49 protein-coding genes and 1 tRNA gene (2 of these 50 cut by a window edge) are annotated in these 57,333 nt (G+C 72.1%); 19 read left to right on the top strand and 31 right to left on the bottom strand.

The genetic code is table 11. The features are described 5' to 3' along the window. From AB0J57_RS14320 to AB0J57_RS14280, 9 genes are all read right to left on the bottom strand, one after another. A protein-coding gene (locus AB0J57_RS14320) for a DNA polymerase III subunit delta' (RefSeq protein ID WP_366128382.1) crosses the window boundary here: on the bottom strand, positions 1-463 show its beginning. Its footprint begins 743 nt before the window's first position; 463 of the gene's 1,206 nt are visible here — the first part of the coding sequence; it begins with the start codon at positions 461-463; its stop codon lies beyond the left edge, outside the window. Between the two features lie 74 nt (positions 464-537). After that, positions 538-3,753, bottom strand: a complete 3,216-nt coding sequence (tmk, locus tag AB0J57_RS14315; RefSeq protein WP_366128381.1) for a dTMP kinase — start codon at positions 3,751-3,753, stop codon at positions 538-540. 124 nt (positions 3,754-3,877) lie between these two features. After that, positions 3,878-6,739, bottom strand: a complete 2,862-nt coding sequence (gene topA, locus AB0J57_RS14310) for a type I DNA topoisomerase (protein WP_366128380.1) — start codon at positions 6,737-6,739, stop codon at positions 3,878-3,880. A 366-nt stretch (positions 6,740-7,105) separates the two neighbouring features. Beyond that, a complete protein-coding gene (locus AB0J57_RS14305; protein ID WP_366128378.1) occupies positions 7,106-7,303 on the bottom strand; it encodes a hypothetical protein in 198 nt (65 codons plus the stop codon). A 312-nt stretch (positions 7,304-7,615) separates the two neighbouring features. Continuing rightward, a complete protein-coding gene (locus tag AB0J57_RS14300; protein WP_366128377.1) occupies positions 7,616-9,154 on the bottom strand; it encodes a class I SAM-dependent methyltransferase in 1,539 nt (512 codons plus the stop codon). Positions 9,155-9,245: 91 nt separating this feature from the next. After that, positions 9,246-9,929 (bottom strand): small secreted protein, encoded by a 684-nt coding sequence (locus tag AB0J57_RS14295; protein WP_366128376.1) that lies wholly within the window; start codon positions 9,927-9,929, stop codon positions 9,246-9,248. A gap of 245 nt (positions 9,930-10,174) precedes the next feature. Then, positions 10,175-12,565, bottom strand: a complete 2,391-nt coding sequence (locus tag AB0J57_RS14290) for a sodium-translocating pyrophosphatase (protein WP_366128375.1) — start codon at positions 12,563-12,565, stop codon at positions 10,175-10,177. Between the two features lie 238 nt (positions 12,566-12,803). Further along, positions 12,804-13,262, bottom strand: a complete 459-nt coding sequence (locus tag AB0J57_RS14285) for an ATP-binding protein (RefSeq protein WP_366128374.1) — start codon at positions 13,260-13,262, stop codon at positions 12,804-12,806. Between the two features lie 555 nt (positions 13,263-13,817). Then, positions 13,818-14,171, bottom strand: coding sequence for an STAS domain-containing protein (locus AB0J57_RS14280; RefSeq protein ID WP_003967428.1), 354 nt, complete (start codon positions 14,169-14,171; stop codon positions 13,818-13,820). Between the two features lie 79 nt (positions 14,172-14,250). Here AB0J57_RS14280 and AB0J57_RS14275 point away from each other — a divergent pair, with 79 nt between their 5' ends. Beyond that, on the top strand, positions 14,251-16,728 hold the full coding sequence (locus AB0J57_RS14275) for a DEAD/DEAH box helicase (protein WP_366128373.1): 2,478 nt from the start codon (positions 14,251-14,253) through the stop codon (positions 16,726-16,728). Here AB0J57_RS14275 and AB0J57_RS14270 read toward each other — a convergent pair. The 7 genes from AB0J57_RS14270 to ssd all read right to left on the bottom strand — a co-directional run bounded on the left by AB0J57_RS14270 (position 16,670) and on the right by ssd (position 21,626). Then, positions 16,670-17,011: an Rv3654c family TadE-like protein gene (locus AB0J57_RS14270; RefSeq protein WP_366128372.1), complete on the bottom strand. Its 342-nt coding sequence runs from the start codon at positions 17,009-17,011 to the stop codon at positions 16,670-16,672. The two genes, AB0J57_RS14275 and AB0J57_RS14270, sit on opposite strands and share 59 nt — an antisense overlap. A 161-nt stretch (positions 17,012-17,172) precedes the next feature. Continuing rightward, positions 17,173-17,538 (bottom strand): TadE family type IV pilus minor pilin, encoded by a 366-nt coding sequence (locus tag AB0J57_RS14265; RefSeq protein WP_366128371.1) that lies wholly within the window; start codon positions 17,536-17,538, stop codon positions 17,173-17,175. Further along, complete coding sequence (locus AB0J57_RS14260) at positions 17,525-17,731, bottom strand: DUF4244 domain-containing protein (RefSeq protein ID WP_366128370.1); 207 nt, start codon at positions 17,729-17,731, stop codon at positions 17,525-17,527. Before AB0J57_RS14260 ends, AB0J57_RS14265 begins: the two co-directional genes overlap by 14 nt. A 52-nt stretch (positions 17,732-17,783) precedes the next feature. Beyond that, positions 17,784-18,488, bottom strand: a complete 705-nt coding sequence (locus AB0J57_RS14255; protein WP_366128527.1) for a type II secretion system F family protein — start codon at positions 18,486-18,488, stop codon at positions 17,784-17,786. A 44-nt stretch (positions 18,489-18,532) separates the two neighbouring features. Continuing rightward, complete coding sequence (locus AB0J57_RS14250; protein ID WP_366128369.1) at positions 18,533-19,381, bottom strand: type II secretion system F family protein; 849 nt, start codon at positions 19,379-19,381, stop codon at positions 18,533-18,535. Further along, on the bottom strand, positions 19,375-20,526 hold the full coding sequence (locus AB0J57_RS14245) for a TadA family conjugal transfer-associated ATPase (protein WP_366128368.1): 1,152 nt from the start codon (positions 20,524-20,526) through the stop codon (positions 19,375-19,377). The genes AB0J57_RS14250 and AB0J57_RS14245 overlap by 7 nt, the downstream gene beginning before the upstream one ends. Then, positions 20,523-21,626: a septum site-determining protein Ssd gene (gene ssd, locus AB0J57_RS14240; protein ID WP_366128367.1), complete on the bottom strand. Its 1,104-nt coding sequence runs from the start codon at positions 21,624-21,626 to the stop codon at positions 20,523-20,525. The genes AB0J57_RS14245 and ssd overlap by 4 nt, the downstream gene beginning before the upstream one ends. A 559-nt stretch (positions 21,627-22,185) precedes the next feature. Between ssd and AB0J57_RS14235 the strand changes: the two genes are divergently transcribed. Further along, complete coding sequence (locus tag AB0J57_RS14235; protein ID WP_366128365.1) at positions 22,186-23,016, top strand: HAD family hydrolase; 831 nt, start codon at positions 22,186-22,188, stop codon at positions 23,014-23,016. Between the two features lie 432 nt (positions 23,017-23,448). Here AB0J57_RS14235 and AB0J57_RS14230 read toward each other — a convergent pair whose 3' ends face one another. Next, positions 23,449-24,273 (bottom strand): oxidoreductase, encoded by an 825-nt coding sequence (locus tag AB0J57_RS14230; RefSeq protein ID WP_366128364.1) that lies wholly within the window; start codon positions 24,271-24,273, stop codon positions 23,449-23,451. A 113-nt stretch (positions 24,274-24,386) separates the two neighbouring features. Here AB0J57_RS14230 and AB0J57_RS14225 point away from each other — a divergent pair, with 113 nt between their 5' ends. Next, entirely contained in the window at positions 24,387-25,373 is a 987-nt protein-coding gene (locus AB0J57_RS14225) for an ATP-binding protein (protein WP_366128363.1), read from the top strand. Here AB0J57_RS14225 and AB0J57_RS14220 read toward each other — a convergent pair. After that, entirely contained in the window at positions 25,361-26,779 is a 1,419-nt protein-coding gene (locus AB0J57_RS14220) for a hypothetical protein (protein ID WP_366128361.1), read from the bottom strand. The two genes, AB0J57_RS14225 and AB0J57_RS14220, sit on opposite strands and share 13 nt — an antisense overlap. Positions 26,780-27,079: 300 nt before the next feature. On the opposite strand from AB0J57_RS14220, the gene AB0J57_RS14215 reads away from it, so the two are divergent. The 6 genes from AB0J57_RS14215 to AB0J57_RS14190 all read left to right on the top strand — a co-directional run bounded on the left by AB0J57_RS14215 (position 27,080) and on the right by AB0J57_RS14190 (position 35,476). Continuing rightward, positions 27,080-29,653: a bifunctional SulP family inorganic anion transporter/carbonic anhydrase gene (locus tag AB0J57_RS14215; protein ID WP_366128360.1), complete on the top strand. Its 2,574-nt coding sequence runs from the start codon at positions 27,080-27,082 to the stop codon at positions 29,651-29,653. A 297-nt stretch (positions 29,654-29,950) separates the two neighbouring features. Next, a complete protein-coding gene (gene acs / locus AB0J57_RS14210) occupies positions 29,951-31,948 on the top strand; it encodes an acetate--CoA ligase (protein ID WP_366128359.1) in 1,998 nt (665 codons plus the stop codon). A gap of 222 nt (positions 31,949-32,170) precedes the next feature. Next, positions 32,171-33,646, top strand: a complete 1,476-nt coding sequence (gene nhaA / locus AB0J57_RS14205) for a Na+/H+ antiporter NhaA (protein ID WP_366128358.1) — start codon at positions 32,171-32,173, stop codon at positions 33,644-33,646. 39 nt (positions 33,647-33,685) lie between these two features. Continuing rightward, positions 33,686-34,192: a phage holin family protein gene (locus tag AB0J57_RS14200; protein ID WP_366128357.1), complete on the top strand. Its 507-nt coding sequence runs from the start codon at positions 33,686-33,688 to the stop codon at positions 34,190-34,192. Then, positions 34,189-35,121: an alpha/beta hydrolase gene (locus AB0J57_RS14195; protein WP_366128356.1), complete on the top strand. Its 933-nt coding sequence runs from the start codon at positions 34,189-34,191 to the stop codon at positions 35,119-35,121. The genes AB0J57_RS14200 and AB0J57_RS14195 overlap by 4 nt, the downstream gene beginning before the upstream one ends. Positions 35,122-35,296: 175 nt before the next feature. Beyond that, complete coding sequence (locus AB0J57_RS14190; protein ID WP_084898261.1) at positions 35,297-35,476, top strand: hypothetical protein; 180 nt, start codon at positions 35,297-35,299, stop codon at positions 35,474-35,476. A 224-nt stretch (positions 35,477-35,700) separates the two neighbouring features. Here AB0J57_RS14190 and AB0J57_RS14185 read toward each other — a convergent pair whose 3' ends face one another. The 3 genes from AB0J57_RS14185 to nth form a co-directional block, all read right to left on the bottom strand. After that, positions 35,701-36,900, bottom strand: coding sequence for a MarP family serine protease (locus AB0J57_RS14185; RefSeq protein ID WP_366128355.1), 1,200 nt, complete (start codon positions 36,898-36,900; stop codon positions 35,701-35,703). 75 nt (positions 36,901-36,975) lie between these two features. Then, positions 36,976-37,629, bottom strand: coding sequence for a CoA pyrophosphatase (locus AB0J57_RS14180; protein ID WP_366128526.1), 654 nt, complete (start codon positions 37,627-37,629; stop codon positions 36,976-36,978). A gap of 646 nt (positions 37,630-38,275) precedes the next feature. After that, on the bottom strand, positions 38,276-39,268 hold the full coding sequence (nth, locus tag AB0J57_RS14175) for an endonuclease III (RefSeq protein WP_366128525.1): 993 nt from the start codon (positions 39,266-39,268) through the stop codon (positions 38,276-38,278). A gap of 312 nt (positions 39,269-39,580) precedes the next feature. On the opposite strand from nth, the gene AB0J57_RS14170 reads away from it, so the two are divergent. Then, a complete protein-coding gene (locus AB0J57_RS14170) occupies positions 39,581-40,255 on the top strand; it encodes a Crp/Fnr family transcriptional regulator (protein ID WP_014046869.1) in 675 nt (224 codons plus the stop codon). A 57-nt stretch (positions 40,256-40,312) separates the two neighbouring features. Here AB0J57_RS14170 and AB0J57_RS14165 read toward each other — a convergent pair whose 3' ends face one another. The 5 genes from AB0J57_RS14165 to AB0J57_RS14145 form a co-directional block, all read right to left on the bottom strand. Continuing rightward, the gene (locus tag AB0J57_RS14165; RefSeq protein WP_366128354.1) at positions 40,313-41,197 is read right to left on the bottom strand and encodes a prohibitin family protein; all 885 of its coding nucleotides are present in this window, start codon (positions 41,195-41,197) and stop codon (positions 40,313-40,315) included. Positions 41,198-41,280: 83 nt separating this feature from the next. Further along, positions 41,281-42,111, bottom strand: a complete 831-nt coding sequence (locus AB0J57_RS14160) for an MBL fold metallo-hydrolase (protein WP_366128352.1) — start codon at positions 42,109-42,111, stop codon at positions 41,281-41,283. After that, positions 42,108-42,968, bottom strand: coding sequence for an NUDIX hydrolase (locus AB0J57_RS14155; RefSeq protein ID WP_366128351.1), 861 nt, complete (start codon positions 42,966-42,968; stop codon positions 42,108-42,110). Before AB0J57_RS14155 ends, AB0J57_RS14160 begins: the two co-directional genes overlap by 4 nt. Before the next feature lie 103 nt (positions 42,969-43,071). Further along, entirely contained in the window at positions 43,072-43,545 is a 474-nt protein-coding gene (locus AB0J57_RS14150; RefSeq protein ID WP_366128350.1) for a RidA family protein, read from the bottom strand. Next, the gene (locus AB0J57_RS14145; protein WP_019992579.1) at positions 43,542-43,700 is read right to left on the bottom strand and encodes a DUF4177 domain-containing protein; all 159 of its coding nucleotides are present in this window, start codon (positions 43,698-43,700) and stop codon (positions 43,542-43,544) included. The genes AB0J57_RS14150 and AB0J57_RS14145 overlap by 4 nt, the downstream gene beginning before the upstream one ends. Positions 43,701-43,829: 129 nt before the next feature. On the opposite strand from AB0J57_RS14145, the gene AB0J57_RS14140 reads away from it, so the two are divergent. Together AB0J57_RS14140 and AB0J57_RS14135 are read left to right on the top strand one after the other, a co-directional pair. After that, positions 43,830-44,792, top strand: coding sequence for an ArsA-related P-loop ATPase (locus AB0J57_RS14140; RefSeq protein ID WP_366128349.1), 963 nt, complete (start codon positions 43,830-43,832; stop codon positions 44,790-44,792). Continuing rightward, positions 44,789-46,102 carry an ArsA family ATPase gene (locus tag AB0J57_RS14135; RefSeq protein WP_366128348.1) on the top strand — a complete coding sequence of 438 codons (1,314 nt, stop codon included), beginning with the start codon at positions 44,789-44,791 and terminating at the stop codon, positions 46,100-46,102. Before AB0J57_RS14140 ends, AB0J57_RS14135 begins: the two co-directional genes overlap by 4 nt. Before the next feature lie 82 nt (positions 46,103-46,184). Here AB0J57_RS14135 and AB0J57_RS14130 read toward each other — a convergent pair whose 3' ends face one another. After that, positions 46,185-46,529 (bottom strand): WhiB family transcriptional regulator, encoded by a 345-nt coding sequence (locus tag AB0J57_RS14130; protein ID WP_058940833.1) that lies wholly within the window; start codon positions 46,527-46,529, stop codon positions 46,185-46,187. A 700-nt stretch (positions 46,530-47,229) separates the two neighbouring features. On the opposite strand from AB0J57_RS14130, the gene AB0J57_RS14125 reads away from it, so the two are divergent. Next, positions 47,230-49,479: a transglycosylase domain-containing protein gene (locus AB0J57_RS14125; protein WP_366128347.1), complete on the top strand. Its 2,250-nt coding sequence runs from the start codon at positions 47,230-47,232 to the stop codon at positions 49,477-49,479. 84 nt (positions 49,480-49,563) lie between these two features. Here the strand turns inward: AB0J57_RS14125 and AB0J57_RS14120 are convergent, their stop codons facing one another. Beyond that, entirely contained in the window at positions 49,564-50,028 is a 465-nt protein-coding gene (locus AB0J57_RS14120) for a GatB/YqeY domain-containing protein (protein WP_366128346.1), read from the bottom strand. Positions 50,029-50,106: 78 nt separating this feature from the next. On the opposite strand from AB0J57_RS14120, the gene AB0J57_RS14115 reads away from it, so the two are divergent. The 4 genes from AB0J57_RS14115 (at position 50,107) to AB0J57_RS14100 (ending at position 52,484) form a co-directional block, all read left to right on the top strand. Continuing rightward, entirely contained in the window at positions 50,107-51,045 is a 939-nt protein-coding gene (locus AB0J57_RS14115) for a metallophosphoesterase (protein WP_366128345.1), read from the top strand. Positions 51,046-51,186: 141 nt separating this feature from the next. After that, positions 51,187-51,260, top strand: a tRNA-Pro gene (locus AB0J57_RS14110). A 361-nt stretch (positions 51,261-51,621) separates the two neighbouring features. Next, a complete protein-coding gene (locus tag AB0J57_RS14105) occupies positions 51,622-52,014 on the top strand; it encodes a DUF6177 family protein (protein WP_366128344.1) in 393 nt (130 codons plus the stop codon). A gap of 104 nt (positions 52,015-52,118) precedes the next feature. After that, positions 52,119-52,484: a hypothetical protein gene (locus AB0J57_RS14100; RefSeq protein ID WP_366128343.1), complete on the top strand. Its 366-nt coding sequence runs from the start codon at positions 52,119-52,121 to the stop codon at positions 52,482-52,484. A 7-nt stretch (positions 52,485-52,491) separates the two neighbouring features. On the opposite strand, the gene AB0J57_RS14095 is transcribed toward AB0J57_RS14100, so the two are convergent. After that, the gene (locus tag AB0J57_RS14095) at positions 52,492-53,319 is read right to left on the bottom strand and encodes a methyltransferase domain-containing protein (RefSeq protein WP_366128342.1); all 828 of its coding nucleotides are present in this window, start codon (positions 53,317-53,319) and stop codon (positions 52,492-52,494) included. Between the two features lie 70 nt (positions 53,320-53,389). Between AB0J57_RS14095 and AB0J57_RS14090 the strand changes: the two genes are divergently transcribed. Together AB0J57_RS14090 and AB0J57_RS14085 are read left to right on the top strand one after the other, a co-directional pair. After that, positions 53,390-55,201: a prolyl oligopeptidase family serine peptidase gene (locus tag AB0J57_RS14090; protein ID WP_366128341.1), complete on the top strand. Its 1,812-nt coding sequence runs from the start codon at positions 53,390-53,392 to the stop codon at positions 55,199-55,201. A 22-nt stretch (positions 55,202-55,223) separates the two neighbouring features. Continuing rightward, positions 55,224-56,015 (top strand): SURF1 family protein, encoded by a 792-nt coding sequence (locus tag AB0J57_RS14085; protein WP_366128340.1) that lies wholly within the window; start codon positions 55,224-55,226, stop codon positions 56,013-56,015. A 57-nt stretch (positions 56,016-56,072) separates the two neighbouring features. Here AB0J57_RS14085 and AB0J57_RS14080 read toward each other — a convergent pair whose 3' ends face one another. Next, positions 56,073-57,299, bottom strand: coding sequence for a hypothetical protein (locus AB0J57_RS14080; protein ID WP_366128338.1), 1,227 nt, complete (start codon positions 57,297-57,299; stop codon positions 56,073-56,075). Beyond that, positions 57,296-57,333 carry the final stretch of a SigE family RNA polymerase sigma factor gene (locus AB0J57_RS14075; RefSeq protein ID WP_366128524.1) on the bottom strand. The gene runs 592 nt beyond the window's last position, so the window shows 38 of its 630 coding nt (coding positions 593-630); its start codon lies beyond the right edge, outside the window — the gene reads right to left on this strand; it ends in the stop codon at positions 57,296-57,298. The genes AB0J57_RS14080 and AB0J57_RS14075 overlap by 4 nt, the downstream gene beginning before the upstream one ends.

The raw sequence follows: 57,333 nt of genomic DNA, 5'->3' as shown, positions 1-57,333 counted from the left end.
CCACCGCCTTCAGGACCGCGTTGGCGGACTTCTCGTTCAGCCGCTCGGCGTCCTCGACGAGGATGACCTGCCAGCGGCCGTTCGCCGGCGACGTGAACGACTTGCGGACCGTGTCCCGCATGTCGTCGACCAGGATCTGCGTGCCCACGGCGGCGACCGTCGACACGTCCGCGTGGGTGCCCACCAGCGCCGTGTGGCAGCCGTCGCAGAATCCGCAGCCCGGCTCCCCGCCGAGCGCCCGGTCGGGGCTGACGCACTGGAGCGCGGCGGCGAACGCCCGGGCGGCGGTGGTCCGCCCGGAGCCGGGCGGACCGGTGAACAGCCACGCGTGCGTCATCTTCGACGCGTCGGGCTGCGCGGTGCCGCTCGCGTCGGCGGTGACGAGCGCGTCGGCGTCACGGGCGGCGGCGCGCAACTGCTCCTGGACACGGTCCTGGCCGACCAGGTCGTCCCATACGGGCATGGGTCACCGCCTTTCGTTCCATGGCTTCCCATTGTGGGGCAGGGGTCTGACAACGGTCGCCGGTCCGCCGCCCGTCAGCGGCGGCGGCCGCCTCCGGCCCCGTAGTCCTCGTCGTCGTCGTGCGGGCCGAGCAGCTCGTCGGCGAGCGTCGGCAGGTCGTCCAGCGGGGTCTCCTCCGCCCAGTCCGAGCGGCGGCGGGGCCTGCCCTGCTCGTCGACCTGCGGCAGCTCCCGGGTCCGCTCCACGGCCGCGCGCCCGGGCTCCTCGTCGCGGAAGAACCCCGGCGGCACGCGGTCGGCGGGCCCCTCGTCCCGCACGGGCGGCAGGACGGCGGTCTCGTCGGCGGGGCCGACAGGGCCGGGGCCCGCGTCCCGGACGGGCGGCAGGACCGCCGTCTCGTCGGCGGGGCCGGTGGGACCGGCGGGAGCCGTGGGGTCAGTGGGACCGGCGGTGTCGGCGGGGCCAGCCGCGTCGGTGTCGGCAGGCCCGCTGTCGCGTACTGCGCGCAGGACCGTCGTCTCGTCGTCGGCCGCCGGGCCCGTGTCCCGTACGGGCGGAAGGAGAGCCGTCTCGTCGTCGTCCTTGCGCATGTTGACGCGCGGCGCCGGGACCTCCTGGGTCTCCTGGTCCGGGTTCACGACCGGAGTCGGCACCGTGGTCTCCGCGGCAGACGCGGAGGCAGACGCGGACGCAGCCGCCGACGCCGCGGCCGCCGCCTCGGCGCGCCGCCGTGCCTCCTCGGCGCGCAGCAGGGCCTCCTCGGCCTTGCGCTGCTTCTCCAGGCGCCGTGCCTCGGCCTCGGCGCGGAGCCGCTCCTGCTCCTCCTTGAGCTTGCGCAGCCGCTCCTGCTCCTCGCGGCGGGCCTTCTCCTCGGCCTCGCGGCGGCGCCGCTCCTCCTCGGCGAGCCGGCGCGCCTCCTCCGCCCGCCGCCTGGCCTCCTCGGCCTGCCGCTCGGCCTCGCGCTGCCGCGCCTCTTCCTCCTCGCGGCGCTTGCGCTCCTCCTCCTCGGCACGCAGCTTGGCGAGCTGCTCCTGGCGCTCGCGCTCCAGGCGCTCCTCCTCGGCCTTGCGCGCCGCCTCTTCCTCGGCCTTGCGCCGGGCCTCCTCCTCGGCCGCCTTGCGCGCCTCCTCCATGGCCTTCACCTCGGCCTCGGAGAGGGGCAGCACCTGGTCGAGCCGGTGGCGGATGACCGTGGTGACGGACTCCGGCTCCTGCCCCGCGTCCACCACCAGGTACCGCCCGGGGTCCGCCGCCGCGAGGGCGAGGAAGCCCGCCCGTACGCGCCGGTGGAACTCCGCCGGCTCGGACTCCAGCCGGTCCGGCGCCTCGGTGAACCGCTCCCGCGCGGTCTCGGGCGACACGTCGAGGAGGACGGTCAGGTGGGGTACGAGTCCGCCGGTGGCCCAGCGGTTGATGCGGGCGATCTCGGTGGGCGACAGGTCGCGGCCCGCGCCCTGGTAGGCGACGGACGAGTCGATGTACCGGTCGGAGATGACGATGGCGCCCCGCTCCAGGGCCGGGCGGACCAGCGAGTCGACGTGCTCGGCGCGGTCGGCGGCGTACAGCAGCGCCTCCGCGCGGTTGGACAACCCGGCGCTCGACACGTCGAGGAGGATGGAGCGCAGCCGCTTGCCGATCGGTGTGGCGCCCGGCTCGCGCGTGACGACCACCTCGTGGCCCTTGGCGCGGATCCACTCGGCCAGCGCCTCCACCTGCGTGGACTTGCCGGCCCCGTCGCCGCCCTCCAGGGCGATGAAGAACCCGGTCTTCGACGGCGCCTGCGCCGGGTCCCCGCCGCGCAGCGCGTCCCGCAGATCGCGGCGCAGCGGCACGCCGGAACGGTCGTCCGTCCTGGCCAGCACCAGCGCCGCGACGGGCAGCAGCAGGGCGCCGACCAGCATCAGCGTGAAGGCGGCGCCGCCGTGGGCGAAGACGAAGTCGCCGCTGGCGAGCCGGTGCGGGCCGATGGCGGCCGCCAGCAGCGGGGCGGCGAGCGCGCCGAGCGCGATGGACACCCGTACGACGGCGTGGAGGTGCTCGGTCAGCCGCGGCCGCCGGTACTCCTCCGTCTCCTGGTCGAGCAGGGTGTGCCCGGTGTTGGCGGCGACACCGGCCGCGAATCCCGCGCCGAGCGCGATGAACAGCACGGTCGCCGTGTCGGGGACCAGCCCGAGGGCGAGCAGCGCGACGCCCATGACGGCGGTCGCGAGCGCCAGCAGGCGGCGCCGGGAGAGGGCGGGCAGTACGGAGGGGGCGCGGCGGATGCCGAGGCCCGTGCCGCCGGTCAGCGCCAGCAGCAGGAGCGCGAACGCGACGGGGCCCCCGCCGAGGTCCCTGGCGTGCAGGGCGGCGACGGCGGCGGCGGACGCGACGGCTCCGGCGACGGCGGCGCAGGCCAGCACGAGCAGCGGTATGGCTCCCGTACGCCCCTTGTCGACGCCGTTGCCGGTCGACGGGCGGCGCAGGCCCTCCAGCGGGGAGCGGGGGCGCGGCGTCTGGGCGTCGGGCAGCTCCAGAAAGTACAGGACGGAGACGGACGCGGCGAACAGTCCGGCCGCCACGTACGAACCGAGGGCCGCCTGGTGGCCGGAGAACCAGTCGATGCCCGTCCCCAGCACGTTCCCGATGAGCGTGGCGACGAGGAGCGCGGCGGCGGCGCCGGGGACGGCGGCGAAGCCCGTGCGCAGCGACAGGCGCCGCAGCGCGTCCATGTGGTCCGGCAGCGGCCGTACGGCGGCGCCCTCCAGGGGCGGGGCGGGCAGCAGCGCGGGGGCCGCGCCCTCCTTGGCGACGGTCCAGAAGCGCTCGGCGACCCCGGCCAGGAAGGCGGTGCCGAGAAGGAACGCGAAGGCCTGGTCGGGCGTCCAGTCGATCCACAGCGGCGCGATGACCAGCAGCACGACCCGTACGCCGTCGGCGCCGACCATGGTCCAGCGCCGGTCCAGGGGGCCCTTGGGGGCGGTGAGCGTGGTCAGCGGGCCGAGCAGGACGGCGCCGAACAGGAGCGTGGACAGCACCCGTGCCCCGAAGACGGCGGCGACCGCGAAGGCCGCGCCGCGGTACCCGCCTCCGAAGGCGCCTTCGACGACCGCCGCCTGCAGGGCCAGCAGCACCAGGACGAGCAGGGCGAGGGCATCGCCGATCCCGCCGACGAGCTGCGCGCTCCACAGCCGCCTCAGCGGCGGGGTGCGCAACAGAGCCCGTACGGCGCGCTCGCGGGAGTCTGCGGCAAGTGCGGCGTCGGAGTCTGAGGTGGGGCTCAAGACCGTTGGCTGCTCGGCTCGCGTCATCCCATCAGCCTATCCGGACCGACTGACACCCAGTCGTCCCCGCCCGAACAAACGGCTGACCAGCAGTACCGCCCCGGGGCGAGGCCCTGGGGCGGTACTGGTGTCGTCGACCGTCAGTGGCTGGTCACTCCTCCGACGAGGTTGACGTCGCCGTCCTGGAGGCCGTGGCCTTCGCCGTGGCCTTCTTCGCAGTCGTCGTCTTCTTCGCCGTGGTGGTCTTCTTCGCGGCCGTCTTCTTGGCCGTCGCCGTCTTCTTGGCGGCGGTCTTCTTCGCCGGGGCCTTCTTGGCCGCCGCCTTCTTGGCCGTCTTCTTCGCCGGGCCCTTCGCGCGCTTCTCCGCCAGCAGCTCGTACCCGCGCTCCGGCGTGATCGTCTCCACGCTGTCGCCGGTCCGCAGCGTGGCGTTCGTCTCGCCGTCGGTGACGTACGGCCCGAAGCGGCCGTCCTTGACGACGACCGGACGCTCGCTCACCGGGTCGGTGCCCAGCTCCTTCAGCGGGGGCTTGGCGGCGGCGCGGCCACGCTGCTTCGGCTGGGCGTAGATCGCCAGAGCCTCCTCCAGCGTGATGGTGAAGAGCTGCTCCTCGTTCTCCAGCGACCGCGAGTCCGTGCCCTTCTTCAGGTACGGGCCGTAGCGGCCGTTCTGGGCGGTGATCTCGACGCCCTCGGCGTCGGTGCCCACCACGCGCGGCAGCGACATCAGGCGCAGCGCGTCCTCCAGGGTCACCGTGTCGAGGGACATCGACTTGAAGAGGGATGCCGTGCGCGGCTTGACCGCGTTCTTGCCGGTCTTCGGGGTGCCCTCGGGCAGGATCTCCGTGACGTACGGGCCGTAGCGGCCGTCCTTGGCCACGATCTGGTGGCCCGTCGCCGGGTCCGTGCCCAGCTCGAAGTCGCCGCTCGGCTTGGCCAGCAGCTCCTCCGCGAGCTCGACCGTCAGCTCGTCGGGCGCCAGGTCCTCCGGCACGTCGGCGCGCTGGTGGCCCTCAGCGTCCTTCTCGCCGCGCTCGATGTACGGGCCGTAACGGCCGACACGCAGCACGATGCCGTTGCCGACCGGGAAGGAGGAGATCTCCCGGGCGTCGATCGCGCCCAGGTCGGTGACCAGCTCCTTCAGACCGCCGAGGTGGTCGCCGTCGCCGTTGCCGGCCTCGGCGGCACCGCCCGCGGCGACCGTCGCGTCGCCCTCGCCGAAGTAGAAACGCTTCAGCCACGGCACGGCCTGCGCCTCGCCGCGCGCGATGCGGTCGAGGTCGTCCTCCATCTTCGCGGTGAAGTCGTAGTCGACGAGCCGGCCGAAGTGCTTCTCCAGCAGGTTGACGACGGCGAAGGACAGGAAGGACGGGACGAGGGCCGTGCCCTTCTTGAAGACGTAGCCGCGGTCCAGGATCGTGCCGATGATCGACGCGTACGTCGACGGGCGGCCGATCTCGCGCTCTTCCAGCTCCTTGACCAGCGAGGCCTCGGTGTAGCGGGCCGGCGGCTTGGTGGCGTGGCCGTCCGCCGTGATCTCCTCGGCGGTCAGCGCGTCGCCCTGGGCGACCTGCGGCAGCCGGCGCTCGCGGTCGTCGAGCTCGGCGTTCGGGTCGTCGGCGCCCTCGACGTACGCCTTCATGAAGCCGTGGAAGGTGATCGTCTTGCCGGACGCGGAGAATTCGGCGTCGCGGCCGTCGCTCGCCCGGCCGCCGATCTTGACGGTGACGGAGTTTCCGACGGCGTCCTTCATCTGGGAGGCGACGGTCCGCTTCCAGATGAGCTCGTACAGCTTGAACTGGTCGCCGGTCAGTCCCGTCTCGGCGGGCGTGCGGAAACGATCACCCGAGGGACGGATCGCCTCGTGCGCCTCCTGCGCGTTCTTGACCTTGCCGGCGTACACGCGCGGCGTGTCGGGCAGGTAGTCGGCGCCGTAGAGCTGCGTGACCTGGGCCCGGGCCGCCGCGACGGCGGTGTCGGACAGGATGGTCGAGTCCGTACGCATGTACGTGATGAAGCCGTTCTCGTACAGCTTCTGCGCGATCTGCATCGTCGCCTTGGCACCGAAGCCGAGCTTGCGGCTGGCCTCCTGCTGGAGGGTGGTGGTGCGGAAGGGCGCGTACGGGGAGCGGCGGTACGGCTTCGACTCGACGGACCGGACGCTGAACGACGCGTCGGCGAGCGCGGCGGCCAGGGCGCGGGCGTTCGCCTCGTCCAGGTGCAGCACCTGGCCCGAGGACGGCTTCAGGCGCCCGTCCGGGCCGAAGTCACGGCCCTGGGCGACGCGCCGGCCGTCGACCGTGGCCAGGCGGGCGATGAGGTTCGACGGGTCGGAGGCGTCACCGGTGCGGCCGGTGGCGAACGTGCCGGTCAGGTCCCAGTACTCGGCGGAGCGGAACGCGATGCGCTCGCGCTCCCGCTCGACGACGAGGCGGGTGGCGACGGACTGGACCCGGCCGGCGGACAGCCGGGGCATGACCTTCTTCCACAGGACCGGCGAGACCTCGTAGCCGTAGAGGCGGTCGAGGATCCGGCGGGTCTCCTGGGCGTCGACCATGCGCTTGTTCAGCTCGCGCGGGTTGGCGACGGCGGCCTGGATGGCGTCCTTGGTGATCTCGTGGAACACCATCCGGTGGACCGGGACCTTGGGCTTGAGGACCTCCAGCAGGTGCCACGCGATGGCCTCGCCCTCGCGGTCCTCATCGGTGGCGAGGAAGAGCTCGTCGGACTCGGCGAGCTGCTCCTTCAGCTTCCTGACCTGGGCCTTCTTGTCGGCGTTGACGACGTAGATGGGCTGGAAGTCATGCTCGACGTCCACCCCGAGGCGGCGCACCTCGCCGGTGTACTTCTCGGGCACCTCGGCGGCGCCGTTGGGGAGGTCGCGGATGTGCCCGACGCTCGCCTCGACGACGTAGCCGGGGCCGAGGTAGCCCTTGATCGTCTTCGCCTTGGCAGGCGACTCGACGATGACGAGTCGGCGGCCGCCCTGTGCGGTCTCGCTGGTCGGGGACAACTTCGCTCTTCTCTCCGGTCGACGCTCGGTGGCGCGTGCCGCGCGGTGTGGTCGCACCGCGTGCACTCCTTGCGCACTGCTGTGACGCTGTGCTCTGACACTGCTCGCGCTGTTTACGCTGCTGTCGCTGCGGAGTGTGACGGTACAACCCGCCCCCGTGTCAAACGGCAAAAGACCGCAACGGCCACTCGAACGGTAACCCGACTCCGGGCATTCCTGCCGCCCGGACTCCCCTCAGAACACGGAGCCCCCCATTCCGCCGTGCCCTCGGACGCGGCTCGGTCGAGGCCCGGACCAGGCCCGGATGCGGCCCGGACCAGGCTCGGACGCGGCTCGGACCAGGCTCGGACGCGGCTCGGACCAGGCTCAGACGCGGCCGAAGCACCACACCCCGAGGATCACGAAGGCCGCTCCCAGCGAGACCGCGAACGTCATCGCCGCGACCGGGCTCACCCCGTGCGCGACCGGCGCCCGGTGCAGCGCGCGTGTCCCGGTCCACAGCAGCAGTCCCGCCCCGAACAGCGTGAACGCCGCCCCGGCGAAGATGGCCGGTCCGCTCTCCATGCCCGTACCCCGTTCCTCGGTGATCCTCTGGGTTGCCCCGAGGGCGAGGCTGACACCTCTGGGAGTCGTCGGCGCGAATTGTGGGTGAACGGCACGGGAGACGCGCCGCGGGTTCACCCACGCGGCGCCGGGTCCGGGGGAGGCGGGTGCCGGTGGTGGGAAACCGGCGGGCCGCTGCGAGAAGTGGATGTTGGCCGGTTTCGCCTCCCGCCGTCAGGGCCTGTGGCGGGGATCCCCTTCATGCACGCCCGGGACAGGCTCCCATTTCTTTGCGCGTCCCGGGGCGGGCGCCCTTCACGGTCTCCCGCGCCTTCAGGCGCCCCGCGCCGGCTCCAGGAAGCCTTCCTCCACCAGCAGCCGGATCGCCTGCGGCGTACGGTCCCGAAGCAGCACCGGGTCCTCGCCCATGAGCTGGGCGATGGCGTCCAGGATCCGCCCCGCGCTGAGCGTGCCGTCGCAGACGCCGGCGAAGCCCGCGCCGACGGCGTCCACCTTGGTGGCGCGGCGCATACCCCGGTTCTGCCGCAGCACCACGTGCTCGGGGTCCTCCGCGCCGGGCAGCCCGACCTGTTCCTGCATCACCTCCGGCGCCAGCACGAAGTGGTCGGCCAGCAGCCCCGCGTCGTCGCGCGACCGCAGGTAGTCCTGGCGCGCGAAGTGCGCCCGTACCGTCTCGCCGAGGGGCTGCTCCACCGGGTGCGGCCACTCCTCGATGACGATGGACGGCTCATCCGCACCGGACTTGCGGAGCGTGATCCAGCCGAAGCCGACCGCCTTGGTCTTGCGCGCCTCGAACTCGTCCAGCCACGCCTCGTACCGCGCCGCGTACTCCTCCCGGTCCGCCAGGAGGTGGTCCCCGGCGTCCCGCAGCCACAACTCGGCGTACTGCGTCACCTCCTGGACCTCGCGCTGCACGATCCAGGCGTCGCACCCGCGCGGCACCCAGGAGCGCAGCCGCTCCTGCCAGTCCTCCCCCTCGACGTGCTGCCAGTTGGCGAGGAAGTGCGCGAACCCCCCGTCGTTCAGCCGCTCCCCCGCCTGCTGGACGAGCGACCGGCACAGATCGTCCCCGCCCATCCCGCCGTCCCGGTAGGTCAGCCGGGCGCCTGGGTCCCGGCCGGAGGCCAGGGGGGAGATCACGAATGGCGGGTTCGACACGATCAGGTCGTACGTCTCCGACGCCACCGGCTCGAACAGCGAACCCGTGCGCAGGTCGGCCTCCGGCGCCCCGGAGAGCGCCAGCGTCAGCCGGGCGAACTCCAGCGCCCGGGGGTTCAGATCCGTCGCCGTCACGCGCGTGGCGTGCTGCGCGGCGTGCAGCGCCTGGATGCCGGAGCCGGTGCCGACGTCCAGGGCGGAGGCGACGGGCGTACGGACCGTGATTCCGGCGAGCGTGGTCGACGCGCCGCCCACGCCGAGGACCACGCCCTCGCCGCGGCCGCTCGCCCCGGCCGCCCCGCCCACGGCGCAGCCCAGGTCGGAGACGATGAACCAGTCCTGGCCCTCGGGCCCGCCGTACGGCCGGACGTCCACGGTGGCGCGGATCTCGCCGCCCTCCTCCACCACCCATCCGTCGGCGAGCGCCTCGTCCAGCGGCAGCGCCGCGCGCGCCCGTTCGTGCGGAACGGGGCGCTGGAGGAGGAAGAGGCGGACGAGCGTGGCGAGCGGCCCGTCCGCGCGGGTGGCGCGCAGGGCGGGAACCGTCTCGCTGCGGGCGAGCGCCGCGTAGGCGGGTGCGCCGAGCAGTTCGAGCAGGCCGTCGGCGGTGAAGCCGACGGCGAGCAGGGCGTCGCGGAGGCGGTCGGCGCGGTCGGGCACCGGGAGGCTGGCGGTAAGGCTGGACGTACTCACCTGCCCATTGTGACCGCCGCCACTGACAATCGACGCGCGGCCCGGCCCCCGTGGGGGAACCGGGCCGGTCCCGCGTCAGTGCCGGAACGCCTTACTGGGCGGCCTGGCTCGCCGAAGCGGAAGCCGCGACGGAAGCCGACGCGCGGGCCGGTGCCGAAGCCCCGGCGGACGCCGAAGCGGCCGCGTCCGGGCCCGGCTTGGCCGGCGGGATGGTCGGCGAGACCGTCGCCTCGGCCCTGCGGCAGCCGGGCTGCTTGGCCATCGCCTGGCCCAGCTCGCCGGACTGGAGCTTGGCCAGCGCGTCCTGGTCCATCTTCTCGATCCTCTTCAGCCCGTCCGCGACGCCTTGCAGCCCGTCCGCGAACTTCTGCTGGTTCTTCGGGTCGAGCGCGTCGACCTGCTTCTTGAGGCCCTCGTACGCCACGGCCGTGGCGTTGAGCTCCTTGACCGCGTCCTGCTGGAGCTTCTCGCCGTTGTCGACGGGCGGTACGCCGGCGTCCTGCACGGCCTTGGCGAGCGCCTTGTCCGCGTCGGCGATGTCCTGGAAGGCCTTCGAGTCGGCCGCCTGGATGTCGGCGGGCTTGCCGTCCGCCGCCGTCGAGATGATGGCCTGCTGGGCGTTGGCCCTCTTCTGGATCTGCGGCTGCGCCTGGTCGCAGACCTTCTTGGCCCAGGCGTCCACCTTGTTGTCGCCGCCGTCGTCGTCGCCGCAGCCCGACAGCGCGAGCACCAGTACCGCACCGCCGGACAGTGCGACCGCAAGCTTCTTGTTCACCGGTTTGGTCCCTTCCAAGGCTCTCGGCCCCGGAACATACACGCCAAGTGGGCTACATTCGCGCGCCATGTGACCGTTCCGTACGCTTTTACAACCATTTGCATCAAGAGAGAAACGGGAGAGAGAAGGCTCTCACCGCCCGTGCGCCGAACGGGCGGACGGAGCGTCAGCACGCCCCGTCCGCCCGTTCCCTGAGCAGGTGTTACGCCGGGTCCGCACCGGTTCCGAGCCGGTCCGGCGCCGGTCTACAAGGTCGCCGCCTTGCTGGTGACCCGCCCGGCGGTGTTGTTGTCCTCGTCACCCATGGCGACCGTACGCCTCTTCGACACGTACACGGCACCGATGATGATGAGGATCGCGAGCGTCGCCACCACCGCCCGTACGCCCGCGCTGGCGTCGTCGCCGTAGCTGAACTGGACGACGGCGGGCGCGATCAGGAGCGCCACCAGGTTCATCACCTTCAGCAGCGGGTTGATCGCCGGTCCGGCGGTGTCCTTGAACGGGTCGCCGACCGTGTCGCCGATGACGGTGGCCGCGTGCGCCTCGCTGCCCTTGCCGCCGTAGTGGCCGTCCTCGACGAGCTTCTTGGCGTTGTCCCAGGCGCCTCCGGAGTTGGCGAGGAAGACGGCCATCAGGGTGCCGGCGCCGATGGCACCCGCGAGGAACGAGCCGAGGGCGCCCACCCCGAACGTGAACCCGACGGCGATGGGCGCCATGACGGCGAGCAGACCGGGCGTGGCCAGTTCACGCAGGGCGTCCTTGGTGCAGATGTCGACGACGCGCCCGTACTCCGGCTTCTCGCTGTAGTCCATGATCCCGGGGTGCTCGCGGAACTGCCGGCGCACCTCGTAGACCACCGCTCCGGCCGACCGCGACACCGCGTTGATCGCCAGCCCGGAGAAGAGGAAGACGACCGCGGCACCGAGGATCAGCCCGACCAGGTTGTTGGGCTGGGAGATGTCCATGGTCAGATTCATCTCCGCCGCCCTGGCCCCCACCTCGCGCACGGCCGTGGCGATCGCGTCCCGGTACGAGCCGAAGAGCGCGGCCGCCGCCAGTACGGCCGTGGCGATGGCGATGCCCTTGGTGATGGCCTTGGTGGTGTTGCCGACGGCGTCGAGGTCGGTGAGGACCTGCGCCCCGGCGCCCTGCACGTCGCCGGACATCTCGGCGATGCCCTGGGCGTTGTCGGAGACCGGGCCGAAGGTGTCCATGGCGACGATGACGCCGACCGTGGTGAGCAGTCCGGTGCCGGCCAGGGCCACGGCGAACAGCGCCAGGGTGATCGACGTACCGCCGAGCAGGAACGCCCCGTACACCGAGAGACCGATCAGCAACGCGGTGTAGACGGCGGACTCCAGGCCGATGGAGATACCGGCGAGGATGACGGTGGCAGGCCCGGTCCTGGAGGACTTTCCGATGTCCCTGACCGGGCGGCGGCTGGTCTCGGTGAAGTAGCCGGTGAGCTGCTGGATCAGCGCGGCCAGCACGATGCCGATGGCGACCGCGACGAGCGCGAGGATGCGCGGGTCTCCGCCGTGCGCCCGGATGGCGGCCTCGGTGACGCCTTCGAGGGAGGCGTACGAGGAGGGCAGGTAGACGAAGACCGCCACGGCCACCAGCGCGAGCGAGACCACTGCGGAGATGAAGAACCCTCGGTTAATGGCTGTCATCCCACTGCGGTCGGCGCGCCGCGGGGCGACCGCGAAGATTCCGATCATCGCGGTGACCACGCCGATCGCCGGCACGATCAGGGGGAAGGCGAGACCGAGGTCTCCGAACGCCGCCTTGCCGAGGATCAGCGCGGCGACCAGTGTCACGGCGTACGACTCGAAGAGGTCGGCGGCCATGCCCGCGCAGTCGCCGACGTTGTCACCGACGTTGTCGGCGATGGTGGCGGCGTTGCGGGGGTCATCCTCGGGGATGCCCTGCTCGACCTTGCCGACCAGGTCGGCGCCTACGTCGGCGGCCTTGGTGAAGATGCCGCCGCCGACACGCATGAACATGGCGATCAGCGCGGCGCCCAAGCCGAAACCTTCCAGCACCTTGGGCGCGTCGGCCGCGTACACGAGGACCACGCAGGACGCGCCGAGCAGGCCGAGCCCCACCGTGAACATGCCCACGACGCCACCCGTACGGAAAGCGATCTTCATCGCCTTGTGCGAGACGGTCGTCAGATCCTTTTGCGGCTCTCCGGGTGCCGGAGTCGCCTCACGCGCGGCTGCCGCCACACGCACATTGGCCCGCACCGCGAGCCGCATGCCGATGTAACCGGTGACCGCCGAGAAAAGGGCGCCCACCAGGAAGAACAGTGATCGTCCGGCGCGCTGCGACCAGTCGTCCGCGGGCAGCAGCATGAGCAGGAAGAACACGACGACCGCGAAGATGCCGAGGGTTCGCAACTGACGGGCCAGATAGGCGTTCGCGCCTTCCTGGACGGCAGCCGCGATCTTCTTCATGGCAGCGGTGCCCTCACCGGCCGCCAGTACCTGGCGTACCAGGAGCTGGGCCACGATCAGGGCGGCCAGGGCCACGGCCGCGATGACGACCACGATGATCCGGTTGTCATCGGTGAGAACCGCGGCCGCGAGAGAAGTCGGGTGGTCGGACACTTGAGTGGTGAAGAGCCCCGCCATTCGTCCTCCTTGACGTCAGAAGAGCTCAAGACGTGGACGGATTGTAGGGAGCAGAACCTGATCAAAACAGAGCGCCGTAGAACAGAATTGACCTTCGCTTGCCAGTCGGCAAATGCACGTTGCAAGGAATCCACTCGAAAGCAGTAATGACTTTAAACCATTGACGCCCGGCGGGACGATCTAGGAAATGAGAAAAGGCCCTGCTCAGCAGGGCCTTTTCATTTCACCGGTTCGATGGTCAGGTCACCACGGCGGTGGGATTCGTCGGCCATGTCATCCGGATGACGCCACCCGCCTCACCGGCCGACACCTCGACGTCGTCCACGAGCCCGGTGATGACCGCGAGGCCCATCTCGTCCTCGCCCTCCGCGTCGTCGAACTCCTCGGCCGGGGCCGCGTCACGGCTGCCCGGCACCCCGGCGGCGTCGGCCGCCGCGACGCCCGCGCCCGGGACCTCGTCACCGACCTCGATGGAGAACGTCTTCTCCTCCTCGGTCAGCACGACCCGGACCGGGGAGGTCACGTTGTTGCTGCGGTGCAGCCCGACGGCGCGCGAGCACGCCTCGCCGACGGCGAGCCTGACCTCGTCCAGCACGGCTTCATCGACCCCGGCCCGGCGCGCCACGGCGGCCGCCACGAGACGGGCGGTCCTGACGTGCTCGGGCTGGGCGCTGAAGCGGAGTTCAACGGTGGCCATGCGGTCCCCCTCGGACGTGCGAGCGTGCCTCTCAGAGGACCGGGCTGGACGCCCGGCACCCTGCTCTTCCTCCCGGATCCTTCAGTTCTCCGGTCCCGAGCCGGCCGGCGCGGTCGGACCGGTCGGTACCGGTCGCCTACGGCCGACACCGGGTGCCTACGGCGGCCCGGAGCCCGGCCGTGGTGGCCGACCCGGCTCACCGGTCCGCTGACCGGCCGAGCACCGGTCGGCTGACCGGCCGCGCCGACCCGGTCGACCGCTTGGTCGCCCGACCCGGTCGCGCTTCCGGTCGCCGTCCCGTCGCCCGCCGGGCGGGACCCGAGCGAGCCGGGCCGGGAACGCCCGGAGCGCCGGTCCCGAACGGCCCGGCGCGGACCCGGACCGTACCCGGCGCGGTGCCGGGCGAGCCGGGCGCGAGCCGGGCGAGCCGGACGAGCCGGGCGCGCCGGAGACGAACGGCGCCGGGACCGGGGCGCGCCGAACAGCGCCGAACCCCGGACGGCGGCCGTCCGAGGGCGGCCCACCGGTGCGGCGAACCGACTCGGTCGTGACGACTCAGTCGGTGGCCGCGACGGCCTCGTCGACCGTGGTGTGGATCGGGAACACCTTGGTCAGACCGGTGATCCGGAAGATCTTGAGAATGCGCTCCTGGTTGCAGACCAGGCGCAGCGAGCCCTCATGCGCGCGCACGCGCTTCAGGCCGCCCACCAGCACGCCGAGGCCGGTCGAGTCGAGGAAGTCCACGCCCTCCATGTCGACAACCAGGTGGTAGCTGCCGTCATTCACCAACTCGACCAACTGCTCGCGCAGCTTGGGCGCGGTATACACATCAATCTCGCCACCGACCTCGACGACCGTACGGTCGCCACCAGGGCCGGACACATTGCGAGTCGACAGGGACAGGTCCACGGATCCTCCAGCACCTTGCTATCGAGCGGTCGCCCCTCGGATTCTCCGGACGGAGCCAGGGGACGGATCGCCAGCCGCGATGGCATTCAATCACTTACCAGCAGCCATGCACGACGCCTTGGGAGCATTGTCCGTCAGGCCGGTGACACACTCGGTGCCGATGGCCATGAATCACAGCCCCAGTCGACCTCCCGAGAGCGGGGACACCCGCCCCTCCCCCGGTACGGTCCTCGACCGGCTCGCCGCAAGGGCGAACCGGGCTGCGCGCATCACTCATACGGAGCACCTGCCCCCAAGAGCGGGTCGCCATGCAGTCTGGCCCGATCGCATCCGTCCAGAAGTGATCAACGCCATCCAAACGGCGGGCATCGAGCACCCCTGGGCGCACCAGGCGGCCGCCGCCGAGCACGCGCTGGACGGCGAGTCGGTCGTGATCGCCACCGGTACCGCGTCCGGCAAGTCCCTCGCCTACCTCGCGCCGGTCCTGTCCACTCTGCTGGACGGGTCCGAGGCACCCAACGGTCGGGGCACCACCGCCCTCTACCTCGCCCCCACCAAGGCCCTCGCAGCCGACCAGCGGCGCTCGGTGAAGGCGCTCGCCGCCCCACTGGGCAACCGGATCCGGCCCGCCGTGTACGACGGCGACACGCCCGTCGAGGAGCGCGAGTGGGTCCGTCAGTACGCCAATTACGTACTGACCAACCCCGACATGCTCCACCGGGGGGTACTCCCCTCCCACCCGCGCTGGTCGTCCTTCCTGCGCGCCCTGCGCTATGTCGTCATCGACGAGTGCCACACCTACCGGGGAGTCTTCGGCTCCCACGTCGCCCAGGTGCTGCGCCGCCTGCGCCGCGTCTGCGCCCGCTACGGCTCCTCGCCCGTGTTCCTCCTCGCCTCCGCCACCGCCGCCCAGCCGGCCCTCGCCGCCGGGCGGCTGACCGGCCTGCCCGTCCGTGAGGTCGCCGACGACGCCTCCCCGCGCGGGGAGCTGGTCTTCGCCCTGTGGGAGCCGCCGCTCACCGAACTCCAGGGCGAGCAGGGCGCCCCCGTACGCCGCACCGCCACCGCCGAGACCGCCGACCTCCTGACGGACCTGACCGTCCAGGGCGTCCGCTCGGTCGCCTTCGTACGCTCCCGGCGCGGTGCCGAGCTGATCTCGGTCATCGCCAAGGAACGCCTCGCGGAGGTCGACCGCTCGCTGCCCAAGCGGGTCGCCGCCTACCGGGGCGGCTACCTGCCCGAGGAGCGCCGGGCCCTGGAGCGGGCCCTGCACTCGGGCGAACTCCTCGGGCTGGCCGCGACGACCGCCCTGGAGCTGGGCATCGACGTGTCGGGCCTGGACGCCGTGGTGATCGCCGGCTATCCGGGCACCCGGGCCTCGCTGTGGCAGCAGGCGGGCCGCGCGGGACGCTCCGGTCAGGGGGCGCTGGCAGTCCTCGTGGCCCGTGACGACCCGCTGGACACGTTCCTCGTCCACCACCCGGACGCACTGTTCCGCCAGCCGGTGGAGTCGACCGTCCTGGACCCCGACAACCCGTACGTCCTCGCCCCTCACCTGTGCGCGGCGGCCGCGGAACACCCTCTCACCGATGCCGACCTGGCCCTGTTCGGCCCGGCCGCCCCGGAGCTGCTGCCCCAGCTCGAGTCGGCCGGCCTGCTGCGGCGGCGCGCGTCCGGCTGGTACTGGACCCGCCGGGAACGCGCCGCCGACCTCACCGACATCCGGGGCGAGGGCGGCAGCCCCGTTCAGATCGTCGAGGCCGGCACGGGCCGGCTGCTCGGCACGGTCGACGAGTCGGCCGCCCACGCCGCCGTCCACGAGGGCGCCGTCCACCTCCACATGGGCCGCACCTATCTGGTCAAGGAGCTCGACCTCAAGGACTCCGTCGCCCTCGTCGAGGAGGCCAACCCGCCGTACTCCACCACCGCCCGCGACACCACCGCCATCTCCGTACTCGAGACCGACACCGAGGTCCCCTGGGGCGACGGACGCCTGTGCTACGGGTCCGTCGAGGTCACCAACCAGGTCGTCTCCTTCCTCCGCCGCCGCCTGATCACCGGGGAGGTGCTCGGCGAGACCAAACTCGACCTGCCGCCGCGCACCCTGCGCACCCGCGCCGTGTGGTGGACCGTCACCGAGGACCAACTGGACGCCGCACGGGTGAACCCGGAGCAGTTGGGCGGCGCCCTGCACGCCGCCGAGCACGCGTCCATCGGACTGCTGCCGCTCTTCGCCACCTGCGACCGCTGGGACATCGGCGGCGTGTCCGTCCCGCTCCACCCGGACACCCTGCTGCCGACGGTCTTCGTGTACGACGGCCATCCGGGCGGCGCCGGGTTCGCCGAGCGCGCCTTCCACACCGCCCGGGAGTGGCTCACCGCGACCCGCGACGCCATCGCGTCCTGCGAGTGCGAGGCCGGCTGCCCCTCCTGCGTCCAGTCGCCCAAGTGCGGCAACGGCAACGACCCCCTGCACAAGCGGGGCGCCGTCCGCCTGCTCACGGAACTGCTGCGGGGAGCACCGGAAGCGCCCCAGGAGGCCCCGCCCGCGCCCTGACCCCGGGCGCGTACGGCCCGAACCGGGCCCGCGCCGTCACGTCCGCGATCTCGCCGCGCACCGTGCAGCGCACGACTTCCGCGCCCTGGGCCCGTGCCACCCGGCCCGCCGCCTCGCACGCGTCGGCCGCGCCCCACAGCGCCCGGTCCGCCGCCGCGAGCGCCGCCAGGTCCGCTGCGCCGCCCGCCCGGTGCCGCGCGGCCACCGCCTGCCCCAGGGCGAGGACCGCCGCGAAGACCGCGCACAGCACCATGCCCGCCATCGCCGCCCATACCGTCGCCACCCCCCGATCCGACCACCGCCCCGGACCGCGACAGGAGCGGACGCCCGAGCCGGGGCCCACCCCTCCGCCCGAGCCGGCACCCGAACGGGCACCCATGCTGGGGCCCGCACCGCCGCCCCAGCCGGGGTCCACGCCCCGGTCCACGCCGCCACCCCCGGCCCTCATGGCGTCACCCCCACGGTGTCCTCGGCCAGTGCGGCCGCCTCCGCGTGGAGGGTGAGGGCGAGGGGGCCGGGGCCTGGCGCGGGGGCCTCCACCCGGACGCGCCAGAGGTCCCCGGCGCGCTCGACCGCCACCCGGGCGCCGCCCGGCGCGGCCGAGCGGGCCGCCGCCACCGCCTGCTCACGCGGCTCGGAACGGGCCGCAGCCCGCGCCCCGGCCCGCGCGGCGTCCACGCACTGGATCTGCGCGGCGGCCGCCATCAGCGCCCACACGAGCGCCATCGTGAACAGCACGAGTGCCGGCAGGACCGCCGCCGCCTCGGCCGTCACCGACCCACGGTCACCGGCGGCGTCAGAACTGGGCATTGAGCGCCCTCCCGATCACCGACTCCAGCCCGCCCGACACGACGTCGCTCGTGACGATCTTGTAGAGCACGGCCGCGAAGGCGACCGCCGCCAGTGTTCCCATGGCGTACTCGGCGGTCGTCATCCCCGCGTCCCCACGCCCCCGCACCCAGCGCACCCGTGCCGCCAGGGCCTTCGTCATCAGATTCCACATGCCACAACCCCCATTGAGATGTCGAGATGTCCATTACTGAGGTGTCGGCCCGTCACAACAGCTCGCCCGCCAGCGCGATGACCACCGGCGCCACGCCGACGGCGAGGAACGCGGGCAGGAAGCAGAGCCCCACCGGTGCGGTGATCAGCACCTGTGCCCGCTGCGCGCGGGCCGTGGCCCGCCGCGCCTGTTCGGCCCGCAGACCGGCGGCCAGCCGGGAGACCGCTTCGGCCGCCGGAGCACCCGAGGCACTCGCCCGCTCCAGGCACCTCGCCAGCGGCCCGGCGGCCGGTATCTCGCCGAACCGGCCCCACGCCTCGCTCGGTTCGCCGCCCAGCCGCAGCTCGGCCGCCGCCCTGGCCAGCCCGCCGCCGACCGGGCCGCCCAGCGACGCCCCGACGGCCTCCGCCGCCTCGCGCGGCCCCGCACCGGCAGCGAGGCACGCGGCCAGCAGGTCCGCCGCGAGGGGGAGCCCACGCGCGGCCTCGCCGTCCTCGTACCCGGCCGGACGCTGGCGCCGCTGCCACCTCCGCACGCCGTACGCGGCCACGACGCCCACCACGCACCCGGCGATCCCGCCGACCAGCACCCAGCCGCAGATCACCGCCCCGGCGGGCGCCGCCCATCGCCGCACCCACGCCCCGTACTCCGGCCGCCAGGCCAGGCGCCGCTCGTGCCCGGCCCCCAGCAGGGCCGCGCCCCGTCGCCGTACCCGGCGCTCCCGTCGGCGCGCCACCACCGTCCAGGCCACCCACATCGCACCGGCCACCAGGGCCACCGCCGCCTCCACGAGCTGTCCGCTCACGGCTCCTCCCCGGCCCGTACGACGCGCCCGGCCCACCACAGGCCGAGGCCCTCCAGGAGCCCGCCGACGGCCAGACAGCCCAGGCCGGCCGGAGTGTGCAGGAGCACCCGCAGCGGATCGGCGCCGAGCGCCCAGCCCATCGCGAGCGCCACGACCGGCAGCGCCGCCAGCAACCCCACCGTCGCCCAGGCACCCGCCATCTGGGCCCTCAGCCGCTCCCGCTGGTCCCGCCGCTCCCGTAGCGCCGTCTCCAGCCGGTCCAGTCCCGCCGCGAGGCCGGCCCCGCCGTCCACGGCCACCTGCCAGCAGGCCGCCAGACCCGCCAGGCCGTCCGCGCCGTCCTCCCGCGCGGCTCGCCGCAGCGCCTCGGGCACATCGCCCCCGAACCGCGCCGCCGCCAGGACCGCCGCCTCCTCGCCGCCCAGCGCCCCGGTGCCGCGCGCCGCCCAGAGCAGCGCCTGCCCGGGCTGCCACCCGGCGCGCAGGTCACCCGCGACGGCACCGCACAGCGCGATCACCGCGTCCGCCCGCCGCTCCCGCGCCCGGGCACCCTCCCGGGCCCGCAGCCGCCGTCCCACCAGCGGCACCGCGCACGCCCCCGCGACGAGCGGCAGCACCGACCGGCCCAGCAGCGCCAGGACCACCCCCACCACCAGGCACAGCCACTCCCGCCGTAACCGCACCACCGGCGCCCACCGCCGCCAGGACCACCGGTCCGGGACCGCCGTCCCGCCGACGCCCGCGAACAGCAGCCGCGCCCGTCGCGGCCCTCGCTCCCGGTCCAGCAGGAGCCAGGCCGCCGCACCCGCGCACACCGCCGCGTACAGCGGCTGTCCCGTCACCACGGCGCACCCCCGATCAGCGACCGCAGCCGGTCCCAGCCCCGCTCGTGCCGGATCCCCTCGGCGCCCCAACGCAGTGCGGGAACCGTGACGACGAGCCCCCGCACGTCCCGTTCCAGCACATGCACCTCGGCGATCCGGCGTCGTCCCGCCCGGTCTCTCGCGAGATGGACCACCGCCGACAGCCCGGCGGCCACCTGGCTGTGCAGCGCCGCCCGGTCGAGCCCGGCGGCCGTCCCGAGGGCCTCAAGGCGGGCCGGCACATCGGCGGCGGTGTTGGCGTGGACCGTCCCGCAGCCGCCCTCGTGGCCGGTGTTCAACGCGGCCAGCAGATCCGCGACCTCGGGGCCGCGCACCTCGCCCACCACCAGCCGGTCGGGGCGCATCCGCAGCGCCTGGCGCACCAGGTCCCGCAGGGTCACCAGGCCCGCGCCCTCCTGGTTCGGCGGCCGGGCCTCCAGCCGCACCACGTGGGGGTGATCGGGCCGCAACTCGGCCGAGTCCTCGGCCAGGACGATCCGCTCGCGCTCACCGACCAGCCCCAGCAGCGTGGAAAGCAGCGTCGTCTTCCCCGACCCCGTACCGCCGCTGATCAGATACGACACCCGGGCCTCCACCAGCGCCCGCAGCACTTCCTCCCCGCCCGGCGGCACCGTCCCCGCCGCCGTCAACTCGCCCAGGGAGAAGGCGCGCGGACGCACCACCCGCAGCGACAGGCAGGTCGAGCCGACCGCCACCGGTGGCAGCACCGCGTGCATCCGCGTCCCGTCCGGCAGCCGTGCGTCCACCCACGGCCGGGCGTCGTCCAGCCGCCGTCCCGCCACCGCCGCCAGCCGCTGCGCCAGCCTGCGCACCGCCGCCGCGTCCCGGAACGCCACGCCCGACAACTCCAGCCCGGCGCCCCGGTCCACCCACACCCGGTCCGGCTCCGACACCAGCACGTCCGTCACCGCCGGATCCGCGAGCAACGGCTCCAGCGGGCCGGTCCCCACCAGTTCGCAGCGCAACTCCTCGGCCGCGCCCAGCACTTCCGTGTCGCCCAGCAACCTGCCCTGCGCCCGCAGCGCCGCCGCCACACCGGCCGGGGTCGGCTCCGTGCCGCTCTCCACGAGCCGTTGGCGGACCGCCTCCAGCAGCGCGGCCGTCACGACGCACTCTCCCCGGCGAGCGCCCGCTCCCAGAACGCCGCGCAGAACCGGCCCAGGGGCCCCCGCGCGCTGTCTCCCGGCGGGGCGCCCGCGTCCAGATCGGCCAACAGGCTTGGCTCCAGCGGCAGTTCCCCCACGAGCGGCAGGCCGAGCACCTCCGCGATCCACCGGTCGTCGACCCCGGCCGCGTACGGACCGCGCACCACCACGCGGAGGTCCCGCAGCACCATGCCCACCATGGACGCCACCCTCTTGGCGCCTGCGACGGCGCGCAGTTCGGCAGGCACGACCAGCAGTCCGAGGTCCAACTGCGCCAGCGCCTCGGCCGTGGCGTCGTCCACCCGGCGCGGCAGGTCCACGACCACCACGCCACCGCGTCTGCGCGCCGCCGCCAGCACCGACCGCATCGCCTCCGGCCGGATCGTCACCGCGTCGCCGCGGTCCCAGCTCAGCACCCGGAGCCCGCGCAGAGAAGGCAGGGACTCCTCCAGCGCCCCACCGGCGACCCGCCCCTTGGAAGCGGCGAGATCCGGCCACCGCAGCCCCTCCGCCTGCTCGCCGCCCAGCAGGACGTCGAGCCCTCCGCCCAGCGGGTCACCGTCCACGAGCATCGTCCGCCGGCCGTCGCGCGCCGCCGTGAGGGCCAGCGCGCAGGCCAGCGTCGAGGCCCCCGCGCCACCGCGCCCGCCGATCACCCCGACGGTCAGCGCCTGCCGCCCCGCGCCCTCGACCACGTCGGCGATCCGGTCGACGAGCCAGCTCTCGGCGTCGGGCAGCCGCAGCACACAGTCCGCCCCGATCTCCACCGCCCGCCGCCACACACCGGGATCGTCCTGGTCATGTCCGACGAGCAGCACGCCACGCCGCCGTGCCGCACCCCGGCACCGGGCGGCCGCGTCGTCGCCCACCAGCACCAGCGGCGCGGTCTCCCAGCATGTGCCGCGCTCGGGCACCGAGTGGTACACCTCCGGGTGCGCGCCCGCCGCGGCGCACAGCCGCAGCAGGTCGTCGAGCAGCTCCGCGTCCTCGGTGACGATCAGCGGTCCGGCCCGCCGCCCCTCGACGGCCGGCGCCCGGTCGGATGTGATGGATCCGGCCATGATCTCCGCCCCCTCTTCCCTGTCTTCTCCGTTGTCCTGTCCGTGCGATACGCCACGACGGGCGGTACGAAGTCGGCGTGAAGTCGACACGAAGTCCCGCCCCGTCCTCGCGGATGAGAGATCTGTGATTCCCCGCATCCGCGGACTTCGCGACCGGAATCACGGTGCACGGCTTCCGGAAAAGAAGTGGATCTTGCTCAAAAACTGTGGACAACTCACCGCTTGTGAATATCCCGTTAGCCCATACCAGCGACTTCCGCAGAGCAGCGCAGCGACTACACTGAGTGACGAAGAGTCGGCGTAACGGGCGTCCGGCCGAAGCGGAGGAGGGAAGAGCCAAATGATCGGTTCGAGCCGCGGGACACGGGCGAAAACGCGTCCGGACATGCGACGACCCCCGCCGGGGGGGAGAGCGGGGGTCGTCTCTCCGGCCGACTCGGGGGGGGAGGAGCCGGACCGGGTTAGCACGGTCGCGAACGATCCGTGACTTCCATGGTGTACCCGAGAGCCTTCTCAGGCAAACCCACACGCCCCAGCGTACGCCGAATGGCGGGCACCTATGCTCGGGCTCGTGGAAAACCACTCCTTGCCGCGCACAGCAGCCTTCTTTGACCTGGACAAGACGGTCATTGCGAAGTCATCGACGTTGACCTTCAGCAAGTCCTTCTACCAAGGCGGTCTGATCAACCGCCGCGCCGTACTGCGGACTGCCTACATCCAGTTCGTCTTCCTGGCCGGCGGCGCCGATCACGAGCAGATGGAGCGGATGCGTGAGTACCTCTCCGCCCTCTGCAAGGGCTGGAACGTCCAGCAGGTCAGGGAGCTGGTCGCCGAGACCCTGCACGACCTGATCGACCCGATCATCTACGACGAGGCGGCGTCCCTCATCGAGGAGCACCACGCCGCCGGCCGGGACGTCGTGATCGTCTCCACCTCCGGCGCCGAGGTCGTCGAACCCATCGGCGAGCTCCTCGGAGCCGACCGGGTCGTGGCGACGCGGATGGTCGTCGGCGACGACGGCTGCTTCACCGGTGAGGTGGAGTACTACGCCTATGGCCCCACCAAGGCGGAAGCGATCCGCGAGCTGGCCGAAACAGAGGGGTACGACCTCTCACGCTGCTACGCGTACAGCGACTCGGCCACCGATCTGCCGATGCTGGAGGCCGTGGGCCACCCGTACGCGGTCAATCCCGACCGCGCGCTGCGCCGGGAGGCGGCGGCGCGCGACTGGCCGGTTCTCGTCTTCAACCGCCCGGTCCGGCTGAAGCAGCGCTTCCCCGCCTTCCGGATGCCACCGCGTCCCGCCCTCGTCGCCGCGGCGGCGGTGGGTGCGGCCGCGGCCACCGCCGGTCTCGTCTGGTACGCCAACCGGCGCCGCCAGTCGGCCTGACGACATCCCGGGCAGCTCAGCAGGTACCCGACCGGCCCCCGACGGGGCACAACAGGCCAGGTAACGGGCATCCGGCCCCAATAGTAAAAAGTGGAGCCAGGGCTTTCGCATCCCCCCGGACGGTAGTACAAAGGACTTAACGGCCCGCGAGACCGAGGACATCCGAAAGGATTACCTGTTGAGCAAGAAGGCCCCACGGACCGAACAGCACGAAAGCTGAGCACCCACGCGACGTCGACCCGTCGATTACGGGCCAGCCGCACCAGGCGTCGGGCAAAGTCCCCGCCTGATGGGCACATATCGAGGACGCATGGTAACTCGGCGGACGTGCCAGCGGCGGTACCGTTCAGCGGTACCGCCGCAACCCTGTCCGGGACCTCTCCAGCCCCGCCGCGCCGCCCTTACGCCGCACCCGCCCCGCCCGTCGCGTCCCTACGCCGCGCCGCGCTGGAGCGCCTCGCACACCGCCGTCGACTCACGCACGCCGAGTTCCACCGCCCGCCCGCAGTGCGCGATCCACCCCGCCATGCCCTCCGGCGTACCGGACAGGTATCCCTCGAACGCCGCGACATAGGCCGCGCGCCCCTGCTCGGCGTGACCGACCTCCGCCGGACAGATGGCCTTCGGGTCCAGCCCGCTGCCGATCAGCACGATCCGCTCGGCCGCCCGCGCGACCAGCCCGCTGTACGAGGTGAAGGGCCGCAGCGCCAGCAGTTCGCCGTGCACCACCGCGGCCGTCACCAGCGCCGGGGCCGAAGTGCCGGCGATGATCAGGTCCGACAGCCCTTCAAGCCGGCCCGCGACCTCGTCGGCGCCCGGCAGTGGCGCGTCGATCAGCGGCTCGTCGACGGGCTCACCGTCCCGCCTCGGCCGCCCGACCGAGTCCGCGGTGCCCGCCTCGCCCGCCGCGACCAGGTGGAGCCGGGCCAGCACACGCATCGGCGACTGACGCCAGATCGACAGGAGCTGCCCCGCCTCGGCGCCCAGCCGCAGGGCGGCACCGACCGTCCGCGCCTCCTCGTCACCGCCGAAGTCGGTACGGCGGCGCACCTCCTCCAGCGCCCAGTCCGCACCGGACAGGGCCGCCGAAGCACGCGCGCCGCGCAGTGCGGCCTCCGAGGTCACCTCATTGCTGCGGCGCCGCATCACGCGGTGCCCGTAGACCCGGTCGACGGCCTTGCGAACGGAGTCCACGACATCGGGCACACCGGGCAGCGTCCCCAGCGCGACCAGCGGGTCAGCGGGATTCGTACTCATAAGTAGCGAGGCTACGCGCCCGGCACCGGCGGGCCCACCTTGGAGTGGCGTTCCTCATACGTACCGGCGACTTCACGCAATGGCTCCGCTACGCGCCGCTACGCTATCTGAACATGAAGATCGCTTTCGTAGGGAAGGGCGGCAGCGGCAAGACCACGCTGTCCTCGCTCTTCATCCGCCACCTCGTCGCCAATGAGGCCCCCGTCCTCGCGGTGGACGCCGACATCAACCAGCACCTCGGGGCCGCCCTGGGCCTCGACGAGGCAGCGGCGGCCGCGCTGCCGGCGATGGGCGCGCACCTGCCGCTGATCAAGGAGTACCTGCGCGGCACCAACCCGCGGATCCCGTCCGCCGAGACGATGATCAAGACGACGCCGCCGGGTGAGGGTTCGCGGCTGCTGCGGGTCTGCGAGGAGAACCCCATCTACGAGGCGTGCGCCCGGCCGGTCGTCCTGGACGACGGCGAGATCAGGCTGATGGCGACCGGGCCGTTCACCGAGTCCGACCTGGGCGTGGCCTGCTACCACTCGAAGGTCGGCGCGGTGGAACTGTGCCTGAACCACCTGGTCGACGGGCCCGACGAGTACGTCGTCGTCGACATGACGGCCGGCTCGGACTCGTTCGCGTCCGGGATGTTCACCCGTTTCGACATGACGTTCCTGGTGGCCGAGCCGACCCGCAAGGGCGTCTCCGTCTACCGCCAGTACAAGGAGTACGCACGCGACTTCGGCGTCGCGCTCAGGGTCGTCGGCAACAAGGTGCAGGGCATGGAGGACATCGACTTCCTCCGCGAGGAGATCGGCGACGACCTGCTGGTCACCGTCGGCCACTCGGACTGGGTCCGCGCGATGGAGAAGGGCCGCCCCGCACGCTTCGAGCTGCTGGAGGCCGAGAACCGGATGGCGCTCCAGTCCCTCCAGAACGCCGCGGACGACTCGTACCGGCACCGCGACTGGGAGCGCTACACGCGCCAGATGGTGCACTTCCACCTGAAGAACGCGGAGAGCTGGGGCAACGCGAAGACGGGCGCCGACCTGGCCGCGCAGGTCGACCCCGGCTTCGTACTCGGTGAAGGGGTCGACGCCGTTCAGCCCGCCTGACGACGGGCGGCGGCGCCGGACGGGCCGGCGGGCGGACCGGCGGGCGGACCGGCGGGCACGGCCGCGCCGGACGCCGGAGCAGCGGAAGGCTGGGCGGCGAGGAAGGCCGTCCAGCCGCCCTCCGGGGCCTCCCCGACCTTCAGGGTGCGCAGCTTGGCCAGCACGGCCGGGTCCTGCGCGTCCAGCCAGTCGGCGAGCTGCCGGAACGACACGCACCGCACGTCGCTGCGGACGCAGACGTTCGCGATCGTCTCCTCGATGGCGCGCATGTACGTGCCGCCGTTCCAGGACTCGAAGTGGTTGCCGATGATCAGCGGGGCGCGGTTGCCGTTGTACGCGCGGTCGAAGGCCTGGAGCATCCCGTCACGGAACTGGTCGCCCCAGAACTGGTGCATGGAAGGGGCGCCCTTGGCCGTCCCCGACTGGTTGACCATGAAGTTGTAGTCCATGGACAGCGTCTCGAAGGACCGCCCCGGGATGGGGATCATCTGGAGGGAGAGGTCCCACAGGCCACGGTCCTTCCCGGGCCACACCTGGTTGTTGATGCCGCTGGTGTCGTAGCGCCACCCGAGCTCGCTCGCGGCGCGGACGAAGTTCTCCCGGCCTTCCAGGCAGGGGGTGCGGGCGCCGATCAGCTCGGTCTCGTAGTCGAACGGCAGGGGCTGTTCGGAGGCGAGGCCGGAGTTCGTCTTCCAGTTCTTGACGAAGGACTTGGCCTGGGAGATCTCGCTCTTCCAGTCCTCGACCGACCAGGTGCCGACACCGCTCTCCGGACCGCAGAAGTGGCCGTTGAAGTGCGTGCCGATCTCGTTGCCCTCCTGCCACGCGCCGCGCAGTTCGCGCACGGTGTCACGGATTCCCTCGGTGTCGTTGAAGCCGATGTCCGAGCGGCCGGGGGCGTGACCGGGCGGGTCGTACAGCGTCGACTTCTCCTCCGGCAGCAGATAGACGCCACTGAGGAAGTACGTCATCGTCGCCCCGTACTTCCGGCCCACCTCGCGGAAGTGGGAGAACAGCTTCTGGCTGTCCTCGCCGGCGCCGTCCCAGGAGAAGACCACGAACTGCGGAGGCTTCTCGCCCGGCTTCAGGCGCTGCGGCTTGTGCAGTCCGGGCTGGGCGCCCGTGTAGGCGGTCGAGCCGTCGCCGATGAGGCGGACCACGTTCTTGGGCGCCGCGGGACGCTGGGGACCGCCCGCGCCCCTGGTGTCGTCGTCCGAGCCGCCGCATCCGGCCAGCCCGGCGACCAGCGCCACGGTCACCCCGCCCGCGACCACCGCCCCGGGCGCGCGCCCCGGGAACCGACCGGTGAGGGAGCCGCGGGCGGCGAACGGCCGGGCGGGGGCGCTGCGGACCGTGTCGTCGCGGGCGGCGGTTCCGTGCGTGACGTTCTTCTTCCTGGCGGCCATCTTCCGCCCACCCTTCTCGTGGTCCACGGAGGTCTCTGCTGCGAGCGCCGTCAACGTCGCACCACGGAAGTGGGTGTGAAGATACGACAAGCCGTACTAGAACGACTAATCACTGAATGGAATGAAACGTTGCCCCATTTGCACCGAAAATAATGCCGGAGTCTTTACTCTGCATTACGATCTGTTTACAGAGAGTTGGCAAGCTCCCGCCGCTGTACGCCGTGACCCACGGCCGCGACCCCACGTTCGTTCCACCCGCACGTAACCGCGACCGCGCAGCCCCGGAGGAGACGGGAACCCATGACTGCCTGCATCCCGGCCCGCACAAGCCCCACCCGCAGTCACCGCACAGGCCGAACCGGCCGCCCTGGCCGCGCCTTCCTCGACGCCGCGAGACCACGCTTCAAGAGGCCGCACAGTCCGCCGCCTTCGGGAGGCGGCCGGCGGTTCCCCGTCGCGGGCGCCGACGTGTCCGCCTCCATCGCCGTGTTCCTCATCGCGCTGCCGCTCTCCCTCGGCATCGCGCTCGCCACCGGCGCCCCGCTCCAGGCCGGCCTGGTGGCCGCAGCCGTCGGCGGCATCGTCGCCGGCCGGCTCGGCGGCTCACCGCTCCAGGTCAGCGGGCCCGCCGCAGGACTCACCCTGGTCACCGCCGAGCTCATCCAGAAGTACGGCTGGCGCACCACCTGCGCCATCACCGTCATGGCGGGGCTCGCCCAACTCGCGCTGTCCGCCCTCCGGGTGGCCCGCTCCGCCCTCGTCGTGTCCCCGGCGATCGTGCACGGCATGGTGGCCGGAATCGGCGTCACCATCGCCCTCGCCCAGCTCCACGTCGTCCTCGGCGGTACGCCGCAGAGCTCCGCCGTGGACAACTTCCTGGGGCTGCCCGGGCAATTGGCCGACCTGCACACGGCCGCCGTGTCCGTGAGCGCCGTGACCGTCGTCGTCCTGCTGGCGTGGCCGCGGCTCCCCGGACGTGTCGGCCGTGCCCTGCGGACGGTGCCGGCCGCGCTCGCCGCCGTGGCCGCCGCGACCGTACTGGCCGTCGTCGCGGTCATCGGCGTACCGCGCGTGGACCTGCCCTCCTGGAGCAGCCACGCGCTGCCCGGGCTGCCCGAGGGGCCCGTTCTCGGTATCGCCACCGGGGTCCTGACCATCACGCTCGTCACCAGCGTCCAGTCCCTGCTGTCGGCCGTCGCCGTGGACAAGCTGGTGGCCGCCCGCAAGAACGTCACGGTCCACGTACCGCGCTCCAACCTCGACCGGGAGCTGGCGGGACAGGGCGCCGCGAACATCGTCTCCGGGGCGCTCGGCGGACTGCCGGTCGCCGGAGTCGCCGTACGCAGCGTGGCCAATGTGTCGGCGGGCGCCGTGAGCCGGCACTCCACGATGCTGCACGGCCTGTGGGTGGTGCTGGCCGCCCTCGTCCTCGTACCCGTACTGGATCTGATCCCGCTGCCCGCGCTCGCCGCGCTCGTGATGGTCATCGGCATCCAGATGGTCAGCATCACCCACATCCGCAGCGTCACCCGCCACCGCGAAGTGGTCGTGTACGCCGTGACGGTGTCCGGGGTCGTCCTGATCGGGATCCTGCAGGGCGTGGCGCTCGGCATCGTCGTGGCCAGCGGTGTCGCCATGCACCGGCTGACCAGGACACGGATCACCAGGGAGACCAAGGAGGGCGTCGAACACATCCGCATCCGAGGGCAGTTGACGTTCCTCGCCGTGCCCCGGCTGAGCCGGGCGCTGCACCAGATTCCGCAGGGTGCCGACGCCGTCGTCGAGTTGGACGGTTCGTTCATGGACCATGCGGCGTACGAGACCCTCCAGGACTGGCAGATGTCCCATCTGGCCCGGGGCGGACAGGTCGAGATGACCGGCCGCACCGGCGTGCGGATCGCCGAGCCCGGCGCGGGCGCCCACGCCTGCTGCCGCCCGTGGACACCCTGGCGCAACCACCACTGCGGCGAGCATCCCGAGGCCGAGCCTCAGCAGCACCACCTGAAGGGGCACCAGCTCGCCAGCGGGCTGAGCTCCTTCCAGCGCAATACGGCACCGCTGGTGCGCGAGGAGCTGGCGAGGCTCGCGCGGGAGGGCCAGCGGCCGTCGCAGCTCTTCCTGACGTGCGCCGACTCCCGGCTGGTCACGAGCATGATCACGGCCAGCGGTCCGGGTGACCTGTTCACCGTGCGCAACGTCGGCAATCTGGTGCCGCTGCCGGGCGCGGAGAGCGGGGACGACTCGGTGGCGGCCGCGATCGAGTACGCGGTGGACGTGCTGCGCGTGCAGTCCATCACCGTGTGCGGGCACTCGGACTGCGGGGCGATGCAGACCCTGCTGAGCAGCGACCCGGACGCGCCCGAGACATCGCTGCGGCGCTGGCTGCGGCACGGGCTGCCGAGCCTGGAGCGGATGAAGAGCGCGCACCGCACCTGGGCCCGGCTCTCCGGGGGCCCGTCCGGCGACTGCACGGGCAGGTTGCCGGCCGACGCGGCCGAGCAGTTGTGCCTGGCCAATGTGGTCCAGCAACTGGAGCACCTGAAGGCCCACGAAGCCGTGGCCCGGCGCCTCGCGGAGGGCACGCTGGAACTGCACGGCATGTACTTCCACGTGGGTGAGGCGCAGGCGTACCTGCTGGCCGGCCCGGATCCGGACACACGCGCGCGTGCGGCTGGCGAAGGGGAAGGTGCCGTCTTCGAGTGGGTGGCCCCGACCGGCAGGGCCGGAACGAGCACTTCTCCGCACGCCCCCTCGCCCGCGTCGTGCACCGCGCCCTCCCCTGACCCCTCCGCAGACACCTGCTCCCACACCTCCTCCCACCCCGCCGCCCGTCCGCCCTCCCGGCCGTCGCCGAGGGAGGGGGCGCCCGCCTGACCGCCGCGCCCGGCAGCACCGCCCGGTCCGCCGAACCTGCGGCGGTGAGCCGCCAGCGGTGAGCCTCCGGCGGCGAACCACCGGCGGTGAGCCTCTGGCGGTCAGCCTTCAACGGTGAACCACCAGCGGTGAACCTTCGGCGGGCCCCGTCCGTGGGAGTGAGCGGTGGCCCCTTCTCCCCACCGCCCGAGGAGGAGGGGCCACTTGACCACCGGTCCCGTCGGCCCCGTTCACCCGAAGAGGTCTAAACCAATAGGCCGGATGCTCTTGTCACCCGGGGCATCGGGCTGATGAGCTATGGGCTGGGACACATCGGACGCCCTGGGAATGGGAGATGTCGTGAGCAACGAGAGCCTGGCCAACCTCCTGAAGGAGGAGCGGCGCTTCGCACCGCCCGCCGAGCTGGCTGCGAACGCCAATGTGACGGCGGACGCGTACGAGCGGGCCAAGGCGGACAGGCTCGGCTTCTGGGCCGAGCAGGCACGTCGGCTCAGTTGGGCCACCGAGCCGACCGAGATCCTCGACTGGTCGAACCCGCCCTTCGCGAAATGGTTCGCCGACGGCAAGCTCAACGTGGCGTACAACTGCGTCGACCGGCACGTCGAGGCCGGGCACGGCGACCGGGTCGCCATCCACTTCGAGGGCGAGCCGGGTGACGGCCGGGCCATCACGTACGCCGAGCTCAAGGACGAGGTCTCCAAGGCGGCCAAGGCGCTCACCGAGCTGGGCGTCCGTAAGGGTGACCGGGTCGCGGTGTACATGCCGATGATCCCCGAGGCCGCCATCGCGATGCTGGCCTGCGCCCGCATCGGCGCCGCGCACTCGGTCGTCTTCGGCGGCTTCTCGGCCGACGCGGTCGCCTCCCGCATCCAGGACGCCGACGCCAAGCTCGTCATCACGGCGGACGGCGGCTACCGGCGCGGCAAGCCGTCCGCGCTCAAGCCGGCCATCGACGAGGCCGTCTCCAGGTGCCCGCAGGTGGAGCACGTCCTGGTGGTGCGCCGCACCGGCCAGGACACGGCGTTCACCGAAGGCCGTGACGTGTGGTGGGACGACATCGTCGCCCGCCAGTCCACCGAGCACACCCCCGAGGCGTTCGACGCGGAGCACCCGCTCTTCATCCTCTACACGTCCGGCACGACGGGTAAGCCCAAGGGCATCCTGCACACCTCCGGCGGCTACCTCACCCAGGCGGCGTACACGCACCACGCCGTCTTCGACCTCAAGCCGGAGACGGACGTCTACTGGTGCACCGCCGACATCGGCTGGGTGACCGGCCACTCGTACATCGTGTACGGGCCGCTGGCCAACGGCGCGACGCAGGTGATGTACGAGGGCACGCCCGACACCCCGCACCAGGGCCGGTTCTGGGAGATCGTGCAGAAGTACGGCGTGACCATCCTCTACACCGCGCCCACCGCCATCCGTACGTTCATGAAGTGGGGCGACGACATCCCCGCCAAGTTCGACCTGTCGTCGCTGCGCGTCCTGGGGTCGGTCGGTGAACCGATCAACCCCGAGGCGTGGATCTGGTACCGGGAGAACATCGGTGGCGGCAAGACCCCCATCGTGGACACCTGGTGGCAGACCGAGACCGGCGCGATGATGATCTCGCCACTGCCGGGCGTCACCGAGACCAAGCCGGGTTCGGCGCAGCGGCCCCTGCCGGGCATCTCCGCCACGGTCGTCGACGACGAGGCGAACGAGGTCCCCAACGGCGGAGGCGGGTACCTGGTGCTCACCGAGCCGTGGCCGTCGATGCTGCGCACCATCTGGGGCGACGACCAGCGGTTCATCGACACCTACTGGTCGCGCTTCCAGGGCAAGTACTTCGCGGGTGACGGCGCCAAGAAGGACGACGACGGCGACATCTGGCTGCTCGGGCGCGTGGACGACGTCATGCTGGTCTCCGGCCACAACATCTCCACCACCGAGGTCGAGTCCGCGCTGGTCTCCCACCCCAAGGTCGCCGAGGCGGCGGTCGTGGGCGCGGCCGACGAGACGACCGGTCAGGCCATCGTGGCGTTCGTGATCCTGCGCGGTACGGCGAGCGAGGACGACACCCTCGTCGCCGACCTGCGCGACCACGTGGGCGCCACGCTCGGCCCGATCGCCAAGCCCAAGCGCATCCTGCCGGTGGCCGAGCTGCCCAAGACCCGCTCCGGCAAGATCATGCGCCGCCTGCTGCGTGATGTCGCCGAGAACCGGCAGCTCGGTGACGTCACCACGCTCACCGACTCGTCCGTCATGGACCTGATCCAGTCCAAGCTGCCGTCCGCCGCCAGCGAGGACTGATCGGCACCGAGGACTGACGCCTCGATCACCACCAAGAGGGCATCCGGCGACGACGCGCCGGATGCCCTCTTCGCACATAAGGTGGCATTCACCGGATATGCCCTCGCGCACGCCGGGTAGGGTGTAAGGACCGCGTCAACAACATGAGCTTCAGGGTGCGCCGGGAAGTCTGGTCGGCATGTGTTTCGTCATGCCCGCCGAACCGACCGGAGGTCCGCCACCGTGACCGCTCCCCGCCCCAGCACCCCGCGTACGTTCCTCGCGCGTCTCCCGCTCCCCGAGCGGACGTACATCGCGGACGCGTTGCGCGCGGAGACCGTCGGCGGTGTCCTGCTCCTCGTCGCCGCCATCGCCGCCCTCGTCTGGGCGAACACCCCGATCAGCGGCAGTTACGAGTCCGTTCGCGACTTCCACATAGGCCCGGCCGCCCTCGGGCTGGACCTGTCCCTCCAGCACTGGGCGGCCGACGGGCTGCTCGCCGTGTTCTTCTTCGTCGCGGGCATCGAGCTCAAGCGCGAGCTGGTCGCCGGCGAGCTGCGCGACCCCAAGGCGGCCGCCCTCCCCGTGGTCGCCGCGCTCTGCGGCATGATCGCCCCCGCCCTCGTATACGTGCTGGTCAACGTCACCGGGGGCGGTTCCCTGGACGGCTGGGCGGTCCCGACCGCCACCGACATCGCCTTCGCGCTCGCCGTGCTCGCCGTCATCGGCACCTCACTGCCGTCCGCGCTCCGCGCCTTCCTCCTCACCCTGGCCGTCGTCGACGACCTGTTCGCGATCCTGATCATCGCGATCTTCTTCACCAGCGACCTGAACTTCGCGGCGCTCGGCGGCGCCGTCGCCGGTCTCGTCGTCTTCTGGGTGCTGCTGCGCACGGGCGTGCGCGGCTGGTACGTCTACGTGCCGCTCGCCCTGGTCATCTGGGGCCTGATGTACAACAGCGGCGTCCACGCCACCATCGCCGGCGTCGCCATGGGCCTGATGCTGCGCTGCACCCGCCGCGACGGCGAGGACCACTCCCCCGGTGAGCACATCGAGCACCTGGTGCGGCCGCTCTCGGCCGGTTTCGCGGTGCCGCTGTTCGCGCTGTTCTCGGCGGGCGTGTCCGTCTCCGGCGGCGCGCTGGCCGATGTCTTCACCCAGCCGGTGACCCTCGGTGTGGTGCTCGGTCTGGTGGTCGGCAAGGCGGTCGGCATATTCGGCGGTACGTGGCTGGCGGCCCGCTTCACCAAGGCGGAGCTCAACGAGGACCTGACCTGGGCGGACCTCTTCGCCGTCGCCACGCTCGCGGGCATCGGCTTCACCGTCTCGCTGCTCATCGGCGAGCTGGCCTTCGCCGGGGACGAGGCGCTGACGGACGAGGTCAAGGCGGCCGTCCTGATGGGCTCGCTCATCGCCGCCGTACTCGCCGCGATCCTGCTGAAGCTGCGGGTACGGAAGTACCAGGCGCTGCTCGCCGAGGAGGAGCGCGACGAGGACATGGACGGCATACCGGACGTGTACGAGCTGCACGACCCGGCGTACCACCTGCGGATGGCGGCGATCCACGAGAAGAAGGCCGCCGAGCACCGGCGCCTCGCCGAGGCGGCGGCCTCCGCCGGCGAGACGGCCGGTGCGGGCGAGACGGCCGGTGCGGGGGAGACAGCCGGTGCGGGCGAAGTGGCGGGGGCATCGCGCGCAGACGGCGACCGTCCGGCATGATCTGAGGTCGGACCGTAGGAGAGAAGAGGGAGCGAGACGATGAGCTACCCCGCCGAGAATGGTGGACCCGGCGCCGAGCGCAGCCTCGGTCAGTTGGTCGCCTCGGCGACCGCCGAGATGTCCGCGCTGGTGCACGACGAGATCGCGCTGGCCAAGGCCGAACTGCGACAGGACGTCAAGCGCGGCGTGATGGGCGGTGCGGCCATCAGCGTCGCGGGCGTCTTCGCGCTCTTCTCGCTTCCCGTGCTGAGCTTCGCCGCCGCGTACGGCATCCACAACCTGGGGCTCGGGCTCGCCTGGTCCTTCCTGATCGTCGGCGGCGCGTACCTGCTGCTGGCGGGGCTGCTGGCGGTGGTCGCGGTGTCCAAGTTCAAGAAGGTCAAGCCGCCGGAGCGGTCCATCGCGTCGGCCAAGCAGACGGCCGCCGTGCTCGGCAACGCCAAGCCGCACCCGCGTGAGGCGTCCGTCGCCGGTTCGTCCCGTCCGGTTCGTCCCGCCCTTCAGGGCAAGGATGAGGCCGGGGTTGTGGCACGCTCGTCTGCATGACCGTCCCTGAGAGCAGCACCGGCAGTCCCGTACGGATCGATGGTCCCTGGACACATCGCGACGTGGCCGCCAATGGGGCACGCTTCCACATCGCCGAGATGGGCGACGGCCCGCTGGTGTTGCTGCTGCATGGCTTCCCGCAGTTCTGGTGGACGTGGCGGCACCAGCTCCCCGCGCTCGCCGAGGCGGGTTTCCGGGCGGTCGCGATGGACTTGCGGGGCGTGGGCGGCAGCGACCGTACGCCGCGCGGTTACGACCCGGCGAACCTGGCGCTCGACATCACCGGCGTGGTGCGCTCGCTCGGCGAGCCGGACGCGGCGCTGGTCGGCCACGACCTGGGCGGGTACCTGGCGTGGACGGCGGCGGTGATGCGGCCGAAGCTGGTGCGCCGGCTGGCCGTCTCGTCGATGCCGCACCCCCGGCGGTGGCGTTCGGCGATGCTGTCGGACTTCTCGCAGTCGCGCGCCGGCTCGTACGTCTGGGGCTTCCAGCGGCCGTGGCTGCCGGAGCGTCAGCTCATCGCCGACGACGGGGCGTTGGTGGGCCGGCTGATCCGCGACTGGTCGGGGCCGGGAGAGCAGTTGGACGAGGACGTGATCGATGTGTACCGGCGGGCGATGACGATCCCCTCGACGGCGCACTGCTCGATCGAGCCGTACCGGTGGATGGTGCGGTCACTGGCCCGCCCGGACGGGATCCAGTTCAACCGCCGCATGAAGCGGCCGGTACGGGTGCCGACGCTGCACCTGCACGGCTCCCTCGACCCGGCGATGCGCACGCGCAGCGCGGCGGGTTCGGGCGAGTACGTGGAAGCCCCGTACAGATGGCGGCTGTTCGACGGCCTGGGTCACTTCCCCCATGAGGAGGACCCGGTGGCGTTCTCGACGGAGCTCATCAACTGGCTGAAGGACCCCGAGCCGGACCGGTAGTCGCCTGGCCGCTGCTCGGCCGCCGCCCGGCCGTCGCCTGGGCGTCGCGTTTTGGACGGTCGTACGGTTGCACGACGAACTGGTTGTGCGACGAACGGCCAATTGCCTGGCGCATAGGCCAATTGGCGGGCCCCGGGGCGGTTACCGACCTTGGGGCCCGGGCAGACGTCGGGGTATGGGCTGGACGCACGACTACGCTGACGCAGCACGCAACCGCCGCTCGGCCTCTGCGCCGATCCCCCCGAGGAGCGGCCCGCCGGCCGGTCAGGGGCCGGACCCCCGCCTCGGCATCTCCCGCATCCTCCGCCGCCGGGCCCGCTGGGTCTCCGCCCGCCTGCGGCATACGCGCGGCTAGCGCCGGGGCGTACGCGGGGCGCGTGCGCCCGCCCGCGGCGTTTCCGCACGGCGGCATCCGGAGCGTGGGCGCGGCCGGCGTCCGAGGCGTACGCGTGCCTCGCGGCCAGGCCCCGACGCCGACCGTGTGCGGGCGCCCGCCACCCCAGTCCGCGAGAGCGCGAGTGCACGCGCGTCGGGGCAGGGGTCGCGGGGGCGCAAGGGCGGGGCGCGGGATGGCGCCGGTCAGAGCGCGCAGCCCTGACTGTCGACCTGCTGGTTGGCCGTCCGGCCGAGCTCGATGTCCTGGCGGATCTCGTCCGCCGTCAGGGCGTAGCCGGTGTTCGGGTCGTCCAGGGACCTCGCGAAGATCACCCCGAACACCCTGCCGTCCGCCGTGAGCAGGGGGCCGCCGGAGTTGCCCTGGCGGACCGTCGCGAACAGCGAGTACACATCGCGGCGGACCTCGCCACGCTGGTAGATGTCCGGGCCGTTGGCGTTGATCCGGCCGCGCACGCGCGCGGAGCGGACGTCGTACGCGCCGTTCTCCGGGAAGCCCGCGACGATCGCGTTGTCGCCGCTGCGCGCGTCCGCGTCCGTGAACTTCAGCGGCTTGGCCTCCAGGTCCGGTACGTCCAGGACCGCGATGTCGCGCTCCCAGTCGTACAGGACGACCTTGGCGTCGTACCGCCTGCCCTCGCCCCCTATCTGGACGGTCGGCTCGTCGACTCCGCCGACGACGTGCGCGTTGGTCATGACGCGACGCTCGGCGAAGACGAAGCCGGTGCCTTCGAGGACCTTGCCGCAGCTCGGCGCCGTACCGACGACCTTGACGATGGAGCTCTTGGCGCGGGCGGCCACCGGGCTGCCCGCGAGCGCGGGGTCGGGGGCGCGGACCTCGGTGATCGGCTCGTTGGCGAACGGGCTGAAGACCTGCGGGAAGCCGTTCTGCGCCAGTACGGAGGTGAAGTCGGTGAACCACGTGGAGGCCTGGGCGGGCATCACCTCGGAGACGCCGAGCAGCACCTTGGAGTTGCGGACCTCCTTGCCGAGCGTGGGCAGGGACGTACGGGCCAGGGCGGAACCGATCAGCCAGGCGACCAGCAGCATCGCCACCACGTTGACGAGGGCGCCGCCGGTTGCGTCCAGCGCCCGGGCGGGCGACCAGGTGATGTGGCGGCGCAGCTTGTTGCCGAGGTGAGTGGTGAAGGCCTGGCCCACCGAGGCGCAGACGATCACGATGACGACGGCGATGATCGCGGCGGTCGTCGACACCTTGGCGTTGTCGGTCAGCGGCCCCCAGGCGAGCGGGAGCAGGTACACCGCGACGAGACCGCCGCCGAGGAAGCCGATCACCGACAGGATGCCGACCACGAAGCCTTGGCGGTATCCGACGATCGCGAACCACACGGCGGCGACCAGCAGCAGAATGTCCAGCACGTTCACCGTCATTAGCCTCGCAGATTCGTCTCCGGTCGCCCCAGTCGCCCCGTTCGGCCGCGGAGCACAGCGATCAGCCTGTCATGAGCGCCAGTCGAGCGGGACCTGCTTCTCCCGGTCCCAGGGGCGCTCCCACCCGGCGAAATGGAGGATCCGGTCGATCACTCCGGCCGTGAAACCCCAGACCAGAGCCGATTCGACCAGAAATGCCGGACCGTGGTGACCACTGGGGTGGACGGCCGTGGCGCGGTTGGCGGGGTCCGTGAGATCCGCCACGGGCACGGTGAAGACCCTGGCGGTCTCGGCCGGATCGACGGCCCGGAACGGGCTCGGGGACCGCCACCAGCCGAGGACGGGCGTCACGACGAAGCCGCTGACGGGGATGTAGAGCCGGGGCAGCACGCCGAAGATCTGTACGCCGGCGGGGTCCAGGCCCGTCTCCTCCTCCGCCTCGCGCAGCGCGGCACGCAGCAGCCCGTCGCCCTCCGGGTCGCCGTCCTCGGGGTCGAGGGCACCGCCGGGGAAGGAAGGCTGCCCGGCGTGCGAGCGAAGGCTGCCGGCGCGCTCCATGAGCAGCAGCTCGGGGCCGTGGCCGCCCTCACCGAAGAGGATCAGCACGGCGGACTGGCGGCCGCCGCGCTCGGGCGGCAGGAAGCGGCTGAGCTGCTCGGGCTGGACGGTGCGCGCCGCCCGCGCCACCGGCTCCAGCCACTCCGGCAACCCCTCTTCGCTCACGACGACGGGCGGGTGGTGGGGGGTGGGGGTGGCCTTGCGGGTGCTGCTGGTGGTGCTGCCGGCGCCTGTGGTGCGCCTGGAGGGGGCGCTGTGGGCGGCGGGACCGGCGAGGGGCGCGCTCCGGGCCGTGCTCCGGGCTGCCTGGGCCGCACGACCGTCCGGTCCCGGGTGCGCGGGCGTAGCGGCGGCGTGGTGGGAGGGGCCCTGGTGAGCGGAGGCCGGGCGGGCGTGGCCGACGGGGGCCGGGGCGCCGGTTTCCGGGGCGGCAGCCTCCCGGCGGGCGGCGGCTGGGGTGGAGGCGGCCGGGGTGGCGGCCTCCCTGTGGGCGGCGGCTGGGGTGGCGGCCTCTGGGACGGCAGCCTCCCGGCGGGCGGTGGCGTCCGGGGCGGTGCGCTTCGGTCCCGGGGCGGCGGGGGCGGTCGCTTCCGGGTGCGTGCCGCCCGGGCCGGTGGGGGCGGCCGGGGTCGCGGCGGGCGCCCGGTGGGGGGCGCGGGGGGCCGTGGGCTCGATCCCCGGGGGCGGCGGGGTCGGGCGGGGACCGGCCGGCGGTGCCGGGCGGTCGGTCCCGCGGTCGTACGTGTGTTCCTCAGCGCGCGTCATAGGCACCCCCGGCTTCACAACGCGTTCCACCCACTGGTTCGTTCCGTCACTCGTCACCGGTGCCCAGGGGCGCCGCCGGGCGGCCCGGGTAGTCCGGGGGCGGCGCCAGGCGCTGGCCCGGGTACCCGCCCATCTCGTACTTGAGGAGCTTCTTCGCCTTCTCCGGGTCCGTCTCCCCCTCCCCGTACGCCGGGCACAGCGGGGCGATCGGGCAGGCGCCGCAGGCAGGCTTGCGGGAGTGGCAGATGCGCCGGCCGTGGAACACCACCCGGTGCGAGAGCATCGTCCACTCCGACTTGGGGAAGATCGCGCAGACTTCCGCCTCGACCTTCTCCGGGTCCTCCTGCTCGGTCCACTTCCACCGCCGGACCAGCCGCCCGAAGTGGGTGTCCACGGTGATGCCCGGGACCCCGAAGGCATTGCCCAGGACCACGTTCGCCGTCTTGCGGCCCACGCCCGGCAGCCGGACCAGGTCCTCCAGACGACCGGGCACCTGGCCTCCGAAGTCGTCCCGCAGGGCGGCGGACAGGCCCAGCAGGGACTTGGCCTTGGCACGGAAGAAGCCGGTCGGCCGGATGATCTCCTCCAGCTCCTCCGGAACCGCCGCCGCCATGTCCTCCGGCGTCGGGTACTTCGCGAACAGTGCCGGGGTGGTCTGGTTGACCCGGAGGTCGGTCGTCTGCGCCGACAGGACGGTCGCGACGAGCAGCTCGAAGGGGTTGCGGAAGTCGAGCTCGGGATGGGCGTACGGATAAACCTCGGCGAGCTCACGGTTGATCTTGCGGGCGCGGCGCACCATCGCCAGGTGCGATTCCGGCTTCCACGCCCTCGGGGCCTTCGGCTCCTTCGACGCCGAGGGCACCTTCGCCGCCTTCGCGGCCGCCCCGCCCTTCGCAGCCCTAGCAGCCGCCTCGCCCTTCGCGGCCGCCCCGCCCTTCGCGGCCTTCGCGGCCGCCCCGGAGCTCGGGGCCTTCGGAGCCGAGGACGGCTTCGACGCCTTCTTCGACGGTTTGACGACCTTGGCGGCACTCTTGGCCACCTTCGTCGATTTGTCCGCTTTCGCGGCTTTCCCGGCCGTGGCCGACACATGTTCGCCCACAGCGGAATTCTGTTCCCCGGACACTCTCCCGGCCCCCTCGGCCTGCGCTCTCACCGGCGAATTGGACACCCGGCCAGCCTAAGCGCCACCGCTGACATCCGCCCCGGCCATGGTCGATCACGACCCAATCGGGCCCCTGCCGTACGGACACGCGTGCCAGTGCGTCAAACTTGTTGTGATTGATCGCACTGTTTTACCGTCCGGCATCATGGGACCCAACGTCCCTGAGCAGGTCGACATAGGAGAGAACTCGTGGACGACGTTCTGCGGCGCGCCCCGCTCTTCGCGGCGCTCGATGACGAGCAGGCCGCGGAGCTCCGCGCCTCGATGAGTGAAGTGACGCTCGCCCGTGGCGACGCGCTCTTCCACGAGGGCGACCCGGGCGACCGGCTCTACGTGGTCACCGAGGGCAAGGTGAAGCTCCACCGCACGTCCCCCGACGGGCGCGAGAACATGCTCGCCGTCCTCGGCCCCGGCGAGCTGATCGGCGAACTGTCCCTCTTCGACCCCGGCCCCCGCACGGCCACCGCGACCGCCCTGACCGAGGTCAAGCTCCTCGGCCTCGGCCACGGCGACCTCCAGCCCTGGCTGAACGCCCGCCCCGAGGTCGCCACGGCCCTGCTGCGCGCCGTCGCCCGCCGCCTGCGCAAGACCAACGACCAGATGTCCGACCTGGTCTTCTCCGACGTACCGGGCCGTGTCGCCCGCGCGCTCCTCGACCTGTCGCGCCGCTTCGGCGTGCAGTCCGAGGAGGGCATCCACGTCGTGCACGACCTCACCCAGGAGGAGCTGGCCCAGCTCGTCGGCGCCTCCCGCGAGACGGTCAACAAGGCCCTCGCCGACTTCGCCGGCCGCGGCTGGCTGCGCCTGGAGGCGCGTGCCGTGATCCTGCTGGACGTCGAGCGGCTCGCCAAGCGCTCGCGCTAGTACGCCGAACGACACATGGGCCGCCCCGGATCACCGGGGCGGCCCATTGTCGTCACGTCAGTTCTTGGTGCCGTCCACGATCAGCGGGTTGCCGCTGCCGCCGCCGCAGGGCACGGCGTACACCGGGTTCTTGGCGGCCGCCTCCTTGTAGGCGTCGATGCACTGGTTCAGCAGGACCTTGTCGCTCAGCGAGTTGTTGAGGATCTTGTTGGCCGCCGCGATGCCCTCCGCCTCGATCCGGCGCCGCTCGGCCTCCGCCTTGGCGGTACGCGCGGCCTCGGTCGCCCGCTCGGTGGCCTGCTGCTGCTGGATCTTGCGGTCGATCTGGTTCTGGAGCTGGTCCGACGGCTTCACGTTGCGCAGGTTCACCGTCGTCACGTCGATGCCGCGCGGGGCCAGCCGCTCCTTGATCAGGTCACCGATCTCGGTGTTGATCTGCTCGCGGGCGGAGGCGTAGCCCTCCTCGCTGGTGTGGCGGGCGAAGACGTTACGGATGATCTCCCGGCTGTCCGGGAAGACCAGCCGCTGCTGGATCGCCTCCTCGCTGCCGGCCAGCTTGTACAGCTCGACCGCCTTGGCCGGGGTGACGGCCCACTTCACGGTCACCTCCGCGTACATCACGCCGCCCTGCGACGAGCGGACCTCGACGACGTCCTTGTCGGAGAGGTTCAGGTCGACCGGGCGCGTGGAGAAGGTGGTGACGCTGGTGAACGGCGAGGTGAAGTTCATGCCGGACGTCATGGGCGCGCCGACCTTGCCGAAGGTCACGGGGACGCCGACCTCGTACGCGCTGATCACGTGGAGACAGCTCGTCAGGGCGGCGAACAGGCCCGCGATCAGCGCACCGGCCGAGCCGAGCTTGAGGCCCCGGCGGTCGCTGCCGCGCGCGACGAAGAACAGCACCGCGGCGGCGATGAGCAACAGGATGGACAGGACGAACACGGAAGATCCCCCCAGGGACGGAACGCAGAAAGTAAGCGGAGCGTAAAGCATGGGCCTCCGCCCGCCCGGCCCCCGGCCCCCGCTCAGATCAGGCCGTGCTCCGTCAGGTACTCGAGCTGCGCCCGTACGGACAACTCGGCCGCCGGCCACAGGGACCTGTCCACGTCCGCGTACACGTGCGCGACGACTTCCGCCGCCGTCCGGTGGCCGTTCTCGACGGCCGTCTCCACCTGGGCGAGCCGGGTGGCGCGGTGGGCCAGGTAGTACTCGACCGCCCCCTGGGCGTCCTCCAGGACCGGGCCGTGACCCGGCAGCACCGTGTGCACGCCGTCGTCGACCGTCAGGGAGCGCAGCCGCCGCAGCGAGTCCAGGTAGTCCCCGAGCCGCCCGTCGGGGTGGGCCACCACCGTCGTACCGCGCCCCAGGATGGTGTCGCCCGTGAGCACCGCCCGGTCGGCCGGCAGGTGGAAGCTGAGCGAGTCGGCGGTGTGCCCCGGTGTCGGTACGACACGCAGCTCCAGGCCCCCGACCTCGACCGCCTTGCCCGCCGTCAGCCCCTCGTCACCGAGCCGCAGCGTCGGGTCCAGGGCGCGCACGGGCGTCCCGGTCAGCTCGGCGAACCGCCCCGCGCCCTCGGCGTGGTCGGGGTGGCCGTGCGTGAGGAGGGTCAGCGCGACGCGCTTGCCGAGCCGTTCCGCGGTGTCGATCACCCGCCGCAGGTGGGCGTCGTCCAGCGGGCCGGGGTCGACCACGACGGCGAGCGGGGAGTCCGGCTCGGAGAGGATCCAGGTGTTCGTGCCGTCGAGGGTCATCGCGGACGGGTTGGGCGCGAGGACGTTGACGGCACGTTCGGTCGCGGGGCCGGAGACCACGGCTCCGCGCGGCTGCCCGGGGAGCGCGGCGGCGTCGGTCATGTCGTCTCCCCCGCCGTGCCGATACGTTTCGTGAACTCCTCGTGCCCCGGCCAGCTCAGCACCACCTGGTCGCCCTCCAGACGCGCCTGTGCGAGTACGGGGGTGAGGTCCTGGTGCCTGGCCGCCTCCAGGGCCTCGGCGGGCGTCCCGTACCGCTCCAGGGCCCTCAGCGTGGCGATCGTGGGCGGCATCATCAGCAGCTCGCCCCGGTCGTAGCCCGCGGCCGCGTCGGCCGGGCGGATCCAGACCGTCCGGTCCGCCTCCGTGGAGGCGTTGGAGGCCCGCTGCCCGGCCGGGAGGGCCGCCACGAAGAACCAGGTGTCGTAGCGGCGCGGCTCGAACTCGGGCGTGATCCACCGCGCCCAGGCGCCCAGCAGGTCGGAGCGGAGCACCAGGCCCCGCCGCTCCAGGAAGTCCGCGAAGGCCAGCTCACGGGCGACCAGCGCCGCCCGGTCGGCCTCCCAGTCGTCGCCCCGCGTATCGGCGACGACCGAGTCGGCGGTCGGCCCCGCGAGCAGGACGCCGGACTCCTCGTACGTCTCGCGCACCGCCGCGCACACGATGGCCTGCGCCTCGGCCGGCTCCGCGACCCCGAGCCGGTCCGCCCACTCGGCCGGCGACGGGCCGGCCCACCGCACCGGGTGCTCGTCGCGCGGGTCGACGCCGCCACCCGGATAGGCGTACGCGCCGCCCGCGAAAGCCATGGAGGTGCGCCGCCGCAGCATGTGCACCTCCACACCCTCCCGCAGGAGCAGCACGGTCGCGGCCCGCTTCGGCGTCACGGCCGTGAGCGTGCCGCCGGCGAGAGCGCGGATGCGGTCGGGCCACTCCGGTGGGTACCACTGACCATTGGGCATGGCCGGATGCTATGCGCATCCGCCGAGATGTTCGAGAGGAAAGGTGGATACGGCAACGGTCCCGCACCCACCCGGGGCACGGGACCGTGGAGCAGTAGGGCGCTCAGTCCTCCGGGACCAGCTCCACCTGGATCTCGACCTCGACCGGCGCGTCCAGCGGCAGCACGGCGACGCCCACGGCGCTGCGCGCGTGCACGCCCTTGTCGCCCAGCACCTCGCCCAGCAGCTCACTGGCGCCGTTGAGGACGGCGGGCTGCCCGGTGAAGTCCGCCGCGGAGGCGACGAACCCGACGACCTTCACGACCCGCGCGATACGGTCCAGGTCCCCGGCGACCGACTTCACGGCGGCCAGCGCGTTCAGCGCGCAGATCCGCGCGAGCTTCTTGGCCTCCTCCGGGGTGACCTCGCCGCCCACCTTGCCGGTGACCGGCAGTTTGCCGTCCACCATCGGCAACTGGCCCGCCGTGTACACGTACACGCCCGACCGGACCGCCGGCTGGTACGACGCCAGCGGCGGCACCACGTCCGGCAGGGTCAGGCCGAGTTCGGCGAGCGTCGCCTCCACGCGGCCGGTCACGGCTTCTCCCGCTTCAGGTAGGCCACGAGCTGCTCGGGGTTGTTCGGCCCGGGGACGACCTGGACGAGCTCCCAGCCGTCCTCGCCCCAGGTGTCCAGAATCTGCTTGGTCGCGTGCACGAGAAGGGGCACGGTCGCGTATTCCCACTTGGTCATGGAGCCGACTGTAGCCGCTGCCAAAGGCTGCCTCCCGCCCAGGCGGGCACGAGGGGCACCCCCACCGTGACCCGCCCAATCCGACCCGGGGGCGACTGCCCCACGACCCGACTGGTTAGGCTCGAATACGTGAGCAGGCTCCAGGTCGTCAGCGGCAAGGGCGGTACCGGTAAGACGACGGTCGCCGCCGCCCTCGCGCTCGCCCTCGCGACCGAGGGCAAGCGGACTCTCCTCGTGGAGGTCGAAGGCAGGCAGGGCATCGCACAGCTCTTCGAGACGGAGGCGCTTCCGTACGAGGAACGGAAGATCGCCGTCGCTCCGGGCGGCGGCGAGGTGTACGCGCTGGCCATCGACGCCGAACGCGCGCTCCTCGACTACCTCCAGATGTTCTACAAGCTCGGCTCGGCGGGCCGCGCACTCAAGAAGCTCGGCGCCATCGACTTCGCGACCACCATCGCGCCGGGCGTACGGGACGTCCTGCTGACCGGCAAGGCGTGCGAGGCGGTACGCCGGCGGGAGAAACAGGGGGGCTTCGTGTACGACCACGTCGTCATGGACGCCCCTCCCACCGGCCGCATCACCCGCTTCCTGAACGTCAACGACGAGGTCGCGGGGCTGGCGAAGATCGGCCCGATACACAATCAGGCCCAGGCCGTGATGCGGGTCCTGAAGTCACCCGAGACGGCCGTCCACCTGGTGACCCTGCTGGAGGAGATGCCGGTCCAGGAGACCGCCGACGGCATCGCCGAGCTGCGCGAGGCCGACCTCCCGGTGGGGGGCGTCGTCGTGAACATGGTCCGCCCGCACATTCTGGACGAGGACGCGGTACGGGCGGCGGCGGGCGACCACCGCAAGGGCATCGCCACGGCGCTCGCCGCGGCGGGCATCAGCGGTTCCGCCCGGCTGGTCGGACCGCTCCTGGACCAGGCCGCCGAGCACGCCCAGCGGGTGGAGCTGGAGCGGGAGCAGCGCGAGGCGCTGGCGAAGCTTCAGGTCCCGACGTACGAACTGCCCTTCCTCGGGGAGGGCGCGGACATCGCCGGTCTCTACCGGCTGGCCAAGGAACTGAGGAAGCTCGGGGTGGGCGTATGACTCTCGACGGACCTCCCGGCCTGGAGGTCGATCCGCTGCTCGACGACCCGGCGACCCGCATCATCGTGTGCTGCGGGGCGGGCGGCGTCGGCAAGACGACGACGGCGGCCGCCCTGGGCGTACGCGCGGCCGAGCGCGGCCGCAAGGTGGTCGTCCTGACCATCGACCCGGCCCGCCGGCTCGCCCAGTCCATGGGCATCGACCAACTGGACAACACCCCCCGCCGGGTGGACGGCATCGAGGGCGGCGGCGAACTGCACGCCATGATGCTCGACATGAAGCGCACCTTCGACGAGATCGTCGAGGCGCACGCCGACCCCGCGCGGGCGTCGGCCATTCTGGGCAACCCCTTCTACCAGTCCCTGTCGGCCGGCTTCGCGGGCACGCAGGAGTACATGGCGATGGAGAAGCTCGGACAGTTGCGGGCGCGCGACGAGTGGGACCTGATCGTGGTCGACACGCCGCCATCCCGCTCCGCCCTGGACTTCCTGGACGCCCCGAAGCGGCTGGGGTCATTCCTGGACGGGAAGTTCATCAAGCTGCTGATGACCCCGGCCAAGGTGGGCGGCCGGGCGGGGATGAAGTTCCTGAACGTCGGCATGTCGATGATGACGGGCACCCTGGGCAAGCTGCTGGGGGGTCAGCTACTGCGGGACGTGCAGACCTTCGTGGCGGCGATGGACACCATGTTCGGCGGCTTCCGCACGCGGGCGGACGCCACCTACCGGCTCCTTCAGGCGCCGGGCACGGCCTTCCTGGTGGTGGCCGCGCCGGAGCGGGACGCGCTGCGGGAGGCGGCGTACTTCGTGGAGCGGCTGGCGGCGGAGCGGATGCCGCTGGCCGGGCTGGTGCTCAACCGGGTGCACGGGAGCGGGGCCGTCCGGTTGTCGGCCGAGCGGGCGCTGGCCGCGGCGGAAAATCTGGAAGATCTTGAAGATGTCCGCATTGTGGATCAGGGGGCCGGGAAGACTGGTGTTCGTGGGCCCGAGGCCATCTCTCCCGAGGCGATCTCTCCCGAGTCCGAGGCCCCCGACACCACAGCAGCAGCACGCTCCGGCGCCGCCACCGCTCCTGGCGGTGCCGTCGTGACCGCCACGCCGCCCGCCGTCGCGGAACTGACCGCGGGTCTGTTGCGCCTGCACGCCGAACGGATGCAGGTGCTCGCACGGGAGCAGCGCACGCGTGACCGGTTCACCGCGCTCCACCCCGAGGTGGCGGTGACCGAAGTGTCCGCGCTCCCCGGCGACGTACACGACCTGGCGGGCCTCCGCGCCATCGGCGACCGTCTCGCGGCAGGGCAGCCCGGCTGACCTGACCGACCATCGCGGCAGCGTCGCCGCCGTCGCGTCCACGACCCCGGTCGGGGGATCCCGGTCGGGGGTTCGGCTCGCCCTACCCCACTGCCGCGTACGTCTCGTACGTCTCGTCGTCGTCCAGCGCGACGGGCAGGATGCCCGCGCTCCGCTCGTACTCCGTACGCGCGGTCTCCAGCAGCCGGCGCCAGGAGGTGACGGTCGGCCGCCGCCGCAGCAGTGCGCGGCGCTCACGTTCCGTCATACCGCCCCACACGCCGAACTCGACGCGGTTGTCCAGCGCGTCGGCCAGGCACTCGGTCCGCACCGGGCACCCGGTGCACACCGCCTTGGCCCTGTTCTGCGCCGCTCCTTGTACGAACAGTTCATCCGGATCGGTAGTGCGGCAGGCGGCCTGCGCACTCCAGTCAGCTACCCAGCCCATACCGGCGCCGTCCTCTCCCGAATCGAGGCTCCCCCACGGCGGCAGCGGCATATTCACCGCCACCAGTTGAGGACGTTACGGAAGGTGGGCACAGCGCAACACCCCCTTCGGGCCCAATCTTGAATGGTCCGAACGGACTATGCGTACGCGGCAGATCACCCAGGGGAGTGAGCGCTAGACATGCGTAATAAATAGCGCGAGGCAGGGCACTTCAGGCGGCCCACAAAGGGCACGTGCTGATGCATGGGGCGGAAACGGACATGGTCCGGCGCGGCTGGGAAGTGCAGGGGGTCATGCCGGGGGGCGCAACGGGTGTGACAGTTGTGACCAGCTTAGGCCAAGGCCCGTACGCCTGTCCGGAAAACGCCGAGGGAGGTCGCGGCAGCCGCGGGCACCGGCCCCGACGACCGGCTCGGTACCGGCCCCGGAGCGACCCCGGACCGGATCGATCCCGGACCCGGACCGGATCGATCCCCTACCGGGACAGTACCGATCCCGGAGCGATCCCCGACCGGCCGGATGACCACCCCCTATGACCACCCGCAGTCCACTCAGCGACCACCACCGACCACTCACCGACCACTCACCGACCACTCGAACGCCGCCGCCCACACCACCCGATGTCACAACCTCGTACTCGAACATCCCGTAAGGCACCCGCTCCCTCGGAACGCCACCACCGACGGATTAGGCTGCATCCATGCCAAAGAAGCGCTCGGGCGGTGGCCTGACCGGGACCCAGCAGGCCGCCAAGTTCGTCGGTGTCAGCGTGCTCGCCGGCGCCGTCCTGGCAGGCATCGCCCTGCCCGCCGCGGGAGCGCTGGGGCTCGCGGCGAAGGGCACGGTCCAGGGGTTCGACGAGATCCCGGCCAACCTCAAGCGTCCTCCGCTGAGCCAGCGCACCACGATCCTGGACTCGCAGGGAGGCCAGATCGCCACGGTCTACTCCCGTGACCGCACGGTCGTGGACCTCAAGGACATCTCCCCGTACATGCAGAAGGCGATCGTCGCCATCGAGGACTCGCGCTTCTACGAGCACGGGGCCATCGACCTCAAGGGCGTACTGCGCGCGCTCAACCGCAACGCCCAGTCGGGCGGGGTCGCCCAGGGTGCCTCGACGCTGACCCAGCAGTACGTGAAGAACGTCTTCGTGGAGGAGGCCGGCGACGACCCCGACAAGGTCGCCCAGGCCACCCAGCAGACCCTCGGCCGCAAGATCCAGGAGCTCAAGTACGCGATCCAGGTCGAGGAGGAGCTCGGGAAGAAGAAGATCCTCGAGAACTACCTCAACATCACCTTCTTCGGGCAGCAGGCGTACGGCATCGAGGCCGCCTCCCAGCGGTACTTCTCCAAGCCCGCCAAGAACCTGAACCTGGAGGAGGCGGCGATGCTGGCCGGCATCGTCCAGTCGCCGAGCCGCTACGACCCGGTCAACGACGTGCAGGAGGCCACCAAGCGCCGCAACGTCGTCCTGTCGCGCATGGCGGCCGTCGGTGACATCAGCGAGGCGGAGGCGGAGCGCGCCAAGGCCACGCCCATCGAGCTGAAGGTCAGCAAGCCCAAGAACGGCTGCATCACCGCCGTCGACGGGGCCGGGTTCTTCTGCGACTACGTACGCGAGGTCTTCCTCTCCGACCCGGTCTTCGGGAAGGACCGCGAGGAGCGCAGCAAGATCTGGAACCGCGGCGGTCTGACGATCAGGACCACGCTCGACCCGCAGGCGCAGAAGTCGGCGCAGGAGTCGATCAAGAACCACGTCTACCAGACCGACAAGGTCGCCACGGCGGTGACGATGGTTCAGCCCGGCACGGGCAAGATCGTGGCGATGGCCCAGTCCCGGCCGTACGGCTTCGGGAAGAACGAGACCCAGATCAACTACTCCGTCAACAAGGGCATGGGAGGCTCGAACTACGGCTTCCCGACGGGCTCGACGTTCAAGCCCTTCGTGGCGGCCGCCGCCATAGAGCAGGGCAAGCCGCCGACACAGGTGTACCCGTCGCCGTACCAGATGCCCTACCCGTCGTCCGTCTCCACGTGCAGCGGAAAGCCCTGGGTCAACCAGGGGGACACCGTGGAGAACGAGAACGAGTCGGAGGTCGGCCCGTACGCGCTCAAGGAGGCGATGGCCAAGTCGGTCAACACGTACTTCGTACAGATGATCGGCGAGATCGGCATGTGCCCGGTCGTGGAGATGACCAACAAGCTGAACGTGGTGATGGGCAATGACGAGAAGCTGCCGGAGCGCCCTTCCAGCCTCACCCTCGGCTCCAACGGCATCTCGCCGCTGAACATGGCGTCCGCGTACGCGGCCTTCGCCAACCGCGGCACGTACTGCACCCCGACCGCCATCGAGTCCATCAAGACGGCGGACGGCAAGAGCCTGGAGGTCCCGAAGACGGCCTGCACCAAGGCGATGTCGGAGCGGACGGCCGACACCATCAACTCCCTGCTCAGCGGTGTGATCGACTCCGGTACGGGTGAGAAGGCGGGCCTGACGAGCCGCGACAACGCGGGTAAGACGGGTACGACGGACGCCCGCAAGAACGCCTGGTTCGTCGGTTACACCCCGAACCTGTCGGGCGCCGTGTGGGTGGGCAGCCCCAGCCAGGACGTCGAGATGTTCTCCATCAGGATCGGCGGCCGGTACCACGGCGCGGTCTTCGGTGGGGAGGTACCGGGCCCGATCTGGCGGGACGCCATGACCGGCGCGCTGGACGGCCGCGAGGCGCCCCGCTTCGTCGACGTCCACATCCCCGACGCCCCGAAGGACGGCAAGGGCAAGGGCAAGCCCAAGCCCGGTGGCGACAACAAGCCGGGCGGCGGGGGCGGTGACGACGACAAGCCGGGAGACGGCGGCGGCGACAACCCCTGGGACAACATCACCATCCCGCCGGACATGATCGGCGGCGGCAACCAGCGCGGCCAGGGCAACGGCGGCGGCTGGCGCTGATACGAGCAGGGGGCGCCCCACCGGATTCCCGGTGGGGCGCCCCCCTTTTTCTTACGCCTGCCTCAGCCGGCCTCTTACGCCCGCTCAGCCGGCCAGGAGCTGCTTGACCACGGCGGCGACGCGGCCGCCCTCGGCGCGGCCGGCCACCTTCGGGTTCACGATCTTCATCACGGCACCCATGGCGCGCGGGCCCTCGGCACCGGCCGCCTTGGCCTCCTCGACCGCCTGGGCCACGATCTGCTTCAGCTCGTCGTCGCCGAGCTGCTGCGGCAGGTACGCGTCGAGGATGACGCCCTCGGCCTTCTCACGCTCGGCCTGCTCGGCCCGGCCGCCCTGCGCGAAGGCCTCGGCGGCCTCGCGGCGCTTCTTCGCCTCCTTGGCGATCACCTTCTGCACCTCGTCGTCGGAGAGCTCGCGCTTCTCCTTGCCCGAGACCTCCTCCTTGGTGATGGCGGAGAGGGTCAGCCGGAGGGTCGAGGAGCGCAGCTCGTCGCGCTCCTTGATCGCGGCGTTGAGGTCTTCCTGCAGCTTGGACTTGAGCGTGGTCATGCGGACAAGTGTGGCAGGTGCGGTGACCCGCACGCCCGCGCATTTCCCGCGCCCTCGCCGTTCTGGGACGATGGCGGCATGCGCGCGCGATACGGAGTTCCCCTGAAAGTCACCGCAGGAATCGCAGCGGTCGGCGCGGCCGGCCTGGCCTACGCCGCCGGGTTCGAGGCCCGGTCCTTCCGGCTGCGCCGGATCACCGTCCCCGTACTGCCGCGCGGGACACGGCCGTTGCGGATGCTCCAGGTGTCGGACATCCACATGGTGAGCGGTCAGCGCAAGAAGCGGGCGTGGCTCCAGTCGCTGGCCGGGCTGCGGCCGGACTTCGTGGTGAACACCGGCGACAACCTCTCCGACCCGAACGGCGTACCGGAGCTCCTGGACGCGCTCGGCCCGCTGCTCGACTTCCCCGGTGTGTACGTCTTCGGCTCCAACGACTACTACGGCCCCAAGCTCCGCAACCCGGCCCGCTACCTGATCGAGAAGGCCCAGGGACGGCACGGCCTGAACGGCAACGCGCCGGCCGTCGGAGCCGTGCACAATCCGTGGGAGGAGATCCGCGACAGCTTCGACACGGCCGGCTGGCTGAACCTCACCAACACGCGCGGCCGCCTCAAGCTGGACGGCCTGGAGCTGGCCTTCACCGGCCTGGACGACCCGCACATCAAGCGCGACCGCTACGAGCGCGTCGCCGGCGGCCCGGAACCGGACGCCGACCTCTCGGTGGGCGTCGTCCACGCCCCCTACCTCCGCTCGCTGGACGCCTTCACGGCCGACGGCTACCCCCTGATCCTCGCGGGCCACACGCATGGCGGACAGCTCTGCATCCCCTTCTACGGGGCGCTGGTCACCAACTGCGACCTGGACACCGACCGCGTCAAGGGCCTCTCCACCCACCACGCCGCCGGCCACACCGCGTACCTCCACGTCTCCGCCGGCTGCGGCACCAACCGCTACACCCCGGTCCGCTTCGCCTGCCCCCCCGAGGCGACGCTCCTGACACTCACCCCGAGGGACTGATCACCCCCGGCGCCCAGGCCCTGCCCGCGTGGCCACCTGCGGGGCCGCGCGCGGGGCCACCCCGGGGCCGCGAAAACCGGATTTCGTCTCCGGGCGCCGGTGGGCTAAAGTAAACGACGTCGCCGGGACACACGGTGACATCGGGGTGTAGCGCAGCTTGGCAGCGCGCTTCGTTCGGGACGAAGAGGTCGTGGGTTCAAATCCCGCCACCCCGACAGTGAAGTACCAGGTCAGGGGCCTGATCCGCGAGAGCGGGTCGGGCCCCTGAGTGGTTTGTGGGACGGTCTGCGAGCGATCCGGGAGAGGATCTTGGCCGGCTTGTCCGGTGGGGGCCCGCCGCCCCACCGGCGGTCAGCCACATCCCAGTCGCTGTGAAGGTCTGCAGATGGCAGAAATGATCACTGGCCTGTGTAACCCGTGCGCGAGGTCACTCACGCACCAGGAGATCCGAGCGTCCGACACGGAAGGAAGAGGTCCAAAGCCGGGCTGTCGGCTGCACGACGGCAAGTGGGAGCTGCGCACGATGTTCGCCAACTCGGCTCCCGGGCGCCTCCCATAGGAGATGTAGGTACATGGATGACCGGTTTAAGAGATTCCTCAATACCTACCTGGACCTGGAGCAGGCATACGACACGTGTGGGCACCTGCGGCCCACTTTGCCTCGTATCGATGCTCACCCACCTACGGGCCGCCCGCGCCGATCTCAGCGCCGCACCCCACCACGAGCCACTCCCGATTCCGTTCTCCTTCACCATCGGCCGCGCGCACGCCGAGCCCTACGAGCCCCTGCGCCCGGCCCGGCTGGTTCCTGCCCTCCACTACACCCTCGGTGACGGGACTGAACCCGCCGCCTGGCAACGGCTGCATCAGCTCAACAACCATCTCAATGGCCGCCGCTCGGCCCCCCTCACCCGGATGGACTCTTCCGGTCGCCGGGGTGGCGGGGCCGGGGGCACGCTCGGGGAATGAGCAACCCGTCCGAGGGGCCGAGTGGCCCGGTTCAGCACGCGTATGCCCACCACACCGGTCACGAGGAGCATCGGGGCGGGGGTGGGTGGGCTTCCGGTGGGGTGATGTTCGCCGGCGTACTGATGATGGTGGGGGGCGTGCTCGGCATGCTCCAGGGGATCGCCGGGATCGCCGAGGACGACATCTACGGGCGCGTCGGGGAGTACGTCTTCGAGTTCAGCGTCAGCGCGTGGGGGTGGATCCACCTGGCGCTCGGGCTGCTGGTCGCCGCCATCGGTGCGGGCATCCTCAGTGGGGCGGAGTGGGCGAAGGCGAGCGGGGTGGCACTGGCCGCGCTCGCCGTGATCGCCAACTTCATCTGGCTGCCGTACCAGCCGGTCTGGGCCATCGTGTCGATCGCGATCGCCGTGTTCGTGATCTGGGCGCTGTGCACGGAGGACACGACTCCCGTGGCGCCCATGAAGCATTGAGCAGGCATTAAGCCCTGGTCGCCTTGAGGGAGTACATCAGCGGGATACGGGCCCGGTCCGGCGGGAAGCGGTAGTAGCCGTCCTCGTGCCGGGAGAGCGCCTTGAAGCGGGCGAACAGCGAGACGTCGTGTTCGTGCAGGAACTCGATGCGCAGGCCGGTCGCCGCGAGGGCGGAGACGACCTCGCCGATGGGGTGCTGCCACTCGACGCTGCGGTTGTGGACGGTGGGGGCGTCGAAGTCGGCGTACGTACCCGATGCCTCGTCCAGCCACGCGTCGCGGGCGAAGTAGTCGTGGACCAGCCGTGAGCCGGTCTCGTCGTCCAGGATGTCGGTCAGCGGATGGAACTCCGCGAGGTACAGGAACCCGCCAGGCGCGACGAGCGACGCGGCGGTCTCGGCCCAGCGGGTCACGTCCGGCAGCCAGTTGAGGGCGCCGACGCCGGTGTAGACGATGTCGTACGCGGTGTCGGGAACCGCCTCGGCCGCGTCGTACACATCGGCGGCCACGAACGTGGCCCGCTCGGGCGTGAGCCCGATGTCGCCGGCGAGGGACCGGGCGACCTCGACGGCCGGCTCGGAGAAGTCCAGCCCGACCACCCGAGAAGCCCCGCGCCTGGCCCAGGACAGGGTGTCCAGGCCTATGTGGCACTGAAGGTGAAGCAGTGAGAGCCCGGTGACGTCCCCGACCTCCGCGACCTCGAAGTCGCGCAGCACGTCCTTGCCGGCCCGGAAGCTGTCGAGGTCGTAGTAGTCACTGGCGACATGGACGGGCACGCGCTCGTCCCACAGGGACCGGTTCGCCTCGCGCCAGTCGTCGGGGGTCGGTGAGTACATGCGCCGGAGGTTATCCACAGGCTGCGGACGTGGCGAACGAATTGTCGTGGCGATCGGGTTTCATGGGGGCATGACTGAGCCGAGGGATATACAGGCCATGCCCGACTGGGAGAAGCGGTTCCGGGCGCCGCGGGTGTCGTTGCCGGAGTGGGCGTGGGACGCGCCGGGCAGGGCGTTGTTCGTGTCGAACGCAACCGGGACGTACGAGCTGTACGCGTGGGACCGGGACAGTGGCCGGCAGCGGCAGGTCACCGATCGGCCGAACGGGACGACCGACGGGGTGCTGTCGCCGGACGGGGAGTGGATCTGGTGGTTCTCGGACACGGACGGTGACGAGTTCGGGGTGTGGATGCGCCAGCCGTTCGGGGGCGGGGAGGACGAGGCAGCGGTGCCCGGGCTCACGGCGTCGTATCCGGCGGGGCTCGCGATCGGGCGGGACGGGACGGCGGTGGTCGGGCGGTCGACGGACGAGGAGGGTTCGACGATCCATGTCGTACGGCCCGGACGGCCGCCGGTGGAGATCTACCGGCACCGGGAGTCGGCCGAGGTCGGGGACCTGTCGCACGACGGGACGCTGATCGCCATCGAGCACACCGAGCACGGTGACGCGATGCACGCGGCGGTGCGGGTGGTCCGGCCGGACGGGGCCGTGGTGGCCGAGCTGGACGACACCAAGGGCGGGACCGAGGAGCTTGGGCTCAGCGTGCTGGGGTTCGCGCCGGTGGACGGGGACACCCGGCTGCTGGTGGGGCACCAGCGGCGCGGGCGCTGGGAGCCGATGGTGTGGGACGTGGCGTCGGGCGCCGAGACGGAGCTGGGGCTGGACCTGCCCGGTGACGTGTCGGCGGAGTGGTACCCGGACGGCTCGGGGCTGCTGGTGGTGCACAGCTTCGAGGCGCGCAGCGAGCTGTGGCGGTACGAGATCACGACGGGCCGTCTGGTGCGGGTGGAGACCCCCGCCGGGTCGGTGTCGAGTGCGACGGCACGGCCGGACGGGGCCGTGGAGTACCTGTGGTCGTCCGCCGCGCACCCGCCGGTGGTGCGGTCCACGGCGGGCGGCGTCGTGCTGGAGCCGCCCGGCATGAAGGCGCCCGCCTCGGTGCCCGTCGAGGACGTGTGGGTGGACGGGCCCGGCGGGCGCATTCACGCGCTCGTGCAGCGGCCGGCGGGGGTGGCGGGGCCGCTGCCGACGGTGTTCGAGATCCACGGTGGGCCCACCTGGCACGACAGCGACGCGTACGCCGCCGCCCCCGCCGCCTGGGTGGACCACGGTTACGCGGTGGTCCGGGTCAACTACCGGGGCTCGACCGGGTACGGGCGCGAGTGGACGGACGCGCTCAAGCACCGGGTCGGGCTGATCGAGCTGGAGGACATCGCGGCGGTACGGGATTGGGTGGTGGCGTCCGGGATCGCCGACCCGTCGAAGCTGGTGCTGTCCGGCGGCTCGTGGGGCGGGTACCTGACGCTCCTGGGTCTCGGCACCCAGCCGGACGCCTGGGCGCTGGGCCTGGCGGCCGTACCGGTCGCGGACTACGTCACGGCGTACCACGACGAGATGGAGTCCCTGAAGGCCCTGGACCGCACCCTGTTCGGCGGGTCGCCGGAAGAGGTGCCCGAGCGGTTCGAGGTGTCGTCGCCGATCACGTACGTGGACCGGGTGCGGGTGCCGGTGTACATCTCGGCGGGCGTGAACGACCCGCGCTGCCCGATCCGCCAGATCGACAACTACGTCGACCGGCTCGCCGCCCGGGACGCGGTGCACGAGGTCTACCGGTACGACGCGGGGCACGGCTCGCTCGTGGTGGAGGAGCGGATCAAGCAGGTGCGGCTGGAGCTGGCCTTCGCCGAGAGGCATCTGGGGACCCGGAGGGAGGGGATGTGACGGTGTTCCGTACCGTGGGGGTGTGTACCGGTTCCTGACGACGCCCCGCTGGTGGGGGATCAACATCTTCGTCGTGCTGGCGATCCCCTTCTGCGTGTTCATGGGGACCTGGCAGCTCGGCAGGTTCGAGGACCGCGTCGACTCGCACCAGGAGGCGGAGCGGCGGCCGGACCCGGGGTCGGTGAAGGCCGCGCCGCTGGACGAGCTGCTGCCGGTCGACAAGGAGACCTCCGGCCGCCACGCCACGGCGACGGGGCGGTACGGGGAGCAGTTCCTGGTCCCCGGGCGTGAGCTGGACGGCAAGGACGGCTCGTACGTGCTGACCCTGCTGCGCACCGAGAGCGGCAAGTCCCTGCCGGTGGTACGCGGCTGGCTGCCCGCCGGCGGCAAGGCCCCGGTACCGCCGGCCGGCGAGGTCACGGTGACCGGCGCCCTCCAGGCGTCCGAGCACACCGGCAGCGCGGGCGTGCACGCCACGGGCTCCCTGCCTCGCGGGCAGGTCGGCATGATCAGCGCGGCGTCCCTGGTGAACGTGGTCCAGGACGACGTCTACGACGCCTGGGTCACGCTCACGGACTCCCCGGCGGGCCTGATCCCGGTTCCGGCGGCCGCCGCGGAGGGCAGCGGGCTGGACCTGAAGGCGTTCCAGAACCTCGGGTACACCGGTGAGTGGTTCGCCTTCTCGGGCTTCGTGCTCTTCATGTGGTTCCGCCTGTTCCGCCGGGAGGCCGAGCAGGCCCGTGACGAGGCCCTGGGCCTGGCCCCGGCGGCCGAGGTCATGGCCGGCGAGGCCACGGCCGGCTCTCAGCGCTGAGGCCGGGCCCGCCCCGGCTCTCCGGGGGGAACCCTCCGACCGTCGCCCTGCTGGCTGCTACTGCACCGGCAGCAGGCCCGTGCGGTAGATCGTGCCCGCGCACGCGTTCGGGATCGTGGCCTCCGCCGACGGGGCGCCCGGCTCCGCGGTGTGGGTGACCGCGACGCTGCCCTCCGCGCGGGTGCCGTCGCCGTCGTCCTCCTTGCCGAGCTGCGGCTCCGTGGCCGTGCCCGTGTCGGTGCCGTCCGAGCCGGTGGTGCCCGAGGACGTACCGCCGTCGGTGGGCGGGGTCGGGTCGGGCGAGGGCTCGCCGCCGCCCGTGCCTCCGCCGCTGCCTCCGCCGTCCACGGGGCACGTCTCGCTCGGCACCCAGGCGAACTTCACCTCGTACGCGCCCGAGGGCCTGAGGAGCAGCGGCGCGGCCGCCTCCTGGGACGCGTCGGGAAGTCCCGTCGCGGGGTCGCCCGCCGCGTGTTCGGCGACCGTGATCTTCGCCTGGTCGGCCGCGCCCATCGCCCGGAAGGCGACGCCGCCGGCGCCGGTGATCGAGCAGTCCGTGCCCGACACGTTGGTGATGCGGAACGTCCCGTACACCTTGCCCTCGGCGTCCGGCTGGCCGGCCTCGGCCGCCGCCACACCGAGCTGGGACGGCTGGCACGCCGGTACGGTGTCCGGGGCCGAACCGGTCGGCGCGTCCGTCCCGCCCACGGTGCCGTCCGAGGCGCCGGCCGGGGGCTGCCCCGGCTGCTGCGGGGACGCGCTGCCGCCCGTGCCGCCGCCCGGTACCTCGCCGGCTTCGGCGCTGGGGGCGCCCGGTCCGCTGGTCTCGCCGCCGACCTCCTCGCCCGTGCCGCCCTGCACCTGCTCGCCGTGTCCGGCGTTCACGGGGCGGTCGCCGGAGGTGCCGCCGGAGCTCGCCACGTGGACGAACGCGGGGACCGCGGTGCCGAACAGGAGCGCGGCCGCGGCTGCGCCCACCAGCGCCTGGCGTTTGCGCGCCCGCCGCGCGGGAACCGCCCGGCGCAGGTGCTCCAGGGTGCCGTCGGCGGGTTGCAGGTCCTGGACCGCTCCGTGGAGCATCCGGCGCAGCGCCAGTTCGTCGGCGCCCAGTTCATCGAAGCCTTCGCCGAAGGCCTTGCCGAAGTCCGGGAGGTCCCTTTCCGGTCCGTCGTTCATATCCGGCCCGTTGTTCACAATTCCGTTCCCAGTCCGGTCGTTCTCGTTCAACGGCCCGTCCGGCCCGTCGGGCCCGTACTGCTCGAACCCGTGCTTGTGCTCGCTCATGCCGTGGCCTCCATGGCGACGCGCAGCGCCGCGA

Source organism: Streptomyces sp. NPDC049837, assembly GCF_040674455.1.
Taxonomy (GTDB): Bacteria; Actinomycetota; Actinomycetes; order Streptomycetales; family Streptomycetaceae; genus Streptomyces.
This window is presented reverse-complemented; position numbering and strand designations above follow the sequence as displayed.

What these genes read in the sequence shown, in the direction of transcription:
- tmk (WP_366128381.1), bottom strand. Translation starts at nt 3,753, where the DNA reads ATGACGCGAGCCGAGCAGCCAACGGTCTTGAGCCCCACCTCAGACTCC.
- AB0J57_RS14305 (WP_366128378.1), bottom strand. Translation starts at nt 7,303, where the DNA reads ATGGAGAGCGGACCGGCCATCTTCGCCGGGGCGGCGTTCACGCTGTTC.
- AB0J57_RS14290 (WP_366128375.1), bottom strand. Translation starts at nt 12,565, where the DNA reads ATGGCGGGGCTCTTCACCACTCAAGTGTCCGACCACCCGACTTCTCTC.
- AB0J57_RS14285 (WP_366128374.1), bottom strand. Translation starts at nt 13,262, where the DNA reads ATGGCCACCGTTGAACTCCGCTTCAGCGCCCAGCCCGAGCACGTCAGG.
- AB0J57_RS14275 (WP_366128373.1), top strand. Translation starts at nt 14,251, where the DNA reads ATGGCATTCAATCACTTACCAGCAGCCATGCACGACGCCTTGGGAGCA.
- AB0J57_RS14265 (WP_366128371.1), bottom strand. Translation starts at nt 17,538, where the DNA reads ATGCCCAGTTCTGACGCCGCCGGTGACCGTGGGTCGGTGACGGCCGAG.
- AB0J57_RS14260 (WP_366128370.1), bottom strand. Translation starts at nt 17,731, where the DNA reads ATGTGGAATCTGATGACGAAGGCCCTGGCGGCACGGGTGCGCTGGGTG.
- AB0J57_RS14255 (WP_366128527.1), bottom strand. Translation starts at nt 18,488, where the DNA reads ATGTGGGTGGCCTGGACGGTGGTGGCGCGCCGACGGGAGCGCCGGGTA.
- ssd (WP_366128367.1), bottom strand. Translation starts at nt 21,626, where the DNA reads ATGGCCGGATCCATCACATCCGACCGGGCGCCGGCCGTCGAGGGGCGG.
- AB0J57_RS14235 (WP_366128365.1), top strand. Translation starts at nt 22,186, where the DNA reads ATGCTCGGGCTCGTGGAAAACCACTCCTTGCCGCGCACAGCAGCCTTC.
- AB0J57_RS14230 (WP_366128364.1), bottom strand. Translation starts at nt 24,273, where the DNA reads ATGAGTACGAATCCCGCTGACCCGCTGGTCGCGCTGGGGACGCTGCCC.
- AB0J57_RS14225 (WP_366128363.1), top strand. Translation starts at nt 24,387, where the DNA reads ATGAAGATCGCTTTCGTAGGGAAGGGCGGCAGCGGCAAGACCACGCTG.
- AB0J57_RS14220 (WP_366128361.1), bottom strand. Translation starts at nt 26,779, where the DNA reads ATGGCCGCCAGGAAGAAGAACGTCACGCACGGAACCGCCGCCCGCGAC.
- AB0J57_RS14215 (WP_366128360.1), top strand. Translation starts at nt 27,080, where the DNA reads ATGACTGCCTGCATCCCGGCCCGCACAAGCCCCACCCGCAGTCACCGC.
- acs (WP_366128359.1), top strand. Translation starts at nt 29,951, where the DNA reads ATGGGCTGGGACACATCGGACGCCCTGGGAATGGGAGATGTCGTGAGC.
- AB0J57_RS14200 (WP_366128357.1), top strand. Translation starts at nt 33,686, where the DNA reads ATGAGCTACCCCGCCGAGAATGGTGGACCCGGCGCCGAGCGCAGCCTC.
- AB0J57_RS14195 (WP_366128356.1), top strand. Translation starts at nt 34,189, where the DNA reads ATGACCGTCCCTGAGAGCAGCACCGGCAGTCCCGTACGGATCGATGGT.
- AB0J57_RS14190 (WP_084898261.1), top strand. Translation starts at nt 35,297, where the DNA reads ATGGGCTGGACGCACGACTACGCTGACGCAGCACGCAACCGCCGCTCG.
- AB0J57_RS14160 (WP_366128352.1), bottom strand. Translation starts at nt 42,111, where the DNA reads ATGACCGACGCCGCCGCGCTCCCCGGGCAGCCGCGCGGAGCCGTGGTC.
- AB0J57_RS14155 (WP_366128351.1), bottom strand. Translation starts at nt 42,968, where the DNA reads ATGCCCAATGGTCAGTGGTACCCACCGGAGTGGCCCGACCGCATCCGC.
- AB0J57_RS14145 (WP_019992579.1), bottom strand. Translation starts at nt 43,700, where the DNA reads ATGACCAAGTGGGAATACGCGACCGTGCCCCTTCTCGTGCACGCGACC.
- AB0J57_RS14135 (WP_366128348.1), top strand. Translation starts at nt 44,789, where the DNA reads ATGACTCTCGACGGACCTCCCGGCCTGGAGGTCGATCCGCTGCTCGAC.
- AB0J57_RS14130 (WP_058940833.1), bottom strand. Translation starts at nt 46,529, where the DNA reads ATGGGCTGGGTAGCTGACTGGAGTGCGCAGGCCGCCTGCCGCACTACC.
- AB0J57_RS14125 (WP_366128347.1), top strand. Translation starts at nt 47,230, where the DNA reads ATGCCAAAGAAGCGCTCGGGCGGTGGCCTGACCGGGACCCAGCAGGCC.
- AB0J57_RS14120 (WP_366128346.1), bottom strand. Translation starts at nt 50,028, where the DNA reads ATGACCACGCTCAAGTCCAAGCTGCAGGAAGACCTCAACGCCGCGATC.
- AB0J57_RS14115 (WP_366128345.1), top strand. Translation starts at nt 50,107, where the DNA reads ATGCGCGCGCGATACGGAGTTCCCCTGAAAGTCACCGCAGGAATCGCA.
- AB0J57_RS14105 (WP_366128344.1), top strand. Translation starts at nt 51,622, where the DNA reads ATGACCGGTTTAAGAGATTCCTCAATACCTACCTGGACCTGGAGCAGG.
- AB0J57_RS14100 (WP_366128343.1), top strand. Translation starts at nt 52,119, where the DNA reads ATGTTCGCCGGCGTACTGATGATGGTGGGGGGCGTGCTCGGCATGCTC.
- AB0J57_RS14095 (WP_366128342.1), bottom strand. Translation starts at nt 53,319, where the DNA reads ATGTACTCACCGACCCCCGACGACTGGCGCGAGGCGAACCGGTCCCTG.
- AB0J57_RS14090 (WP_366128341.1), top strand. Translation starts at nt 53,390, where the DNA reads ATGACTGAGCCGAGGGATATACAGGCCATGCCCGACTGGGAGAAGCGG.
- AB0J57_RS14080 (WP_366128338.1), bottom strand. Translation starts at nt 57,299, where the DNA reads ATGAGCGAGCACAAGCACGGGTTCGAGCAGTACGGGCCCGACGGGCCG.